This window comes from Frischella japonica, assembly GCF_014489845.1.
Taxonomy (GTDB): domain Bacteria; phylum Pseudomonadota; class Gammaproteobacteria; order Enterobacterales; family Orbaceae; genus Frischella; species Frischella japonica.
On sequence record NZ_JABURY010000006.1, the window covers coordinates 288,358 to 346,028 of the forward strand.

Here is a 57,671-nt window from a genome sequence, read left to right on the forward strand (position 1 = left end):
GCATGTCTTATGTCGTCATGAGCAAGGAGCTGCATTTGCCGCCATTGGTTATGCAAGAGCAACTGGTGAAACTGGGATCTGTATTGCAACATCGGGGCCGGGTGCAACAAATTTATTAACAGGGTTAGCCGATGCATTAGTTGATTCTGTACCAATAGTGGCGATTACCGGACAAGTTCCGTGTGCATTGATTGGTACGGATGCATTTCAAGAGGTCGATATGCTAGGTATGTCAATGGGCTGTACTAAGTATAGTTTCCTAGTTAATGATCCAACATCCTTACCCGATATCATTGAGCAAGCTTTTATTATCGCAAATTCGGGGCGTCCCGGTCCGGTACTGATTGATATACCTAAAGATATTCAATTAGCCAAGCATGATTATCAACATTATTGTCACAAGTCAATTTATCACCAACCTGTAACGCCAGCACAATCGATATCTAAATCCTCTTCACTTTCCTCTTCTGTATTACAAGCCATTCAAACTGCAAATCAAATGATTGCTCAAGCTAAAAAACCGATGCTTTATATTGGTGGTGGTATTATTATGGCAAATGCAGTTGCTGAATTACGGCACTGGATAAAAGTTACAGCGTTACCGGCAGTATCTACCTTAAAGGGATTAGGGAGTCTTGATATAAATGAACCATGTTATTTAGGTATGGTTGGCATGCATGGTTTTAAATCGGCGAATCTTGCAGTACAAGAAAGTGATTTACTGATAGCGATAGGTGTGCGATTTGATGATCGCGTTACCGGTAATTTGAATCATTTTGCCAGCCAAGCCAAAGTGATTCATATCGATATTGACCCTGCTGAACTTGGTAAATTAAAGCAAGCTCACGTTGCCATTGCGGCTGATGCTAAAACGGTTTTACCGTTATTAAATTGTTCAATCGATATCACTGCTTGGCGAGAACGTATATTACAACTTAAATCGCTTTATCCAGCCCGATACGATCATCCAGGAAAAGGGATTTATGCACCATTATTGCTAAAACAGCTATCAGAAAAAATACTAGCACGTCATGCTGTGAAAACAATTGTTACCACTGATGTCGGTCAACATCAAATGTGGACGGCGCAACATATGTTATTTAAACAACCAAATTCGTTTATTAGTTCTTGTGGATTAGGCACAATGGGGTTTGGTTTACCTGCTGCCATTGGTGCGCAAATGGCTCAACCGGATAGCTGTGTGATCTGCATTTCTGGTGATGGTTCTTTTATGATGAATGTTCAGGAGTTAACCACCATTAAACGTAAACATTTACCGGTCAAAATTGTGCTTATTGATAATTCACGCTTGGGAATGGTTCGTCAGTGGCAGCAACTCTTTTTTAATGAACGATACAGTGAAACGGATTTATCAGATAATCCCGATTTCATCACTTTAGCGCGTGCATTTGATATCCCTGGTATCACCATTTCTGAAAAAGAACAGGTTTTACCAGCTATCGATCAGCTATTATCTAGTAAAGGCGCATTTTTACTGCATGTAAAAATTGATGCAATGGAAAATGTCTGGCCATTAGTTCCACCCGGAGCTGCTAATCACGATATGTTAGACTCATTAAATAAGGAAGACGCTTAAGATGGAAAATTATGAATTAATCGTTAAAGCTTATGATAGACCAGGGACATTAGAGCGAATATTACGTGTTATTCGCCATCGAGGCGGAAATATTCAATCAATGAATATGAACGTTGCTTCATCGCAACAGCTTTTAATCACATTTAAATTCATTAATAGTAAAAACAAAACGCAAATAATCAATCAGCTACTTAAATTGGCTGATATTGTGGCAATTGATTAATCATAATCAATATAAAAATTAAACGATATATTTAAGTGACAAATTAGAGGGATAATAAAATGGCAACAACTGTAAAAGCGGATTATATTTGGTTTAATGGTGAAATGGTAAAATGGGGCGAAGCTAAAGTTCATGTTATGTCACATGCATTACATTACGGCACTTCTGTTTTTGAAGGAGTACGTTGTTATGACACCCATAATGGTCCAGCTGTTTTTCGTCATCGTGAACATATGCAACGCTTACATGACTCAGCAAAAATCTATCGCATGCCAATGAGTTATTCAGTTGACGAATTAATGGCAGCAACACGTGAAACCTTAATTAAAAATCATTTAAATAGTGCATATATTCGACCATTAGTTTTTATTGGTGATGTGGGAATGGGGGTGAATCCGCCAGATGGATATAAAACAGATGTAATTATTGCCGCTTTTCCATGGGGGGCGTATTTAGGCGCTGAAGCATTAGAACAAGGGATTGATGCGATGGTATCTTCTTGGAATCGTTCAGCACCAAATACTATCCCGACCGCCGCAAAAGCTGGGGGCAACTATTTATCCTCTTTATTAGTTGGTAGTGAAGCGCGTCGTCATGGTTATCAAGAAGGGATAGCGCTTGATGTACATGGTTATGTTTCAGAGGGGGCAGGGGAAAATATCTTTATCGTGAAAAATAATATTCTTTTCACTCCAACCTTAACATCAGCTGCGTTACCGGGCATTACGCGTGATGCTATTCTAACTCTGGCGAAAGATCTTGGTATTGAAATCCGTGAACAAACACTCTCTCGTGAATCACTTTATCTGGCGGATGAAGTCTTCATGACTGGAACTGCAGCAGAAATCACACCAGTACGAAGTATTGATGGTATTCAAGTTGGAATTGGGCGCTGTGGACCGATCACCAAACAAATTCAACAAGCCTTCTTCGGATTATTCAATGGTACAACTGCTGATAAATACCACTGGCTTGATGCAGTAAAATAAAATCGATAGATAATAAATGCAGAATAAACATTCTGCATTAACTTATTAATTAAATAATTAGTAGCAAATCATATTAAAAAAGGAATTGGGAGCATTTTATGCCGAAGTATCGTTCTGCAACATCAGTAGAAGGTCGTAATATGGCTGGGGCACGCGCATTATGGCGTGCTACAGGCGTTAAAAATGAAGATTTTGGTAAACCGATTATAGCTGTTGTTAATTCATTCACTCAATTTGTACCCGGTCATGTACATTTGAAAGATATCGGCCAATTAGTTGTTCAACAAATAGAAGCTGCAGGCGGCATCGCCAAAGAGTTTAATACGATCGCGGTAGATGATGGAATTGCCATGGGGCATGGCGGAATGCTCTATTCATTACCTTCACGTGAGCTGATTGCCGATTCTGTCGAATATATGGTTAATGCACACTGTGCTGATGCCATGGTATGTATTTCCAACTGCGATAAAATTACTCCTGGTATGTTAATGGCTGCACTGCGTATTAATATTCCCGCTATATTTGTTTCCGGCGGACCGATGGAAGCAGGGAAAACCAAATTATCTGATCAAATCATCAAACTTGATTTAATCGATGCGATGATTCAAAGTGCTGATCCTACTGTAACGGATAGTGTCAGCCAACAAATCGAGGAAACGGCTTGCCCAACGTGTGGTTCCTGTTCAGGAATGTTTACGGCTAACTCAATGAACTGTTTAACGGAAGCCTTAGGCTTATCATTACCCGGTAATGGTTCATTAGTCGCAACCCACAAGCAACGTGAAGGGTTATTTAAAAAAGCTGCAGCGCATATTGTTGCGATAACTAAACGTTATTATGAACACGATGATGAATCAGTTTTACCACGATCTATCGCAACCAAAGCTGCATATGAAAATGCCATGTCATTAGATATTGCGATGGGAGGCTCTACCAATACCGTATTGCATCTATTAGCTACCGCGCAAGAAGGCGAAATCGATTTTACCATGTCCGATATTGATCGCTTATCACGACGAGTACCCCATTTATGTAAAGTTGCGCCGAGCACGCAAAAATATCATATGGAGGATGTACATCGTGCTGGCGGTGTGGTTGGGATCATGGCAGAACTTGATCGCGCAGGGTTGCTAAATCGTAATGTCAGAAATGTGTTAGGCTTAACACTGCAACAAACGTTTGCACAATATGACATCATGCAAACGCAAGATGAAGAAGTAAAAAAGATGTATCGTAGTGGTCCAGCTGGTATTCGAACGACTAAAGCTTTTTCGCAAGATTGTTATTGGGATAGTTTAGATAATGATCGACAAAATGGCTGTATTCGCGATAAAGCACATGCTTATAGTCAAGATGGTGGTTTAGCGACGTTGTATGGCAATGTAGCGATCGATGGGGCTATTGTTAAAACAGCTGGTGTTGCTGCTGAAAACTTAGTATTTAGAGGGCCAGCTAAAGTGTTTGAAAGCCAAGAAGATGCGGTCAGTGCGATTTTAGGTGGTCATATTGTTGAAGGTGATGTTGTCGTTATTATTTATGAAGGACCTAAAGGTGGTCCGGGTATGCAGGAAATGCTTTATCCAACCAGTTATCTAAAATCTATGGGATTAGGTAAAAAATGTGCCTTGATTACCGATGGACGTTTTTCGGGAGGCTCATCCGGCTTATCTATCGGCCATATATCTCCGGAAGCAGCAAATGGTGGGGTTATTGGGCTAGTTAAAGACGGCGATATTATTGATATTGATATTCCTAATCGTAAATTAATTCTTGATGTTCCTGAAACGGAATTGGAAATGCGTCGTGTTGCTGAACTAGCCAGAGGCGATAAAGCATGGACGCCACACAACCGCGCTCGTAAAGTATCTTATGCTTTAAAAGCTTATGCTAGCTTAGCGACCAGTGCGGATAAAGGCGCGGTTAGAGATAAAAGTAAACTAGCTGGTTAAGGCAGGTAATATAATGAAACGACAGATGACAGGTGCACAGTACTTGCAGGCAACGCTCTGTTCTGCAGTTTATGATGTTGCAACCGTGACGCCATTAGAGGAAATGGAAAAGATCTCGCAACGAGTTGGTAATCGTGTGTTTGTAAAACGTGAAGATCGTCAGGTAGTACATAGTTTTAAAATTCGTGGCGCTCAAGCGATGATTGCGAGTCTCAATGATCAACAGAAAAAGTGTGGTGTCATTGCGGCTTCCGCCGGAAATCATGCTCAAGGTGTCGCTTTATCAGCAACTAAATTGGGTATCAATTCTTTAATCGTTATGCCAATGACAACCCCTGATATTAAAGTGGAGGCAGTTAAAGGATTTGGTGGAGAAGTGTTGCTCTATGGTGCTAATTTTGACGAAGCAAAAAATAAAGCTATTGAGCTTGCCGCCGAGCAGAATCGGACTTTTATTCCTCCCTTTGATCATCCCTTGGTGATTGCTGGTCAAGGTAGTATCGCAATGGAGTTACTGCAACAAAATGCCAAACTCGATCGTATCTTTGTGCCGGTTGGTGGTGGTGGATTGGCTGCGGGTATCGCAGTGCTGATTAAACAAATATTACCATCCATCAAAGTGATTGCTGTTGAAGCGAAAGATTCAGCCTGTTTAAAAGCAGCGTTAGATGCCGGACATCCGGTCGATTTGAATCGAGTTGGTTTATTTGCCGAAGGGGTAGCCGTAAAACGCATAGGCGATGAAACATTTCGTCTATGTCAGCAATATATTGATGATATTGTATTAGTGGATAGTGATGAAATTTGCGCGGCAGTTAAAGATTTGTTTGATGATATCAGAGCGGTTGCTGAACCTTCTGGTGCTTTAGCATTAGCCGGTATGAAAAAGTATATTGAACAGCACAATATTCGTGGTGAGAATCTTGCACATATTTTATCTGGTGCAAATCTTAATTTCCATACCTTACGTTATGTTTCTGAACGGTGTGAATTAGGTGAAAAGAAAGAGGCGTTGTTTGCTGTGACCATTCCCGAAGAAAAAGGGAGCTTCTTAAAATTCTGTCAATTGTTAGGTGGTCGTTCTGTAACTGAGTTCAACTATCGTTATCATGATGATAAAAATGCCTGTATTTTTGTTGGGGTACGTATTACTAATGGCGATATTGAAAAAGAAGAGCTGATTCAAGAATTGACTGCCGGTGGTTATCAGATTTTTGATTTGTCTGATGATGAAATGGCTAAGTTACATGTGCGTTATATGATAGGTGGTAAACCGTGTAAAACTTTAAAAGAACAGGTTTATAGCTTTGAATTCCCAGAATCAACTGGGGCATTGTTAAAATTCTTGCAAACATTGGGTACAAATTGGAATATTTCTTTATTCCATTATCGTAGTCATGGTACGGATTATGGTCGCGTGCTTGCCGCTTTTGAAATCGAGGCTCATAATCAGGCCTTTGAAACTCATTTAGCTGAACTTAATTATGACTATCATAATGAAAGTGAAAATCCGTCATTAAAATATTTTTTAACGGATTAGTTGGCTATGATGGCTTAAAAATATTGAAAGTTCTGGCAGAGAGGGATTACCTAAGTTATCCCTCATTTAACATATGAGTTGTCTTCATATATTTTCCTCACACTTTATTATAGTAAAAATGCAATGCTCCAGATGCATAACTATAAAATAATCATGTAAAATGATAAGGTTATTTTGATTCATTAAGGTTTTTATTGTTTCTGATAAACTGATCTATCTGAATTTAACAAGATTTAATTAAAAATACTTCACGCCCTTAATTTAATAGATAATGTCCCTTTAATGAGCATTTAACAATCCGTTACAGATATAGTAACAATATTTCATCATAATTTTTATTTACAAAACTAGCGATTTTATTTTATTTCTGTATAATAAGCGCACCCACGTTACGGCGATGTTTTCCCAACATTGTCTTTTAGTTTAACTTCACTGCATTCATGACTCGAAGGGGTTGATGGTAAAGTGAATAAAACATAAGTGTAAATAAATTGATTGTATTAACAATGATTTATTGACGTGAGATTAATTTAAAAATATTGGGTAAATTACTAATGAGTACTTTTTCAGCTAAACCAGAAACAGTAAAACGCGACTGGTATGTTGTTGATGCGGCTGGTAAAACACTAGGTCGTCTTGCAACTGAAATCGCTAGCCGTCTTCGCGGTAAGCACAAAGCAGAATATACACCACATGTTGATACAGGTGATTACATTATCGTTATTAATGCGGAAAAAGTTGCTGTAACTGGCAAAAAACGCACTGATAAAATGTATTATCGTCATACTGGTTATATCGGTGGTATCAAGGATGCAACTTTCAAAGAAATGATTGAACGTCATCCTGAACAAGTTATCGAGATTGCTGTTAAAGGCATGTTACCGAAAGGTCCTCTTGGTCGTGCAATGTACCGTAAACTAAAAGTTTATGCAGGTAATGAGCACAATCATGCGGCACAACAACCGCAAGTATTAGATATTTAAGGGGATAAAAGATGGCTGATAATCAATATTACGGTACAGGTCGCCGCAAAAGTTCTTCTGCTCGTGTTTTCATTAGACCAGGCAGCGGTAACATTATAATTAATAAACGTTCTTTAGAGCAATACTTTGGTCGTGATACTGCACGTATGGTTGTAATGCAACCATTAGAGTTAGTAGAAATGACAGACAAGTTTGACCTTTACATCACCGTAAAAGGTGGTGGTATTTCTGGTCAAGCAGGTGCTATTCGTCACGGTATTACTCGTGCATTGATGGAATATGATGAGACTTTACGTTCTCCACTACGTCAAGCCGGCTTTGTAACGCGTGATGCGCGTGAAGTTGAACGTAAGAAAGTTGGTCTACGCAAAGCGCGTCGTCGTCCACAATTCTCTAAACGTTAAAGTGCGACAAGTTGCACTTGTATTCTTGTTTTTTATGGATTTTTTCTGTATTTTACAAGATACTAAAGAAAGAGGTTGTCCTACGGGGCAGCCTCTTTTTTATATTTAGAATAATAATCATTAAAAATCAACTAGAGCTATCAAATATATAAATTATGTTATATTCGTTAGTTTACGAGTTGATGATACCCACCTTCATGAGGCAGTTCTTCTTCAAAGTGACATGATGCGACTATTTGATATTGTTCTGTCTACAAGTAAGTTAATAATTGTTCAATGAATGCCTTACATTGCAATTCTTTTGCTTCATCAACAAGATCTATCTCTATAAAATAGTGATAAAAAATCCATCAGGAAAATCTTGAGCATTGGTTTCATTAAATTCTTTATTGTATTGTTTATCAATAGTAAAAATATCATTGCTTATATGATTTAATTTACTCTTCAATAAATTGCTGAGCTCTGTAATAGGTACCAGTCCAGACCAGGCAATCACATCTTCTCCGAGTGTGGTGACTTCTTTATCGGTTAACATCCGACTGATGCCAGCTGCAATATTATCACTACCAATAAATCCTAGGGCAATGGCAACAGCAGTACCCGTGCCGAACGATGCGCCTTCAATGGTGCCTGCAACGGCTAACGTTAATATGCCTCCCGCAACTTGCATACCACCTAATTGATTTATGTTTGGAGTTAAAATTAATAAAAATCTTCCCGTTTAAATTGTTTGCCTGTTGGTTTTATATCTTGTGCTTCAAAAAAATCTAATTCCTCTCTTCCATGAATTAAAACACCATATCCATATAAAACTCCATCTTCCTCACTGATGCCTATAATTACACCTTTCTTCTTAACAAACTGTTTTTGTGGTGCTGTTGGCAGAATTTCTACCTCGGAAAAAAAATTTAATTTGCTATTCATCATTATATCCCATTTTTATTTATGCGTTATTTTGCCATCTAAAGATACATTTAAGTGTTTACCATCTCTTGAAGCCCAGCCTAATTGTTTTTTCCCTATTTTTGATAACTGTACATCCCACTCAAATTCCTGTCCAGCAGTTCTTGATGGCCCTTTAACCCACTCATTAAAAAATTTATCTATATATCCATGATTATTACCTTTAAGTATAGGAGGGTTAGGGTAATTAGAATTTTGAGGAATAAATCTTATCTTACCTGTAGTTGGTAATTGAGCATATTTCAATCGTTGAGCAATAGTCCATGGTTTAGCCGCTCCCATAGAGCCAAAAGGATTAAAAGTCGGTTCTTTTAGTTCAACTACATGCCGTTGTTTTCTACTATTTTTAGATAGTTTCTCAACATAGACTCTGATATCTCGAATAAATGAGGGCTTTTTCCCTACCTGAGTGACGTATTTAATTGATACAATATTGTGCGCGGCTGAGGGGACCTTACTCAGCAGCATCGTTTTACTACCTAGCGCTAAATCAACCAGTCCATAAGTAATGCCTTCATAGCCTTTAGGCACCAGTCCAGACCAGGCAATCACATCTTCTCCGAGTGTGGTGACTTCTTTATCGGTTAACATCCGACTGATGCCAGCTGCAATATTATCACTACCAATAAATCCTAGGGCAATGGCAACAGCAGTACCCGTGCCGAACGATGCGCCTTCAATGGTGCCTGCAACGGCTAACGTTAATATGCCTCCTGCAACTTGCATACCACCTAAAATCTGATTTTCATATTTTATACAAGTCGATTTAATTTCATCGCCGTAAAGATAACCCGATATGCCACCAATTAGCATACCATTTGCTCCAAAAAAGCTACCTGTAGCAACACCTTGACCTGCATTATTGATGTTATGTACGTCAATATTACTAAAGTATTCATCAATAAATGATACCTCTACGGCGCTGGTTTCCAGCCGCCAATCATCAATGTGCGCCCACTTTTGCGGAATTTTGATATCAGTCAGTCCGTCTGGATTAAACCGACCTACAAAGCGATAACCTTGGTTCACGGAAGTAATCGCATATTTATGGTCTTTGTGGAACTCAAGATAAAAACCTTCTGCTTGCTGCAACTCAATGTATTGATAGTTAAGTTTTGTTGCCTTTAATCGATATTCACGTCGGGTCTGTACATGCTTAATCAGTCCGGGTTCACGTAAATGTTTTAACAGTTTGATGGCATTGAAATAAAGGCTCTGAATATCCGTCAGTTCATCAGCTTGTAGATCGTGGCTAATTTGCTGTTTGAGTTTTGTTTCATAGTCGTTATCATCCCCAGTGCCGTCAAGCACTAAAGGTCTACTTAAAAATTCACCGGCAATTTTAGCAAGTTTGTCACTGTGGTAAGCGAAATCGCTTTTATCATAACCGTCACTGTGACGAATGTTATGTAGTGCTTTGATGGCTTGTTTGAGTAATCCGGGGTCAGTAATCGCACCTTCACTCTCGTTATACCCTAGATCACCGATACGCTCGGTGGCGGTAATAAAGTGGGTTTGGTTTAGTACTAACACCACTTGATAAAATAGGGCGCCAATGCGTTCATCGGGTCGAAATAGGCTTTTATTATCAAGTTTTTTAATCGATGAGTAATGCTGCGGTGAAAAGCCATAGTTTATCGTGCTGGCTAATGCCTCATCTTGCTCAACGGTAAACGGCGAATTACCTGAGCGTAGCAAAGAACTCAATTCATCTAACCATTGCTGTGCTAGCTTTTTAACTCGTAGTGGTTTTTCACCGCGTAGTGTTAAATCGGTTTCACCTTGGTTACCACCAATTAACAAATGCACTTTCGGTAGTACTTCACTAACCGAAAAGGTATCGCCATGCCTTAAAAAGATGTTGTTAGGACTAGTCTGCACTTTGGTAATCGTTTGCTGGCTATCCCCACCATCACGAATATCCATCAGTTCAGGCTGATGATTAACCAAATTAACCACTAACCAACTGTTATCTGGTTCATAATAGGGCTCTTTTTTGATAACAGGAAGAGGAACGTTAGAGAGCTGACTAGTGGATGATTCAACATAATGGCTACTTTGTGGCGGCAGTTCAATCAGTATCGCGGTTTCTGTAAACAAGGCTGTTTTTAATACTTCGGATACTTTATTGGGAATTTTATGATAGTAACTTTGATAAGGTAATCCTAGTTGTTGTAATACCGCATAGAAGTCTTTGCAAATCTCTGACTCTGCGACTAGTCGTTTAACAATGTCATCATAGCCCGTATCATAAAAGTGCTTAATGCGTTTGGGTTTAGGTAAATATCCTTGACCTGCCTCTCGGGCTAATTGATAGGCTTCTTGTTGCTGTTGCCATGATTTGACTGACAGTAATTGATAAACATACATGTTTCGCTATTCCATTGGCTGATTCGTTTTTATTGTTATTGCTTTTTTAATGATGCTTTAGGTAATCGTTTTATTATTTTATGCAAAACAGCATAAGCATAGCATGCTCCGGCGCTACGGCAAATGGAAATGCTGAGTATAGGATTTGATAATCGCATCTGATTATGATTTATCCTTTGTTGTTTATTGATATCATCAATTAAATAGTCATTAATCTGAGATTAATCTCAATTGATTCTTACGTTTTGTGCTAGTCTATCCATAGTTTGATTAATAGCGTATTTATTCCCACTGTATTTTGACAAAGAGTAGCAAGATGTTTTCACCAGCTAACGAAACCGCTTTTCACTTCAGCATAGAAGGACTGGAAAATGATGTGCCATCATTTTAACGGACAGTTTATTTTCAAATTGAACAGGTGATAAATAATTAAAATGCGAATGTTTTCTTATCTGGTTATAGTAAGCTTTGATATATTACAATATCATCGATTTGTTTGATACCTCAAATATATGAAATAATCGTTGTTTCGGTAAACCATGTTGATTTCTAATATATGCGTAATTTGCTATTTCAGGCTTGCGAAGTACCGTACGGTTTTTTTTAGAATTTCAATCTTTTTTCAAGTAAATCAAGCGCTTTTTTCATTGCTTTATTTTTGCCGCTTTCAGTGTGGGTATATTTTTTCATTTGATACATCTAATTACAAAAGGTTTTGTAATTTATACCTAAATCATCAGAGACGCCTTTCTGATATTAAACAGTCTCCGCTAAAATGGAGGCAGATCAATTTGCACGTATATTTCTTTAAGGAAGCACAATAATAATGTTGTGTTCTTATCTGATTTGTCATCGTACAGAATCAAAAACCCGATTTATATCGGGTTTTTTATATCTAGTTACTGATGCCAATGAAGTTTTTGCTAAACTAATATCAATATAGCGGAGATTTTAATTATGTGAAATTATCAGGCAAATTATTCCAAGAACAAAACAGTTTTACTGGATAAATTAAATTACCCGTGAAAATTGCTGTTGGCGAGCAATATTACGCATATAGATATCAAAACACATGCAGATATTACGTATTAATAGTTGTCCTTTCGCTAACACGTTTATCATATTAGGTTGATTGATTAGTAATCCATCGTGAATAAGTGGCGAAAGTAGCTGTAAATCTTCAGCAAAATATTTATCAAAGCTAATTTGATATTTATCTTCAATCTGCGTTTTATCTAAATAAAAGTGGCAAATTAATTGTTTAATCACATCACGACGAATTTTATCATCTAAACTTAAAGTAAAACCTTTCCATAGTGCATTACCTGATTGATGCACATTAGTTATATAACTATTTAAATCTTTTTGATTTTGTGCATAACTATCGCCTAACATGCTAATTGCTGACACGCCTAATCCTAATAAATCAGCATCGCCTTGGGTAGTATAGCCTTGGAAGTTACGATGAAGTTTGCCTTCCTTTTGGGCAATGGCGAGTTCATCGCTTGGTTTAGCAAAGTGATCCATACCAATAAAGGTATACCCAGATTGTGTTAGCTGGGTAATACTGCTGTGTAGGATTTTTAATTTCTCAATAGGATTTGGTAAATCGGTATCTTTAATTTTACGTTGAGCTGCAAAACGAGTTGGTAAATGGGCATAATTAAATATACTTAATCGATCAGGAGACAATCCAATAACTTTATTCAATGTATGCTCAAAACTTGCTACCGTTTGTTTGGGTAAACCATAAATTAGATCCAAACTAATTGATGTAAAATGGTTTTTTCTGGCTTGGTAAATGAGATCGGCAATTAACTTTTCATCTTGTTGACGATTAATTAACGTTTGGATTTCATGATTAAAGTCTTGAATTCCCATACTTAACCGATTGAAGCCAACCGCAGCTAAATGATCGATGGTCGCAATCGTAATCTCTCTAGGATCGATTTCGATTGACTGCTCTACCGTTGCTGCAAACTGAAAATTTTCTTTTAATAATTTGATTAACCAGCTAATTTCATCATTATTAAGATAGGTCGGTGTCCCGCCACCCCAATGGATTTGGCTAACAATCCTATGCTTAAATAAAGGTGCGCGGTGATAAATCTCTCGTTCTAATGCCTCAAGATATTTCGCCACTTTATGATGTTGGCGAGTAACCATTTTATTACAACCACAAAAATAACAAAGCTTATGACAAAACGGGATATGGACATAAATAGATAAAGGCTTATCGGGATATAATGTTGCAGAGTCAAGAAAATCTTGTTGACTAAACTGTTCATTAAATTCTAATGCAGTTGGATAAGAAGTATATCTTGGTCCTGAATAATTATATTTTTCGATTAAACTTTGATCCCAAATATTTGAGACCTTATTTATTTGTTTTGCCATTGTGTTTAAAATCATTGTGATTAGTAGAGAATCTCGATTTTTTGGTTAATATCTTATTGATTTTGCTTGTTTTTATTAGGTAGAATAATAAACAACAGGCTAAACCAAAATAGAGACTAAGCATTATTAACATTAACATATTTTTAACGTCTTTTTAATAAACTCATAATATCTTCTTGCATCTCAGTCTCTTCAATGAGTTCATCATCAACGTAACCGAGTTGTTGCATTAATTCATCGATACGATCTAACATGGTATTTAAATCTTGTTGTTGTTGAATGGATAATTGCAAATCATCTTCAACCATATCTAATAATTGTTCCAGATATGGATTATTTTCCAGTTCTTGTAGCTCTTTTTCTGGCGATAATTTTTTTACGTCAATTGTTTTAGCGTTGCTATGCGTTTTAGTTATTGATGACGTTGTTTCAGTTACGATTAAGGGAATTGGTTTTTTGCTGCCAATTCGGCTATCGCTGACCGTTTGTGTAGTTTTAGTTGTAGATTGATTTGTTTGATTTATTCGTGAACCACTCGGTAACCCTTTGTGTTTCTTTTTACGTTTTAACAAGCGAGATTGTTCATTAATTTCGGCACGACTTAATTTGGTTTTTTTCTTAATCATAATAATATATTGGATCAAATAATAATAAAAAAGGTTAACTTAATCTGATGATCAGACATTTTTATAAATTATACACTCAAGTCTATTTAATTGGCAGTAAATCTGTGATTTTAATTACTCTTAACTAGGGTTTATTACTGATATTGCTTATTGCATGTTGCATTATTCAGCTTGATGAGTAAAAATGACGATAATATTAGTATTTAAATTATGAAATTATCGATTCTTAACTAAATATCTTATGGATAACAATCATTTAAGCCCTTATATGACGTTTGATCGTAAAGCGTGGGCGGCTTTACGTAATGCGGTACCCATGACGCTTACCCAATCAGAGCTAACGTCTTTACAAGGTATCAATGAAGATTTATCGTTGCAAGAGGTCAGTGAAATTTATTTACCCCTTTCTAGACTGCTTAATTATTACATAAGTAATCATTTTACACGTCACATGATATTGTCTCGTTTTTTAGGACAAAATCATAAGATTCCTTATGTTATAGGTATTGCAGGTAGTGTTGCTGTAGGTAAAAGTACAACTGCTAGGGTATTACAGGCACTATTAACGCGCTGGCCTGAGCACCGTAAAGTGGCTTTGGTTACCACAGACGGTTTTCTTTATCCTAATCGCGTTTTACAAGAACGAAATATAATGGATAAAAAGGGGTTCCCCCAATCCTATGATGTAAAAAAATTATTAAAATTTGTTGCCGATATCAAATCTGGAGTTGATAAAGTCTCAGCACCAGTCTATTCACATATGGTATATGATATTGTTGATAATCAAACTATCGAGATTGAAAATCCAGATATATTGATTTTGGAAGGATTAAACGTTTTACAAAATCAAGCTAATGGTGCTGCAAAAAGTAATCGGGTTTTTGTATCGGATTATGTCGATTTTTCGATTTATGTTGATGCGGAAATACCTTTATTACATGATTGGTATATAAATCGCTTTTTAAAATTCCGTGCTGGTGCATTTAGTGATCCTAATTCTTACTTTCACCATTATTCACAAATATCTGAATCAGAAGCATTAGCTAGAGCTGAAAAAATTTGGAAAACAATTAACGAATTAAATTTGATCGAAAATATTTTACCGACCAAAGAACGCGCCAGTTTAATTTTGACTAAAGGTTATGATCATCGAGTCGCTCATGTTCAATTAAGAAAATAATTTTTGGGTATTGGTATAGTGTAATAATTTTACTGAGAATGAATAGGGGATTATGGTGTTATGAAAAATAAAACAATGATTAACGTGATTGTATCCGTTTTGCTTTTGTCATTTAATGTGATGGTGAATGCTAAAGATGTTAATGGTTTGACCTGTTTAGGTAAACAAAATTCATTAAATAAGCAGATAGAATATGCCAAGAAGATAAAAAATCAAGCTCAACTCAAAGGATTAGAAAAGGCATTAGATGAGGTTACTGCATTTTGTAATAATGACAACCTAAAAGAGAAGTATCAAGAAAAAGTGAAAGCTAAGTTGGAAAATTTACATGAGAAACAAGAGAGTTTACATCAAGCTAGATTAAAATCTGATGCCGAAAAAATCGCGCAACAAGAAAAAAAAGTCACTAAAGCTGAAAAAGAATTAAAACAAGCACAACAACAGTTGAATTCTTTTTACCAAGCTCTTGAATCAGAACGTCGATGAGAAATAAAGTTAATTTTTTTTAAGTAAAATCGCAAATTAACATTATTTTGTAATTAATGGTCATTCTAATTGATAAATCATAGAGATAAATCAGGTAGATGCTTGCAAAATAAAGTCATTTCTTTATCATTGTAGCCATAGTTGAGCACGATTTATTTTACATTGGTATAATTTAATCATGCTGTTAGCAATTGATTGGTTTTTAGGCTATTTTAAAGTCGCTATGTAAAATAATCGCAATCCAAATTTAATAGATAAAAAATTTAGGAGCTTTTATGTTGACACCCCATATTAATACTAATTCTGATGTCTTAGTTGAATTAGTACTTATGTCTGGTGAAGCTTTACATATGCAATTAATAACCAAAACTTTTTTAAATTATTCTTGTGATCAAATCGATGTTCGTAATGAATTTATGTATACGGCGGGTATCACGTTATTCGAATGTCGGTGATTTAACATGGTTTCAAAATGCCTATATATGCAGTTTAGGCCATCAATATAATTTAAAGTAATGATAAATAGCGCTTAATTAGTTTAAAATTATAAGTCGAAAACGAGTATGTTTATCCATATACGTTATGCTAACACCTCAATTGTTTGTAGGGTTTATAATCATATTGATCAAAAAGAATGCTCGCTGTTAAATATAAAATTCTGTTATCGAAATGATTATTGCTGTGCTTAAGTCGGTGTTATTTGCTCAAAGTATAAAATATGTTAATTAAGATCAGTTAATCCAAGTATGTCATTGTGACGAGACAATATTTATGAATATTATAAATCGATTAAAAACATTATCCTTTTTACAATTTTTCATCTGGGGATGTTGGTTAATAACCCTCGGTTCTTATATGATTAATACCCTCAAATTTTCGGGATCAGATGTTGGATGGGTATATAGTACATTGGGAATTGCATCAGTTTTAATGCCGGCGCCGATTGGCATATTAGCTGATAAATATATTTCTGCTAATCGTTTATATGCATTTTGCCATATTATCTGTGGTATTTCGCTTTACTTTGCAGCCAGTGCAACAACGGTAAATGAAATGTTTTGGATAATGTTAATTAATTCATTAGCATTTATGCCCACGTTATCATTATCTAATTCGGTTTCGTATTATTGTTTAGATAAGTATAAATTGGACACTGTTGCAAATTTCCCGTTAATCCGTGCTTGTGGTACCATGGGCTTTATTTTAGCTATGTGGATTATTAGTATATTACATTTAGAACTGAGTAATTACCAACTCTATATTGCTGCGATAAGTTCTTTGGTATTAGCGATTTATGCATTGACTTTACCAACCGTAGAAACGGTTAATGTTACAACTGAAACCTCGTTAATTACCAAATTGGGCTTTGATGCATTTGAATTATTTAACTCCTATAAAATGGCAATTTTCTTCTTATTTGCGATGCTATTAGGGGCTGTATTACAAATCACGAATACTTTTGGTAATCCATTTTTACATGATTTCGCTCTTAATCCAGATTATAAAGATAGTTTAGTTGTCGAATATCCGGCAATCTTATTGTCATTATCTCAAATTTCTGAATTTGCATTTATTTTAACGATTCCGTTTTTCTTAAAGCGTTTAGGTATTCGTATAATCATGTTAATGTCGATGTTAGCTTGGACATTACGCTTTGGTTTCTTCGCTTACGGTGATCCCTCACCAATAGGATGCATTTTTCTAATGTTATCTATGATTATTTATGGATGTGCATTTGATTTCTTTAATATTTCTGGTTCCGTCTTTATCGAAAAAGAAGTTGATCCAAAAATTCGAGCGAGTGCTCAAGGATTGTTTATGACCATGGTTAATGGCTTCGGACTTTATTTTGGTATGCTATTTAGTGGTAAAATTGTTGATTATTTTACTGTAGATAATATTAAAGATTGGCATTCAATTTGGCTAGTCTTTGCTGGTTATTCTTTAGCATTAGCCGTATTATTTTATTTTATGTATCCAGATAAAAGAAAAATATAAAGTAATCATAATGTCTATCATCTTATGATTGCATTCATAACCGATGATTTATCATCGGTTTTTTGTATTTTACATGCAGTGTTTTTTACTTTTGAGCAAAAGATTCAGGTTTTTACCTGCTATGTAAAAGTAATTTATCACTTAATAACAAATAATTTATTCATTGAAGTGAGTATTTATATTCAAATACATTTTTGACAATGTTTATCAGGCATCTAGCCAACTTTTAGGATTATGTTCCGAAGGCAAGATAATAAATGTTACAAATTATCAAAAGAAAAATTTTAGTTTTAAATCATTGTCAATTTATTAATGGACATCGTATCTAGTTGTGTAATGGTTATTTACTCACTACCACGGCATTATATATTATTAAGTCAATCTCCACTTTTATATAAAATTTCTTAACCAAAATTCGAATTTGTTAGTTTAATAATTCTGAACGGTAAAGTTAGATGCTGTTTTTACTATTTCAGCTGCTTGGGTTGCTATGAAGAATTTAATACTACTATGTCAATAACCTAATATTAGGTGCAGTATTAAATCACCCGACATTATCGTTAAGTTAAGTGAAAAAACTAACGGCTCGTTCAATTTAATTCATTTAATAGAAAAAATGGTTGATTTTCACAATTAATAATCACAGCAGATTAAAGCGTTGCTGATAAATCATTAATAAGAAAAGCAGCATCCTAGCTGGATTAGATAGTTGTATTTGTTTAGTAGGTGATAATGCCGACAGAGTAAAGTCGGCATTATCTTTTTGTTTTAACCCTATTGGTGAATGATGTTTTTCAATTGGTATAACAAGCCTGTATAATCAACTTTAGCATAATCAGTAACATCTACTTCGATTAAATGACCTAAAGCAAATTGATCGTATTTTCTGGTGTGACAAATTTGATAAAACTGTTCTTTAGTTACTAAATCATCGGCTAAATTGCGATCAGCAAGCTTATCGCCATAATGATAATGCTGCATTATATGACTTAAATGGCGTTCTGATGAACGATCGCGCTGGTAGCGACGTTGCCATAACACATCAAAGTCAGCTACCAAACGAATGGTGATCACTTGATAATGATATTGCTGCGCAAATTGGCTTAGTTGCTTTTTCTGCTTATTACTAAAAGGGTATTCAGAAATTATGATCTTTTTACCCGCATCCATGTACAATGCTAGGATTCCATAATAAAAATGCCAAACTTTGTGTTCTAATGCCACCTTTTCCGCCTTAGAATTAAAGCCAATCGATTCGGCATACAAAACTTTAGCTTCATCGGGTGTTATTACCAAACTATCATTAAATTGTTGTTGCAATTTAGTGATCAGATAGGTTTTTCCAGTACATGGGCAGCCCGCCAATAAAATGAGATATTTCTGCATACCCACGTTCCTCAATTAATGCGACTATTCAAATTAAGAAATAAACGCATTTTATGTTTCACAATCTCTTTTACTGCTTGATTTGCAGGAATAATATTGTGCCTTAATGACTGATTTACTTCAGTTTGTGCAAACTTGTCTTTGGCAGTTTGTGTCCAGTTAACTAACAACTCAGTACCAACATTAAATTTGCGAATGCCATTATTGATAAGTTCTGGGTAATCTTCTTCTTTAACACCTGTACCACCATGAATCACGAGTGGAATATCAACCATAGCATGGATCTCTTTCAATAACGGAATATTGACTTCCGTTTTTGATTTAAATTGACCATGATTCGTGCCAATGGCTATGGCTAAAGCATCAATGCCAGTTGCTTTGACAAATTCTAATGCATCTTTAGGTTTAGTGTAGACTTTATCATTAGGATTGACGTGAATGCCTTCTTCTGTGCCACCTATGGTACCTAATTCACCTTCAACCGATACACCATGCGCATGAGCATATTCAACTACGGCACGCGTTTTTAAAATATTTTCTTTAAAAGGGAGTGATGAACCATCAAACATGACCGAAGTGAAGCCACTATTGATTGCCTCTTTGATATCATCAAAACTTTTAGCGTGATCTAAATGTAATACAGCATCAACAATCTCTTCATCTGCGATGGCTTTTACGGCATTAACTAATACTTTAAAACCAATATAACGTGCTGTATCCACACTAGTTTGGATAATAATTGGTGCGCCGACTTCTTTGGCAGCTCGAAGCATATCGGGCAACATTTCTAAATTGTGCGTATTAAATGCGCCAACGGTAAAATTAAGTTTTTGGGCTAACGAAGTCACATCTTTTAGGGTAGTATACATAATAAATTTCCTTTAATCTCGTTGAATCGTTACTTGTTTGGCGATATTGCGCATAGCATCCATCTTATTCATCCAAAAATCGATATCGGCCAGCGAACCATTTTTTGCTGCATCAGCGCGTTTTTGATTGTATAAACTCATTAACATTTTATAACCCTCGCCAATGGTTTTTTTATGTTGTAGGCTGATTTCTAAGTTCTCGATAGCCAAATCAATATGATCTAATTGCTGATAAAATATGCCGGTTTTTTCATATAACGCCGCTAAGGTAGATGCATCATCTGTATCAGCGATTTGCTGTTGTATTTGAGTTATCGATTGCTCAATTTGTGCGATCTGTTCTGATGTTAAACAACTTTTTATTTCACTCTTTGGCGCTTCGCTGTGTGGTTTATTCCTTTTGAAGAAGCTAAACATATTACGGCTCCTTAATTAAAAGTGTTTCAGGATTGGACCTAAAATCCATGCATAGAGTAATGCGACCGTCACTGTATCAACATCGGTTGCTGTCGCATTGACAAAGCCCATTTGAGTGAAGATAGTGACTAACAATGCCGGTAATAAGGTAATAAAGAAGCCATGGGCTATGCCACCAATTAAAGCTCCCCGTCGTCCGCCTACTGCGTTGCCAAAGATACCGGCGGTACCACCAGCAAAGAAGTTAGTTAACATACCCGGTAAAATCATCGCTAAACCAAAGATGGGTAAGGTTAACATCGCAATAACAGTACCAATTGAAGTAGTGATAAATCCTAAAATAACGGCATTCGGGCTATATGGGAAGAACACCGGACAATCAAGCGCTGGTATTGCGTTAGGTACAATTTTCATTGCAATACCTCTAAAGGCCGGGACTATTTCACCTAATAATAAGCGTACACCTGCTAATAATACATAGATACCTACCACAAAGATAATTGATTGTGTAAAAGCATAGATCACATAGTTTTGTCCACCAGATAAGGTTGAGGCATAGTTTTCACCAGCAAATAGTGCGGTAATAATATATAGAGGCACCATCACGACCATAACTGATAGGTAAGTATCTTGTAGAAATTCGAATGACTTCGGTAATTTCATATCTTCAATTGAACGTTTATTTTCACCTTTTTCACCCACTGCGTAAGCAACACCGGCTTCAAATAGATACCCGATAGTACAAAAATGACCAAGAGCGATATCATTCGAACCAGTGACTTTACGAATAATAGGTTGTGCAATGGCAGGCATTAACACCGCAAAAATAGCACCAATTAAACCACCTACCAGAATTAAGGTGACACCAGTCAGACCCGCCACACTACCAAATACTGTAGTCATGGTTGCCATCCATAATATAGCCTGACCGGTTAAGAAGATATATTTCCAACGGGTAAAGCGCGCAATAAGAATATTAAAGATGAAAATCATTAAAAAAGTAAGGGCAATATCACGTCCTAATCCAAGCTGATTCATGGCTTGTCCATTAATTGCTTCAATAGAAGGAATGATTCCCTGCATGGCAAATCCAGCAGTGAAAATCTGACCAAAATAGGTTAAACTGCCAACAATAATACTTGAGCCAGCATTAAGTACCTGAAAACCTAATAAGGTTTTCAGGGTCCCTGATAGTATTTGTCCAATTGATTTTTTTTGCAGAATAAGCCCAAGCATCGCTATTAAACTAATGGTGATAGAGGCCTGAGTTAAAATGTTATCAATAATGAAATTAATTACGTTCATAGTATCCTCCTATTTACCCTCTAGATCAGTCCTTTTTGTTGTAAAACGGGACTTAGCTTTTCCTCAATTTCGACTTTGGAAACAATATTTTTGAGAAACACAATGGTGGTTTTTTCACTAATATTGAACTTAGCAAATTGCGGACGGAAGTTTTCTGCGGTTATGATAATATCGGCATTCATAGCGGCAGCAGAAGAAATATCAGTATGATCTAATTTAGCATTTACGCCTTTAGCTTTTAGTACATCTTCGGTTGCCATTTGTGCAGCAAAACTACTTCCTAGTCCTGCACCACAAACAAATAAAATGGTTAAATTTTGCATTTACTCTTCTCCTACGTGTTAAAAGTTCAAACTTTATTTAGTTCATTAAATAATATTGCTTTAAATTGTTGTATCGAATGACACATTATGAGTTGGTCTAGTTTCTGTTCATCATTGATGAGTTCAATCAAACTACGCATAATATTAAGGTGTGAAAATGAATCGATGGCTGCCAAACAAAAGATAATCTTTACCGGTCCCATATCTGGATTACAAAAATCAACCGGTTCACGCATAGTGACCACACTGACCCCTAATTGCTTAACACCATCTTCAGGGCGAGCATGCGCTAATGCTAAATGCTTACCTATCACAATATACGGACCATACTGCTCGACCGAGTTAATCATAGCTTCGATATAGGAAGGTAAAATAAAGTGTTTTGTTAATAATGGCTCAGCAGCAAGGGTGATAGCTTGGCGCCAATCACGACAATGTTGCTGTAAGATAATGTCTTCATCTGTCAGAATATCTTTCAACATAGGCTGAATTTTCCTTTTATTAATTTTAAGATTGTTAAGCGCTAGACACTGTTCGAGTCGGTTATAAATGGGGGCAGATACAATACCGCCACTATCTTGAATTAAATCGACGAGTGAATAGAAAAGATCAGTTGCATCAGCTAAATGATTGACAATGCGTTGATTAGCTCGATGTTTAGCTAAAAAATCGGTGATAATAGGATGATTTTTTTCTTTTAAAATGGGTTCTAATACTAAAACAGGATGCGCAGTATGCTGTAATGGAAATGTTGAAAAGATGAGGTCAAAATCAAGCTGTTCCAATAAGTCTAAATCATTACGTCCCAAAATTGCCAGGATATCAATATTAAAAAATTCTTTGAGTGTTTCAGCTAACAAATTGGAGGTAGCAATACCATGATCACATAGCACCACTGCTTTAAAATAGTAACTACGATCTTGATTTATCGCACTGGCAAACGTTGAAAAATGAATGGTTAAAAAAGCGATCTCATCATCTGAAACTTTATGACTTAATGTTGTTTCTAGCCCTTGTACAAAGTTTTTTATCGCTAAGTAAATTTCACCATAATTTTGTTTGATGCTATCAAGTAGTGGATTAATAATATGAATATTATTGCTCACTCGTGCAATCAATCCGGCTAGATGTTTGCAAAGATTTTCGTAAAGTTGTTCTTGTTTAGTTGAGAAAGGGATTTGTGTTTTTTCTTCGACATAGTTAACTAACTTGATGGCTAATAACTGTGCATTTAACCACTCGACATAATTATTAATATCCTTAGTATTAAAGGCCTCTAGCATGTAAATGATATATTGCTGCTCTTGCCGATTAGCTTGCAAAGACATCCGTCGACAAACTAAATCAATAAATTTGGTGATTTGGTCGGATTCAGTATGATTAAAATCGCTTCTGATCATTGTCAAATGATGTTGATGTATATTACGAATCAACCAAATCGCGGTGAAAATAACAATTTGTTGTACATAAATTTCATCATGAATCTGGCTAATCGTTTGATGAGCAAGTTTTAATAAATTTTGAATAAGTTTATGTGGAATAAAGTTAAATAAAAGTTGTTGTATTGAACTTAATTCATGCAAAGGTTTATCAAGTTCAAGATTGCCATAAAATTGATTAATTGCTTCGTACATCATTAAGCGGATTGAACGTTCTAATCCGACAAATTGCATGCCTTGCTTAGGTAAACTGGTTAATTCAATATCATACTTTCTTAAACGGGCTTTAAGTTTGCGGATATCTTCATCTAATACACTTTTAGATACAAAATAGATACTTTCTTTATGAGTTAAAATAGTTGGGCAAGCTGAAAAAGCGATTGACAATAATAAATCAAATTGACGTTCGTCTTTACTTAAAAAGGGTGAAATAGCTACTCTCAATAATGCACTATGAATGGACTGTTTCTGATCGGTTGTTGCATCTAGTATAAAACCTTTACGACGTATCGTTGAAATGAAAGGTAACTGTCTATTTTGTAAAAAAACATTCATTTCATTAATTTCGTTACGAATGGTTCGGGCACTAATTTGAAATTCTTCTGATAACATTTCAATGGTTAATGGGTAGTCGACTGAAATAAATTTTTTAAATAATTCTATTGTTCTTGTTCTCATAAATTTATTCACCTATTTACTTCTTAAAAGCAGTATAAGTGAGACAAATTTGCTTACCTAGTTGGTATTTTTGCAAATATAAATTGCAAAAATTATGGATAAAGGCATATAAATATAAGTAAGTTGATGATTAATAGTTAAAATTGTTAGCTATTAACATTGCGTATTCTCGGTCAATAAAGTTAACCGGTTTGACATTTAATAATTGATCTTAGCAAATTGGGTTTATTTGAAACGATATGAGTTGTGCAACATAAGCAATCTTTTTCAACATAAATGGCTATATGTTGGAATTAAAAGTAATCATACTGTTTTAGAAAAGATACATTATTTTGCTAACAATGAGTTGAACTTTTTTGGAGATATTAAAAGCACTCATCATTTATCGTGATGAAAACAAGCGGAAATTCTAGATCGGTTATAAATCGGATAACCCAAGCCAAAATTCCTTTAACTTTAATAAATAAGATAACTAATTATTTATTAAAAAGTTAATAAATTTTGAAGATGGCGAAGTTAATTCGAATTAGCTAATTGGTAAACAATATATTAAAAGTAAATATTATAAATGCTAAATAATTTTTAGTAAGAAAAGTGGTGGGTCGTGAAGGATTCGAACCTTCGACAAACGGATTAAAAGTCCGCTGCTCTACCGCCTGAGCTAACGACCCATCTTGCAGATGGTGGGTGATACCGGGTTCGAACCAGTGACCCCCTCCTTGTAAGGGAGGTGCTCTCCCAACTGAGCTAATCACCCCAAAATGAAATTAAAAAAAGATCTAATTTCAAATTACACGGTTAAGAATTGGTGGGTGATACCGGGTTCGAACCAGTGACCCCCTCCTTGTAAGGGAGGTGCTCTCCCAACTGAGCTAATCACCCTGACCGTGTGGAAAAGCATTATAAGGATCCTGACTTCTCAGTCAACACTTTTTTTCATTTTTTTGGAGATAGTTATTCTTCCGATGTAAATTTAAACATATTTTGCGTAAGCTTTCGCAGAAATACTATATTTGGGCGGTTTTAGATCAATCTTTTGTAGATAATCACGATTTCGCAAACTGATTAAAGGTTGATAAAACGTGTATTACATTACAATTTTTGTTGAAGAATTTTTACTAAACTGCTGTATTGGTCAATTGAAAGGGCAAAAAATAATCATTTTAACCTCTCAAACGTTTAATAAAGATGAACAATCAATAGCAGATTTTACACTATATATAAAAAAAAACTTGCCTCAGGTAAAAATAAAGCCGATTTGTCGGTGTATTTTAATAGATCATGGTACAAAAAAAGCCAGTTTGGCATTACCTAACATTCCGTTATTACCTTTTGAAATAGACAATTATGTCAAACAAAGTTTATCTAGAATATTTATTAACCAGGAAAGTTTAGCTTATGATTTTATAATTGAAGATAAAAGGCAAACGGCGGAAGGGAATCTACAAATTATTGTTTATGCTTATCCAAGTAGGCAAATTGATAGATTAATAAAACTATTCCCATGGCAAGTTATCTTTGTAGGTATTCCTAATCAGTTCATAAATGAATCAGATGTTCTAAAGTTTGACGTTAATGCGCTGGCAACAATGAAACAAATTGACGGTATTAATTTATTACCCTGGCGCAATTGGCAAAGAAAAGCGCGAAGAAAGCAATTTTTTTATGTATGTTTTAGTCTATTAATAGTTATAACATCAGTGTCAATAATCTTATACTATTTGGCCTTACAAGCACTAAATCAACAAATTCATCGTAATACTCAATTACAAGATCTTTATTTAAAATCCAAATCACAGTTAACACAATTAATTGATATCAATAAACAAAATAATCAATTAAAAGCGACTTTGACTCAACGACAATCGATTACTAACAATTATGCACACCTTATAGAATCATTAATGAGTTTATCGGAAACGATTCCCAATAACCTATGGTTAAATTCACTTGAATATTACGATGATCACTTGAATATCAACGGTGTCAGTTATTTATATGATGATATTTTATTGTTTTCACTGCAATTAGAACAGCATAATTTGATTATGAAGAGTGAAATTACAACCATAAAGAAACACTATGAACAATTGTTATTTAATATCAAGATTCAATTAGATCACGCACAAAATAGTAGGGGATTAGATTATGAATGAAAAACTTGATTATTGGCTTTATCAACCGAATAAGTTCCGTTATAGCACTATTTTAATAATAGTACTAATAATCTCCTATGCTATTTATCTCATTGGAATACGGCCTATTTATGATCAGCAAGAGCAACAAAATTTGCAATATCAAACATTAGAACAAGATATTACACATTTAGAGCAGGAAATAACTCAATTTCCAACATTTTCTATATTAAATCATGAGAATGAACAATTAGTTAGCCAATTACAAAAACTAACCTTCATGCTAAAACAACAAAATCATATCTTTATGCAACTGCTGGCGCAAAGTCATTTAAAACTAATGGAGTTCACTAATAAGAATGACACGGATGTTATTCATTATCATGTTAAAGTAAGCGGTTATTTTCATGATTTACTGATTTTCCTTGAAAGTTTAAGTCAGCGCTCAATTTTTCTTCAACTTGAGACAATTGGTATCGAGAGACAAAACGATAACCTGCTTGTTTCTTTGTCTTTTCTTTCTAAATATCATCAGGTTTCTTATGAATAAATATGTGGGGATTTTATTATTGCTTTATTCATTAATAACGCATGCAGCTCAAAATAAAGATATGAAATTAAAAGATCCTTTTCAAATGCCACAATTAATCCCATGCGCAGATATAGAAACACAATTGCGAAATCAAATAAATCAATGGCAATTTCAAGGTTATGTTGAGCAGCAAATGGGCAGTCAGCACATAATTGCAATTATTCATAAGGTTAATAACAAAATATGGTTAACGCTTTCTGATTTAACCGTTCCTATGCAGCTTTTGCCGTGGAAAATTATAACCATTACACGAACTGAGATCCATTGGCAAGCGAATTTACCTGATTATTGTCAGAAAAACTTAATTTTGACAATGAAATTACAAGGGGTTTAGCATGAATTATTATCGATATCTAAATCAATTGATTAAAAGTGGTATTTTATTAATTTTACTATTAATTACCCGTCAAGGATACCCAGCTGAAAGCCATCAGCCAGATCGTATCTCGATTAATTTTTATCAAGCACATACCAGTATTATTCTTCAATCTTTGGCCGAACAGCAGCAGCTTAATTTAGTGTTTAATGATAGCATTGATCCTATCCAAACCATTAAACTTAATAATGTTAAATGGATTAAAGCACTGGATGTGGTGACCCAATCTGCAAAATTACAATATCAGATTGATGATAACTTATTACTGGTTAATCCTCTGCCCGATCCTAAAATTATCGCAGAACAAAAACTGCAACAACAAAAAGATGAAGAGTTAAAATTGCCGCTAAGCTATTTATCAGTTGCAGTCAATCATGCCGAACCGAAAACAATTAGCACTATGGTTAGTGAACAAAATTTATTATCAGAAAGAGGCAAAATTTTTATAGATGATCGCACTCATAATTTGATCATTTATGATATTGAACCAAATTTGCCCAAAATAGCCACCTTAATTAAACAATTGGATCGGCCTATTCCACAAATTCATATAGCGGCTCACATTATCACAATGAGTACGGAAAGTGCCGATGAGTTAGGGATAAAATGGGGATATACCAAAAATTCTTCGCAATTTATTCAACAGTTAGATATTAATATGGGGGTTAGTAATGCGCCTGCTACTATAGGGTTTAACTTAGCTAAACGTTCTAGCAATTTATTAAATTTAGAATTATCGGCTTTGGAAGCTGAAAATCAATTAGAAATTATTGCCAGCCCAAATTTATTAACTTCTCATCAACATACGGCCTATATTAAACAAGGAACAGAAATTCCTTACGAAGTCTCCGGAGAAAATAATGGAACCACAACTATTGAATTTAAGCAAGCCGTATTAGGGCTAGAAGTAACACCGCGGGTTTTAACTGAGCATCAACTGGAGTTAACTTTATCTATTACACAAAATACTATAGGGCGTTCAATCAAACGTAGTGATGGTGGCGAAGCCTTAGCAATTAATACCCAAGAAATTCATACTCAAGTATTAGTCAATAATAATGAGACATTGATCCTTGGAGGTATTTTTCAACAGAGTCATAACCAAAATCAACAAGCGGTACCTGGTATTAGTCATGTTCCTGTGATAGGGGAACTTTTCAAATATCGTGGCAAACAGTGGCAAAAAAGAGAGTTGATTATCTTTATAACCCCACAGTTAGTATATTAATTAATTTTACTTATATTATAACTAGTAATTTAGCGTTGATTTGGCCATCGTGTATAAACTATTCAATCCACTTTAATGGTAGTCTTGGTTAGTATATAATAAGGTCTACAAATTTCAATTATAACGAGTTTATTATGTTCCATATTGTTGCATCGGATTTAGATGGTACCTTATTAAACACCGATCATGCTCTATCTGCTTATACAAAAGAAACGTTACAAAAGTTAAGAAAAAAAGACATACATTTTGTTTTTGCTACTGGCAGGCATCATATTGATGTGGCTCAGATGCGTGATAATATGGATATTGATGCCTACATGATTACCTCAAATGGTGCCAGAGTACATGATAGTAAGGGAAATGTTATTGTCAGTTTAAACTTACAACCCTCCATTGCTTATGAAATTGCTCAAGTTGCTATGGATGATTCATTAGTCTATACTCACATTTATCGTGGCGATGAGTGGTTGATTAACAAAGAAGATCCTGAGTCACTCGAATATTTTAGTGAAAGCCATTTTAAATACCGTTTATTTGAACCAATTGATTTTGCCACTGATGATATCGCAAAGATCTATTTTACGACTAATGACGATTCTCATAATATTCGTTTAATTGAATTAAAAAACCGTTTAAAAGCCCATTATGGTAATGAAATTTCAATAGCTTTTTCAACAGCAAATTGTTTAGAAGTAATGGGTGCTAATGTGTCAAAAGGTAATGCTCTAGCAGCAGTGGTAAAAAAATTAGGCTACACGTTACAAGATAGTATTGCTTTCGGTGACGGTATGAACGATTTAGAAATGTTATCGATGGCTGGTAAAGGATGTATTATGCAAAATGCTAGTGACGAATTAAAACAATGTTTGCCACAAATAGAAATTATTGGATCTAATGCTGATGATGCGGTTCCTCATTATTTAAATAACCTTTATTTCAACTCAATTAAATAGTATGTACGCAGATAGAGAACTTGATACCTTAGGATTACGTTGCCCCGAACCAATTATGTTGGTGCGTAAAACTATACGGGAAATGAGTAATGGGCAAATTTTACACATTATTGCTGATGACCCAGCAACAATACGTGATATCCCCGGATTTTGTCGTCATATGGAACACCAACTTATAGACGCACAAACCGAAACAGCACCATATCATTATTGGATAAAAAAGCATTAAGAGTATTAAAGTTTCAATGCTTAATCGAAACTGTCAATATATCCAAGAATAGTTTCAAAATTCATAAAATGCTAAATTTTATCACTACCTACAAAAATACAGCTGCCAAAACATAGTTTTTATTTGGCAGCTGATGCGAGCGTATTAATTATCAAAAATACCTTAAAATTTATTGATCAATGATTTTATCATCAAGTAGCTCATCATAATATGCTAATTCATCATAGGTTTTAACCATTATATTTGATTCTAGTGGAAATGCTTCAAATTTAAATTCGGTAGATAATTGATCTGATTTAACCCCAATTTCATTAGCAAAAAGATCTAAAAAGTGAAATGCTGATAAGTTTTTCTTTGTATAAATATGATCTTTTATATTCGATTTAATGATAAAAAGCGGGACTTTGTATCCTTGTTTATATTTACCAGAATGTTGAATCATAACTTGATTGTTTTCATCAAATGACATTTTTTGCCCGTGATCTGAGAAATAGATTAATGAATAGTCTTTATTTGCTTGAATTAATTGATTATTAATATTCTCAATAAATGCATCAAGTTTATTCAATGTAGCTAAATAGCAGTTAAATTTAATACCATATTGTAAGTTATAGCTATTCGGATAATTAAATAATCGTTTACATGGATTGTTATGTGAACCATACATATGAACAAATATTATTTTAGGTGAAGGGTCTTCAACCAAAATTTTATCTAATTCATCTAGTAAATCGAAATCATCCCGATATCTATTTATGGATGTTTTTTCATTAAGAAATTTAATATTATCAGCATACATAGCAATTTGACTAATTAAGCTATCATGTATACCAATGACACCTTGATTTGAAATCCAATATGTTTTATAACCTGCTTGCTTAGCTAACGTAACGATATTATTAGCAAAATTAATCTCTTCTTTATCCAAAGTTTGTGCTAATGTTCTTGATAAAGAATATGTTGTAAAAGGTGCAGTTGCTATATAGCCATCAATGAATATACCATTAGCTTTATTAAGAAATGGTGTGGTTTGATGATGATAGCCATATAGTGATAAGTATTCTCTATTAACACTCTCACCAATTACTACCACAATATTATTATTTTTCTTATCAACTGATATGATATCCCAGGTAGGTTGACTATTAAAAGACTGTTCAAATTTCTCAATATTTTCAAAAAAATAAATTGATTGTTTTACAGCATCGGTTACATGATCTCCACTAGGAAGCAAAATAAAGATGAATGGAAATAATATTAAAAATATCAATTGTTTTAAAATATGTTTAGATTTTTTTCCATATTTCCAATAAGAATATACATAATAACTACTAGATAATATTACCAGCAAACTTAATAAATAATAATAGCCTGGATAGATAAGTATATTATCAAAGGCTTCTGTTATATTTGTTTCTCTCAGTGCATATAGTAATCCACCATTAAGTTGACCATATGTAATCCCAAAAGGAAGATAAATCGCAGCTATTATTGAATATACAAACATGATTATTACGGTAATAAAATGATATCTTGCAAAAAGGAATAACAATACCAGCATAAAAAAATTCATTAATTCAAAATTATAACCATATGCAATTGGAGATATATAGGCGAGATAAATCATCGAAATAAATGTTAATGAAATGTGACATAGACTACTATTGAAAAAATTATAACCTCTTTTTATCATTTTTTGAGGTAGAGCCATTTGATCCTCTCAGTTAATTATTATGTAATCAAATTTTGATTAAAATTATCTATATTAATTACTAATTGTCAAAATTAATTTAAAAATGTCATTTGGGTTAAAAAATTAAAAATCAATCAATTAATTAATTAATTAATTGATTAATTATTATTTTTTAATGTTTTACAATATAATTAAAATCTATTACATAGATAGCTATCAATTTAATTTATTTAATAAATAATATTATTTTCAATTAGGAATTGACTTTTACACTATAAATGATAATAATTCTCATTATCTTTTAAAGTAAATAATTGGAGTTGAATATGAATTGGTTTGTTGCAAGGATAAATAAAAAATTTTTTTCCTTAGTCGGTTTATCACTGCTTTTCTGTATTAGTCAATTTAGTCATGCTGCCGAAAAAAAATTCAAAGTGGTTACAACTTTTACAATTATTCAGGATATTGCGCAAAATATTGCTGGTAATGCGGCAATTGTCGAATCAATTACCGTTCCTGGTGCAGAAATCCATGAGTACGAACCCACACCAAAGGATTTAGTCAGAGCGCAATCTGCAGATCTGGTACTTTGGAATGGTTTGAATTTAGAACGTTGGTTTGAACGTTTTTTTGAGGATATTAAGGATGTACCGTCGGTAATAGTGAGTGAAGGTGTTGATCCAATGCCTATTCGTGAAGGTAGTTATAAAGGTAACCCGAATCCTCACGCATGGATGTCCCCAACGGAAGGGTTAATTTATGTCGAAAATATCCGTAAAGCATTAGTGAAATATGATCCTAAAAATGCTGAAATTTATAACCAAAATGCGGCTAGCTATATCAAAAAAATTCAGGATATGGATCGGCCACTACGTGAAAAATTATCCCGTATTCCACAAGAAAATCGTTGGTTAGTAACCAGTGAAGGTGCATTTAGTTATCTAACGCGTGATTATGGTTTTAAAGAAGCCTATCTATGGCCAATTAACGCTGAGCAGCAAGGAACACCAAAGCAAGTTAAAGCGATAATTGATTTGGTCAGAGCTAATAAGATTCCGGTTATTTTTAGTGAAAGTACGATTTCAAATAAGCCAGCAATTCAAGTTAGTCGTGAAACCGGCATTAAGTATGGTGGCGTATTATATGTTGACTCACTCTCACAGCAAGATGGTCCCGTACCGACCTATATTGATTTATTAAATGTCACTGTTGAAACGATAGCAAAAGGTTTTGAATAATGAATGATCATGTCCATCCTGTCACATTAGATGTTAAAAATCTTACAGTAACCTATAACAACGGTCATACTGCGATTCATGATGTTAATTTTACACTTCGTGGCGGAACTATTTGTGCTTTAGTCGGTGTAAATGGAAGTGGAAAATCGACACTATTTAAAAGCATCATGGGAATGGTAAAACCAAGTAAAGGTCATGTTGCTTTAAATGATACTCCTGTCACAGCAACATTAAAGCAAAATATTATAGCTTATGTTCCACAAACTGAAGAAGTCGATTGGGATTTTCCTGTGTTAGTTTCTGATGTCGTGATGATGGGACGTTATGGCAAAATGTCTTTTCTTCGAATACCCTCGAAGGAAGATAAACGGCAGGTAGATATTGCATTAGAATTGGTAAATCTCTCCGCTTTAAAAAATCGGCAGATCGGTGAACTTTCTGGTGGTCAAAAAAAACGAGTATTCATTGCCCGTGCTATGGCGCAACAAGGTAGGGTATTGTTACTCGATGAGCCGTTTACTGGTGTTGATGTTCAAACCGAAAATGCCATTATCGATTTATTGAAAACACTACGTGAAAAAGGGCATTTAATTTTAGTATCAACTCACAATTTAGGCAGTGTACCTGAATTTTGTGATCAAGTTGTGTTATTTAATCGTACGGTACTCACTTACGGCCCAACCAAAACGACATTTACGCCACAAAATCTTATGCAAACCTTTGGTGGTGCATTGCGTTATTTGAGTTTGTCTGGCAGTCAATTGCATGATGATGAAGATTCGCGAATAGTATCTGTTTTAACTGATGATGAAAGAGCGGCTGTTTTTTATGGTGAAGGTGAAAATCAACCTCCTCATGATAATTTATTAATTGACGAGTTACGGACAAAATAATATGTGGGATATCCTTTTAGAACCTTTTCAATATGAATATATGATTAAGGCAATTTGGGCGAGCAGTATTGTTGGCGCAGCCTGTGCATTTTTATCTGCCTATTTAATGTTAAAAGGTTGGTCACTTATGGGCGATGCATTATCACACTCAGTGGTACCTGGGGTCGCCGGAGCTTATGCACTAGGCTTACCTTATTCGATTGGTGCCTTTTTTACTGGTTTTTTAGCTGCAATATCAATTATTATCATTCGTTATGTAAGCCGTTTAAAAGAAGATGCCATTATTGGTTTTATCTTTTCAACTTTTTTTGCTATTGGTTTATTAATCATTTCACTCAACCCAACTTCAGTCAATGTGAATAATATTATAATGGGCGATATTCTCACCATTCTTGACGAAGATATGTTTCAAGTTGAAATTATTATTGCAGCCTCCTTATTTGTACTGGTCTTTATTTGGAAAGACTTATTACTGGCTTTTTTTGATGAAGTTTATGCGCGTTCGATTGGCATTAATACTTTAGTCTTAAAGATTATATTTTTTACGATACTTAGTGCTTGTACTGTTGCTGCATTACAAACTGTTGGTGCAATACTAGTCATTGCAATGGTGATAACCCCTGGTGCAACGGCTTATCTATTAACTAATCGTTTTCCTATTTTATTAATCATCGCGGTATCAATTGGTTTTGTGACAAGTGGCATTGGCGCTTGGATCAGCTATTATCTTGATGGAGCTACCGGAGGGGTAATTATTTCGTTACAAACCATGATTTTTATCTTGGCATTTCTGTTTGCGCCGCAACATGGATTAATTCCTAATCGACTGCGAATTCGCCGTAAATCGAGAAATAAGGAGCATGCATAATGGATTGGCTAAATATTCTTATTGAACCGCTCAGTTATCCATTTATGCAGCGGGCTATTATTGTATCGATTACGACTGGATTTGTATGCGCTATTTTATCTTGTTTTCTGGTGCTTAAAGGTTGGTCATTAATGGGGGATGCGATTTCCCATGCGGTATTACCGGGAATTGTTTTGGCGTATTTAGGTGGTATTCCGATCGTAATAGGTGCTTTTATTTCGGGCTTTTGTTGTTCGTTAGCGACTGGCTATATTAAGGAAAATTGCCGTGTTAAAGAAGATACGGTAATGGGGATTGTTTATTCTGGGATGTTTGCCTTTGGGCTAGTATTATTTTCCAAAGTCGATACCGAACAACATCTTAATCATATTTTATTTGGTAGTTTATTAGGCACAACCAAAGCAGAGTTATATCAAATTGTCATTATTGCGACGATTGTTTCGTTAATTGTGTTATTCAAACGTAAAGATTTAATGTTATATTGCTTTGATCCGGTTCAGGCGAAAGTAATTGGTTTATCGGTAAGATTACTGCATTATGGTTTACTTGCCTTTTTAGCATTAACCATTGTGGCCTCATTGCAAGCTGTTGGCGTGATTTTGGTTATCGCCATGTTAATAGCACCAGGCATTATAGCGTTTCTCTTATCCAGAAGATTTGAACGAATGTTAGTGATAGCAGTTGTCGTTTCAATCAGTTCGTGCACTTTTGGAACGTTGATTAGTTTTCACTATAGCGCAAGTAGTAGTGCATGTATTGTTTTAATTCAAGCATTAATTTTTATTATTGCACAATGTTATCGCCTGGTGAGTAACTATTATCATACAACACTTAATAAAAAATATGTTCATACATCATAAAAGTAGTAAAGCTAAACTAAGTGGATGCCAGAGTTAATAACTTGGCATCCGCTATTTTACAAATATTTAATAAACTATAAAATTGTTTATTAATTATTCAGTCCAAAAACCAACAACATTGACTTTGTCCTGTTGAAGAACCGCACGAATTGGCATTTCATCAACGTCACTACCTTGCAATGCTTTTTCCAGTACTTGTTTCTTTGATTTACCATTCAATAATAAATAGATATGATGGCTGTTAAGAATAGCCGGTAACGTTAATGTCATTCGTTCATGCGGTGCGGTTAATGGCACCATGCCAACCACTAATTTACCCGAATTCATATCTAAACCATGATGTAGATTTTCAGCATGAGGGAATAAAGAAGCGGTATGACCATCTTCCCCCATACCTAAAACAACGACATCAAACGGAAGAGGAATTTCACGCAGTTTTTCTTGGGTATACTCTTCGCCGGCAAATGGCGTTGGAGCATTATTTTTAAAACCAATAAAGTTAGCCATTTTAGCATTGTTAATTAGTAAATGTTTCATGACTAAATTTTCGTTGCTGTCTTGGTGTGTAGTATTAACCCATCGATCATCGACTAACGTGATATAGACTTTGTTCCATGCTAATGGTTGTTCGCTTAATTTTTTGAACAATGGAATAGGGCTACTACCTCCTGAAACCGCAATTGACGCTCGACCACGTTGTTCAATGGCATGTTGCAAATCCCTAATAATATTTTTGACCATATCATCAATAAGTAATGATGATGAATTATATTGATTTAAATTAAACATTGCGCTACATCCTTCTATTCATAGCCATTCCATGAATGACCGTCTTTGGTGATTAAATCAACTGATGCCACTGGCCCCCACGTACCAGCCTGATAAGGTTTTGGTAGTTCTTTATCCTCAGCCCAAGCATTGAGAACCGAATCAGTCCATTTCCATGCAGCTTCTACTTCGTCACGATGAACAAAGAGTGCTTGTCTACCATGCATCACTTCCAATAACAAACGTTCATAAGCATCGGCAATGTGTTGGCTGAATGTTTCATTAAAGCTGAGATCCAATTTTGTGGTTTGTAAACGATTGTGGTTTTCTAAACCGGGAACCTTATTTAAAATCTCGATATCAACTCCTTCGTCAGGTTGTAGGCGAATAGTCAGCTTGTTTTGTGGCAAACTTGAATAATAATCTTTGAATAGGTTAATCGGTTGATTTTTAAAATAGATGACTATTTCGGAACATTTTGTTGCTAAACGTTTACCGGTTCTCAAGTAAAATGGAACACCAGCCCAGCGCCAGTTATCAATGTCAACGCGAATTGCTACGAAAGTTTCGGTATGGCTGGTTTTATTCGCGCCATCTTCCTCTAAATAACCTGGAACATTGATATTATTAATAAATCCAGCAGTATACTGACCGCGCACGGTTTTTTCAGCAACATTAGATTTATCTATAGGTCGTAACGCATTTAATACTTTAATTTTTTCCTGACGGAGGCTACTATCAGAAATATCCGATGGTGGCGACATAGCGACCATAGTAAGAATTTGCAACAAATGATTTTGAACCATATCGCGCATTTGACCCGCTTTATCAAAATACCCCCAACGTCCTTCAATGCCAACCTGTTCGGCCACCGTAATTTCGACATGGTCAATTGAGTTTCGATCCCATAAATTGGACAATATGGGATTTGCAAAACGTAATGCCAATAAATTAAGTACGGTTTCTTTACCTAAATAGTGGTCTATGCGGTAAATTTGTGACTCTTGAAAATAGCTAGCTGCTGCATCATTAATTTTTTGCGATGATTTTAAATCAGTACCTAATGATTTTTCTAATACAATGCGATTTTGTGGTTGATTAAGTCCCGCTTCGCCCAAGCCTTGACAAATTGAGCCAAAAATAGTGGACTGGGTTGCAAAATAAAAGATAGCAGGTCGATTATCATTAAGTTTATCTTTTAATCCTTTATATGCAACAATATCATTAACATCCAATTTATGAAAATCTAAACGATTAGCAAAACGTTGCCAAATATGTTCATCAATCTCTTCATTCATGAACATTTGCAATGCTTCTTTGGCAATTTTAGCATACTCTTGTTGATTCCAATCGGCACGACCAACACCGAGTATTTTGGTTTCTTTAGGCAGATAGCCACTTTTTTCAAGTTGGTATAAAGATGGGAGAAGTTTTCGTCTTGTCAAATCTCCTTTAGCGCCAAATATAACCAGATCACAGGCAGGAATTGCCATATTATCTACGGACATGAATACTCTCCTAAAACTAACTAAATTTACATACTACAATCTAATGGTGTAATTATGATGATTTAGCGCTAAAAATCCAGTTATTTATATAAATTATAACAATCTGTATGATTGATGATGATAAACCTATTCGGGCAACATCCTAATTCTGCTGGTATGTTTTTAATATTACTCTTTGTTTTTATTGATATTTTTCATAAATTCTATTTTTTAAACAATCTTTTTAGCGTAAACTGCTTAAACGACGATTGGAATAGGATGAAAGTGTTTTTTATGATTAAAAACAAAATGTTATTGTATTTTATCTCGCTAGTTTTGTTGTTAATAAGTGTGGTTTTAATTATTGGTGGCGGATGGTTGATAAGTCTGGGCGGATCATTTTATTACTTACTTTGTGGCGCCGCTATTATGGCAAGCACTGTTTTGTTGGTAAAGCATAATGCCTGGGCCTTAATTCTTTATGCCGGTATGCTAGGATTGTCGACAATTTGGTCCGTTTGGGAAGTGGGTTTAAATTGGTGGCAATTAGTACCACGATTGTGGGTATGGTTTGTTATCGGTTTAGTATTGTTATCTCCTTGGCTTAGGCAAACGATTATTAAACCATGTGTTGCTTCTTGGTTACTGCTCGTTAGTATAATATTTACAGCAATCGTGGGTATCGCTTCGTTATTTACGTCTCCTAATGAGATTAATGGTAAAATTGAAAATACCGATTTAATTAGTGTCAACCCGTCACAAGCAGCCGGCGAGGAATGGATAGCATATGGTGGGACGAATGCCGGATTACATTATTCTCGTTTACATCAGATTGTTCCAGAAAATATTCACAAGTTAAAAGAAGTATGGCATATTCAAACGGGTGATTTACCTACCGCTGATGATCCAGTTGAACTAACCAACGAAAATACTCCCTTAAAAGTGAATGATAAACTTTATACCTGTACTGCTCATGGCTGGGTTCTGGCACTCGAACCTGAAACTGGTAAAACACTATGGAAATATGATCCCGCTATCTCAAATGGCGGTACAGGTACATTTAAAGGTTGGGCACATATGACATGCCGAGGTTTATCATATTACGATAGTGATCGTTATCTCAAACAATCACCGAATAATGCGATTGCGAGAAAAGTAAAAAGCAGTCCGTGTCCACGGCGGATATATTTACCAACAGCTGATGCACGTTTAATTGCTTTAAATGCAGACAATGGTGAAAGGTGTAATAGTTTTGGTAAAGATGGACAAGTAGATTTGACACAGGGAATCGGACCGTTTACGCCTGGCGGTTACTATTCAACGTCGCCGGCATTAGTTACAAAACAACTTGTTATTGTTGGCGGTCATGTGACGGATGATGAATCAACCAATGAACCTTCAGGTGTTGTTAGAGCATTTGATATTCATGACGGTCATTTAGTTTGGAATTGGGATAGTGGAAATCCAGAACACACTTCACCAATAGCCAAAGGTCAACACTATACCCGTAATTCACCGAATGTGTGGTCGATTACTAGTGTTGATGAAGCATTAGGTTTGGTGTATTTACCCTTAGGAAATCAAACTCCGGATCAATATGGCGCTGATCGTACCGCCGCAACTGAAAAATATGCTGCTGGTCTAGTGGCTTTAGATATTGCAACCGGTAAGGTAGCATGGAATTATCAATTTACCCATCATGATTTGTGGGATATGGATGTACCAGCACAACCAATATTAGTTGATTTAAAAACCCAAAATGGTATTGAACCTGCGGTTATTCAACCAACAAAACAGGGAAGCATATATATATTGAATCGTAAAACAGGTGAACCAATAGTGCCAATTGATGAGGTTAAAGTCCCGCAAGGTGCGGTTAAAGGGGATTGGACATCACCAACTCAAGCCCGTTCCCGACTCAATCTTACCCCTCCACCATTACAAGAACGTGATATGTGGGGAGCAACACCTTTTGATCAACTAAGCTGTCGTATCAGATTTAAATCCTTACGTTATGAAGGACAATATACCCCACCTTCATTGCAAGGGAGTTTGATCTATCCGGGTAATGTTGGCGTAATGAATTGGGGGGGCGTAGCCGTTGATCCAGTCAGAAAAATTATTTTCGCTAGCCCTAATTATATGGCTTTTACATCGCAATTAGTTCCACAGTCTGAAGTTCAAAAAGATGAAACACAAGCTTCTGAGGGCGCAGGTTTACAGCCGAATCGCGGTGCGCCTTATGCGGTGATTATAAAACCGTTTTTATCTATTATGGGGTTTCCGTGTCAAGCGCCATCTTGGGGCAATGTTGCTGGTATTAATCTTGCGGATAATCGGATAACTTGGATGCATCCGAATGGTACATCGCGTGATAATACCCCAATTATACCTTTACCATTCCCAGTAGGGGTACCTGCTATGGGTGGCCCCATGACCACTGCTGGTGGTATTGCGTTTTTAAGTGGTACGTTGGATCAATATCTTCGAGCTTATGACATTACTAATGGTCGAGAGCTTTGGTCTGTAAGGTTACCCGCCGGTGGACAAGCGACACCAATGACATTTTTGGGCAAAGATGGTCGCCAATATGTTGTTTTAGTCGTTGGCGGTCATGGATCTTTCGGTACTAAAATGGGTGATTATATTATTGCCTATGCGTTACCTAAAAGTAAATATGAAGTTTTTCGTGGCAAAATTCACTAATAAATAATAACGATTGATCCTGTCAAAAGTTATCCTCATCAACAATGTATGATGAGGATAGCTTGTTAGTTCATTATTCAGCTTAAGAATTAGCGGTTGATTGACTCAGATGCGTTTGTTCATTGCTAAAATCAGGAATGATTTGTTGCAAATGACCACTATGCCATAGCCATACACCACTTACTATAATTCCAATTGCTAACGCAATGAAAAATACGATCCAATATTTATAAACTTTTTTTCGCATCGGATCGATATAGGTTCGAGAAGCATTAGGAGGTAGTTCTGCTTTCGACGTTAATTGCCCACCTAAGAAAAGATTAATTTTCACTTGTCCATTAATAGCCCAACCTGAAGCTTCCAACAGTGGTCCAAGTGTTCGTTGGCGTAATTTTATCCAGGCTAAAACGACGGAAGGCCCAGAAATCACTAAAAAAATACCTAAAAAGACTAAAGGAAATTGCCACCATTTTAATTGGAAAAGTGAACTGGCAATGCTAGCAAGCGCTGTACCTAAAGCACCTAACGCTAAACCTATAGCGGCAAAAATTCCCATACTTTTACTAAGATCAAACTTTTGGGTTTCTGGTGTCTGCACCGCTTTATTGGCAGAGTCCATAAGTGCTGAGTCTTTCGAACTGGCCCATTTATTGATTTGATCGGTAATAAAACGACCTATTCGTTTATAAGGGTCCCATATGGCTTGGCTTATGCTAATTGGTTTACTAATAATCTTAACGACTTTCGCATCCCAGTCATGTCCTTCATTATCAATGAACACGCCATTACGCCCTTCAAGTAAGAAATCTGCGTCACCAGCAGTCATGGCGGCCACAATGGTTTTCTTTTCTTGATTACCGGTTACTGGCGGATTTTTACGAGTACATTCACAATAAAGTAAGAACAGTTCGGAGTAATTGGCTAAAACAGTATGTTTACTGATATCGTTAACCGGAATACATAGCGAACAACAGCGACCATCAATAAATAAGCGTCCGGCCTGAAATGCCGCACGACGAGTATCTAAATCAAAGAAATCTTCAAAGGTAACAAAATTCATTAATAAACGATAAAGATGCCGGTGATAAATTATTAACTTTTCTACATCAGCAACATCAGCGGCAGCAGCAGGGGTTTTGCTGTCTTTTTCAGCTAAGTTTTCAAATTGCTCAAATAAATCACTGTTTAAAATTTCTTTTATCCGAGCTTCACCCAGTTTATCGATAGTCATTTTGGGTTGAATTGTAATATCTACGTTGGCTAATGCTGGTTTAGAAGTTACGGCAAGGGCATACGGCGATAATAATTTTTGCACATGTAACCAATCATCACGGGTGAGTTGATTTTCATTAGCAAGAAATGGTTTTATTAAATGCGCTAGCCGAGTTATTTTATCCCGCCATATTGGATTTAAACCACTATCAAGAATTAAAGGTCGATCAGCAATAACTTTTGATAAGGGTAATTCTGCAAGGGTAGCGTCAGAAAGTAAGCCATTATCACTTGGTACAATGTATTTTTCATCTACATTTAAAGCATTTTGTGCTTGGGGGGCGTAACTAGCTAATTCAATTCGCAAAAAGTAATCATTAACCTTATCTTTAACATCTTGCACTAATTGCCATGCTTCGGCAGTGTCTTCACCCAGTGGCGTGGTGGTAGAACCAACACTATCATGCCATAATATCCACTCTTGTAACGAATGCTTAAAACCCTGTGTAATTTGACAATTAACACCATCTAAACCGCTGGCGTCTTTTACCCCCCCCATCACATTTAGCGTATCTTTAATAAAGTCTTGTAATTCTTGTGAGATTTTATTGGTAATCGGAATAATTCCGTCACCATTATAGAGATTACTACTATTAAGTAAGGTCGAGGCATTTAAATCGGATAAACAAATCGTGGTCTTATCAGACTTATTAATATTTGCAAGTATTGCTTGGGCCGTGATTAGTAGTGTTTTACCGTCATCAATCTCTGTATTAATAGCGGCTAAAGGAAGCTCTTCTGCACAATCAATAATACTATCGAGTCGTTTAAGTCGAGCTTTCAGCCATTTTACTGCATCAATAACTTCCGGAATACGGATGCGATCATCCTTATCTTCGTCCAGTAATGCTAATGTTTTATCGTCAAAATCAAAACCAGATGCAGGACAGCTTAGTGCGACCCAAAGTTTCGGATCTAATTCATCTAAGTGGGCAATATCTTCAGCACTATTAAGTATAACTTGATCTATACCCCCAACACGTTTAAATTTCCAATGATATTTTGTTATGTTTCCTGTCATGCAATTTACCTTTCTAATCTGATTAGCGCAATTAAATTTATTCAGTTGATTTAAAGCCTTATCCTGCTTTTTAAAGCAAAATTAGGTAGTGATAAAAACATCGTGCACATTTTCATGTTAGTAAATGTTTTTGGACCTTGCTTTTAACATAGTCTTTAAAATTTTTTTGTAGTTTATTATGCTATAGATGATTTTTTTATGCTATTAAAATAAGTCATTAATTATAAAGAGTTTTTGTTTTTGGCATCATAATTAAAGCATATAAAATACGTTAATCAATTAAGTTATTATTACCTATTTAAGTCTTTAATATTGTCTTTTAATGATATTTAACCATTGAATTTCTTTTAATATCGATTTTAGTATAAATTTATAACGAAATAATCCGATTTTTTATAACTTTATTATGTAAAGTCAGTAATAACATGGCATAATTCGGCATGAGTTTAATCCTTATTCAAATAATTAATATCTATGGCTTTAATTACATTACATAATGCATACTTGTCTTTTAGTGATGCCCCACTACTGGATCATGTCAATTTATCCATTGAGCGTGGCGAAAGAGTTTGTTTGGTTGGGCGAAATGGTATGGGGAAATCAACATTATTAAAAATCCTCAATCGAGAAATTCCGCTTGATGACGGACAAATGATTGTTGAAAATGATATCGTGATAGCCCGCTTACAACAAGATCCACCACGCAATATCGGTGGAACAATTTATGATTTTGTTGCAGAAGGTTTGCAAGATGTTGCTGATTTACTTAAACAATATCATTATTTATCACGCTTAATTGAACATGATGCTAGTGACGAAAAATTAGCACAACTAGCGCGTTTACAAGAACAGTTAGATATTAAAAACGGTTGGCAAATGGACAATCGTATTAACAATGTGTTATCTGAACTTGCGCTTCAACCTGATATTGAACTATCCAGTTTATCGGGCGGGTGGTTACGTAAAGCTGCACTAGCGAAAGCATTAGTGAATAAACCCGATCTTTTATTACTCGATGAACCAACAAACCACTTAGATATTGACGCGATTGCTTGGTTGGAAGAGTTTTTAAAAGGATTTAGTGGCAGTATCGTTTTTATATCCCATGACCGTTCATTTATTCGCCATATGGCGACACGAATTTTAGATCTTGACCGTGGTAATATTACCTCGTGGCCTGGGGATTATGATCAATATCTCCTTGGCAAAGAAGAAGCTTTGCGTGTTGAAGAGTTGCAAAATGCTGAATTTGATAAAAAGTTAGCACAAGAAGAAGTTTGGATTAGGCAAGGTATTAAAGCCAGACGTACCCGCAATGAAGGTCGTGTCAGAGCCCTTAAAGCGTTACGTCAGGAATATGCTAACCGTCGACAAGTGATGGGAACAGCGAAAATGCAAATTGAGGAAGCATTACGATCTGGGAAAATCATTTTTGACTTAGAAAATGTTAGTTATCAGATTGAAAGTAAAAAATTAATCACTAATTTTACCGCACAGGTATTGCGTGGTGATAAAATTGCCTTAATTGGACCCAATGGGGTTGGTAAAACCACATTAATTAAATTAATGCTAAAAGACATTGCGCCAACTTCCGGTTCAATACATTGTGGGACAAAACTAGAAATTGCTTATTTTGATCAACATCGTGCCGATCTTGATCCAGACAAAACCGTTATGGATAATCTTGCTTATGGTAAACAAGAAGTCACCGTAAACGGGCGTAATCGACATGTGCTTGGTTATTTGCAAGATTTTTTATTTCATCCTAAACGTGCCAGAACTCCGGTTAGTGCATTATCTGGTGGCGAAAAAAATCGCTTATTGTTAGCAAAATTATTTCTGAACCCCAGTAACTTATTAATTCTTGATGAACCTACTAACGATCTAGATATTGAAACGTTGGAATTATTGGAAGAATTGATCAGTGACTATAAAGGAACCGTTCTTTTAGTGAGTCACGATCGACATTTTGTTGATAATGCGGTGAATCAATGCTGGTTTTTTGAAGGGAATGGCAAGGTTGTTGCTTATGCCGGTGGCTATTATGATGCATATCATCAACAGCAAAACACAAAACTCATTGCCAAACAATCGCCTATAAAAAATGAAGCAGTAAAGACGGATGTAAAAGGGGGACAGGAAAAACCTTTATCCAATAGTAAAAAGCTAAGTTATAAACAAACTCGTGAACTTGAAGCGTTACCAGCTAAAATCGAGCAATTGGAACAAACAATTAGTCAATTGCAACAACAAATTGCAGCGCCAGGTTTTTTTGAGCAATCCCATGAGGTAACTAATAAAATACTTAGTGAGGTTGCTGAACATGAACTAGCACTAGAGCAAGCGTTCAATTTATGGGAAGAACTTGAAGGGATTAAAAATGGTGCTCACTAAAATAATTAAATAATGCTTTTAGTAGGTTATTAAGGTATTCTAGATAAAATAATAATTCAGTATTTTGATTAATTTTATTACTATTAAATTTTGAAAGTGATTTTATTTATCTAGAAAATCAGGTTATCTTAATTAATAAGATAATCTGAGTGGAGTCAAGTTAAGTTATTTTATGACATCAAATACTGAATCAAAGGTCCAGTACGCTTTATGTTTTCATTGTGATTTACTCAGTGAATTGCCGGATATCACTAATCACCACAAAGCTATTTGCCCACGCTGTCATACTCGCTTAGCGCGAGCAAGTTTGCATATGAAACGCGATACGCTAATTTATTCGATTTGTGCGCTTATTATGTTGATTTTGGCTTGCAGTTTTATCTTTATTCATATTCGTGTAGTTGGTAATACTAATAATTTGAATTTACTTGAGATCTCTACTCTTTTACTCGAAGATCATTATATTTCGTTAATGTTCTTATTTGTTTTGTTTGTTCTCTCACTACCTATTTTGTCGCTAAGCATTCAAATTATTGTATGCAGTAATTTACCATTATCCAAATTTCGTAAACGTGACTTGATGATTTTATATGATAAGCTAAGCCATTGGTCAATGCCGGAAATTTTTATGGCAGGCGTATTAGTAAGTTTTGTGAAATTAACGAATTATGGTGATATTGGTATTGATCAGGCTTTTTGGGCGTTTTGCTTATTTATTATTTTTCAACTGAAATCAACATTGGAATTTTCATCCAGAAAAATCTGGAATGAAATTGCCACATTTAATTTTGTTAATAGCAAGTTGTTACCTGGTAAAATTGGCATTAAACAAAATATCCGCTTATGTTTATGTTGTCATGCTATTTTACCTGCTTTACAACGTCATTGCCCACGTTGTAAGCAAAAAGGTAAATTGCGTGAAAATGATAAAATACAATGGACAATGGCGTTATTGATTACCTCGCTTATTCTTTATATTCCAGCAAATCTATATGGCATTATGAACACGATATTTTTAGGATCTGCGTCCAGTTCAACCATTATCGATGGGGTAATTTATATGTGGCAAGAAGGTGACTATCCAGTGGCATTAGTTATCTTTACGGCGAGTATCATCATTCCTGTTCTAAAGATTCTTGCGCTGAGTTGGCTATGTTGTTTTGTTTTATTCAAACACCAAAAAAAACAGCGTGATTGTATAAAAATGAGCCGATTATATAAAATGGTTGAGTTTATTGGACGTTGGTCAATGATTGATATTTTCGTCGTTGCTGTTATATCAACTTTAATTCGTAATGGTGAATTAATTTCAGTCTACCCTGATATTGGAGTCATATATTTTGCTGCGGTTGTGATTATTACCATGATAGCATCACATCAATATGATCCTCGGCTAATTTGGGATAAACATTAATTTGGTAAATTTTGAAACATTAAAACTCAGTCAATGGCATTATTATTAGTATTGAATGTAATTATTAGGTGAACTATGTCTGCACTATCACGCAAAATTGCTAAAACTGTAAAAATAGATCGTATTTCAGCAATTTGGATTATCCCAATTGTTACATTGGGTATTGGAATATGGATGTTATATAGTCATTTTGCCGAACAAGGTAAGAGCGTGACTTTATTAGCTCATGATGCCAGCGGTATTGTTGCCGGCAAAACGGTGATTAGAAGCCGGAGCGTCGATGTTGGGATAGTAGAGTCTGTAACATTAAGTAAAGATTATAAAAAAGTGGTTATTCATGGTCGAATAAATAAAGATATGGAACCCTTAGTCAAAAATGATTCAATCTTTTGGATTGTTAAACCGCAAATTGGTCGAGAAGGCGTTACTGGTCTTGGTACATTACTATCTGGTGTGTATATTGAGCTGGTAGCAGGTAAGGATCAATCTGATTTTAATGATAAACCATTTAGTTTATCTGATACACCGCCATTAACTGCACCAAATGAAGCTGGAATCAGAATTAATTTGGAAAGTAGTCAAAGTGGCGTCATTCCGCGAGGTGCATCTGTTTTATTTAGAGGATATCGGGTAGGTAACGTTGAAACTTCCGATTTTGATATTCAATCTCGCAAAATGAAATATCAATTATTTATCTCAAAGCCATACGATACATTGATCACGCAAAATGTGAGATTTTGGAAAGAAGGTGGCGTGAATTTATCATTATCTTCACAGGGTGCCAATTTAGATATTCCCTCGATTGACGTTTTACTTTCAGGCGGAATTAGCTTTGATGTGCCAGACGGGACTAAATTTGGTGAACCGGTTAAACCTTTCGCAACTTATCAACTTTATCAAAATAAAAAATCTATTCAGGATTCTCAATATACTGATTATCATGAATTTTTATTGTTTTTTAATGATTCTATCTCTGGTTTGGAGGTAGGTGCACCAGTGGAATATCGAGGTATTCGTATTGGTTCGGTGAGTCAGGTTCCGTTTTATACCAGAAAAATTCTGGCTACAAATCCCATTTCAAATCACAATATACCGGTTTTAATTCGAATTGAACCAGGGCGATTAAGTGATGTCTTAGAGCAACCTACCGATTTAGCCAAGATTATTATCAATGAACAACATAATGGCTTAAGAGCTGCGCTTAAGTCAGCTAATTTTATTACTGGGGCATTATATATTGATCTTAATTATTATTCCGAATACCAAAATACACCGTTCGAAACACAAAGCCAAGCATTTGGTTATGATACAATTATGACAGTGCCAGCAGGACTATCCCAATTGCAAGCTAAGTTGCTACAAACGTTAGACAATTTTAATAAATTACCTTTAGATAAAACCGTGAATGAATTGAATCAATCATTACAGAAGAGCCAAAAATTATTGGAATCTTTAACGGCAATAACTAATAGTAAAGATATGCAAAATTTACCTAAAGAGCTGAAAACAACTATTGAGTCGCTTAATAAAACCTTACAAAGCCTTCAACCCGGTTCAGCCTTGCATAATCAATTACAAACCGATTTGCAGAAATTTGAAAGTATGATGGACCAACTTTCACCAGTGCTTGATACGTTGAATGATAAAAGTAATTCTTTAATCTTTGCAGCACCGAAAAAACAGGATCCACAACCTAAAGCGCGAGGACATTAGTCGTGAAAAAATTATTTATCTTGATAATGTTATTTTTAGTTGTTGGTTGCGCTTCTTCGTTACCAAATAAAACCTATTATCAACTAAAGAGTGATTTTAGTGATAGCCATATTTTGCATTCACATAAAGTCAAAGATGTAATATTGATTAATAATATTCAAGTGGCGAATTATTTGGATAAAAATGGTATTGTTTATCAAACCAATGATATGCAATATGTTACAGCAAATAATAATTTATGGTTAACGCCATTATCAGATCAAATCAAACAGCGTTTAGTGCAAGACTTAGCTGTTTTAATGCCTAATTATTTGCTTACGACTCAACCCACTAACAATCCCAAAGCAACATTAACGCTTTATATTGATAGTTTTCATGGAGTGTATACTGGCGATGCAGTGATTAAAGGGCATTGGGTGATTACGACGGTTAAGGATGTTATCACCAAACATTTTGATTATCGACTTCGCCTGACTGATGACGGTTATTTAGCTGTCGTTAAAGCGTTATCCCAAGGTTGGCAAGAAGAAGAAATTGATCTAGTTAAAAGTATGCAGTTTTGAATTAGAATAATAGCGAGCTAATACTGCTCGCTTTATATTATAACCAGATTAGTCGGCACCGAAATTACTTTTCAACGCTAATTTCGACCCCATAGCGTGCAAATTGCTGTGGTGTTAACATAATCGGATGATGGATTCGACAGGTTTCAACACAAACAAAATGTTGATAGCTATTATCAGCAAGATCACTCATCGCCTTTGCTTTTTCTACCCATGGATTCCAAACTACAACATCACTGTATGTAAAATGTTGAATCTTAATTGAACGATGGCGATCTTTAATATAGCTAATCGGTTCTGGTTGAGTATAAATACGATCCACTTCTTGATCAAACGTCATGGAACCAACATTTTTAGGGGGATTAACTGTCGATAATTTATCAATATAATCTGCACCTAAACCTTCGATGGTTACTTGATGAATATCACTAACGCCAAAATAGCTATGTAAGGCACTGGTAGCCGAAAAATCACCTTGACACGATAGTTCTACTTTGCACGTTTTACCTAATTGAAATCGCATTTCTAAGCCAAATTCGTGAGGCCAATATTGTAATGTTTCATCAGTCTGATGCAATGATAATAGTAGCTCAACGCCTTGGTCATCTTCATGGACATATTTCAATTGCCAATCTACTATTCGGGCAAAACCATGTGCGGGTGACAAGGTGTTACCAAACCAAGGCCAGCAGACGGGAATACCACCACGAATCGCTTTTCCGCGTTTAAATAACGCATTATCACTTAACCAAACCACAGGAGATGCTTCATCGGTTGGTTGCCAGTAAAGAAGATGAGCACCTTGTAATGATATTGCTGCTTGGCACAGTGGATGATCAATAACACATAAAGTGTGTTCATCAAATTGAATTTGATTGACGTGTTGACTAATTGTTTTTATATGATTACGACAGTTTTGAATAGCTTGAATGATAGGCATAAGTATACGCTCCCAAATGGATTTTCTTGCTCGCTATTTTACGCTTTCTTTGCCATGGATTAAACCCTGTATTTTAGATCAAATTAAAACGATACACCTATGAAGAGCGGTGATGACTATACAGGAAAAATGAGATTAATCGTTCGCTCGAAACAAAAGCAGATAATGTAATGACTAATTAATATCACCATCATTCCAGATGGTGATTTTTAACTATAAGAGATAGTTTACTTATGATTGAATTTAATTAAAGGGTTAGCATAATCCATGCCATGGATTAAACTCTGTATTTTAAATCAAATTAAAACGATACACCTATGAAGAGCGGTGATGACTATACAGGAAAAATGAGATTAATCGTTCGCACGAAACAAAAGCAGATAATGTAATGACTAATTAATATCACCATCATGCCAGATGGTGATTTTTAACTATAAGAGATAGTTTACTTATGATTAAATTTAATTAAAGGGTTAGCATAATCCATGCCATGGATTAAACTCTGTATTTTAAATCAAATTAAAACGATACATCTATGAAGAGCGGTGATGACTATACAGGAAAAATGAGATTAATCGTTCGCACGAAACAAAAGCAGATAATGTAATGACTAATTAATATCACCATCATGCCAGATGGTGATATTTAACTATAAGAGATAGTTTACTTATGATTGAATTTAATTAAAGGGTTAGCATAATCCATGCCATGGATTAAACTCTGTATTTTAGATCAAATTAAAACGATACATCTATGAAGAGCGGTGATGACTATACAGGAAAAATGAGATTAATCGTTCGCACGAAACAAAAGCAGATAATGTAATGACTAATTAATATCACCATCATGCCAGATGGTGATATTTAACTATAAGAGATAGTTTACTTATGATTGAATTTAATTAAAGGGTTACCGTAATCCATTGGAGAGGTAGCAAAATAGTGAGCTATCGTTTGCCCAATATCGGCAAAAGTAGGACTTAATCCTAAATTTTTCGGTGCGACATTAGGACTATACATTAAAACTGGAATGTGTTCGCGAGTATGGTCACTTCCTTTCCATGATGGATCACAGCCATGATCAGCCGTAATAATCAGCAAGTCATCGTCTTTAACTAATGCTAACATTTCCGGTAAACGGCGATCAAATAACTCTAATGCTTCAGCATAACCTTGAATATTACGACGATGACCATAATCAGAATCAAAATTAACAAAATTAGTGAACACAATAGTATTATCTTTTGCTTGTTTAATTTCAGTTAAACTTGCATCGAATAACGCATCGATACCAGTAGCTTTGATTTTTTTAGTAATTCCAACATGCGCATAGATATCAGCAATTTTACCGATTGAAACAACTTCACCTTGTTTTTCTTCCACCAATTTTTGTAAAACAGTTTTTGATGGTGGTTCTACAGCATAATCATGACGATTGCCTGTACGCTCAAATTCTCCCGCCTTTTTTCCAATAAAAGGACGGGCAATAACACGCCCAATATTATAACCACCGTCGGTTAATTCTTGACGGGCAATTTCACAGAGTTGATATAAGCGTTCTAAACCAAAGGTCTCTTCATGACAGGCAATTTGAAAAACGGAATCCGATGAAGTATAAAAAATCGGTTTGCCGGTTTTCATGTGTTCTTCACCTAACTCATCCAATACTACGGTACCAGAAGAGTGACAATTACCTAAATAACCCGGTAGATTTGCTTTTTTCACTAGATTATCTAATAACTCTGCAGGAAAACTGTTTTGTTTTTCATGAAAATAACCCCAGTCAAATAGTACAGGTACACCGGCAATTTCCCAATGACCCGATGGAGTATCTTTACCAGAAGAAATTTCAGCCGCATAGCCATAAGAACCAATGATTTTGGCATCTTTGTCTAAGCCAACTGGAAAAACGCCACAGGATTCCTCGGCTGCTTTACCTAAACCAAGTTGGCTTAAATTTGGTAAAGACAGTGGTTGGTAGCTACCATCGGCATTTTTACGATGTGATGCACACCATTGTGCAATATGTCCTAAAGTATTGGCACCGACATCGCCGAATTTATCCGCATCTGATGTTGAACCAATGCCAAAGGAATCTAACACCATAATAAAAACTCTTTTCATAACACTTAATCTCTATTATTTTAAAAGAAAAATATAGTGCATTTATAAGTTGTATTCATTGTCATTGCAAGCAATCTCACTGATAGGCTTTTATATTATTTTGGTGACAATAAGACAAATATTTTTCACTAATATGATCGCTTATAAGTATATCAAAATCAGATAATTTACCAAAATAAGCAGCTTTTAATTCATCAAATTTACTACTATCAGCGATTAAAATGTTTAAATTCGATTTATGAATTGCTTTAATTTTCCAATTCACTTCATTGAGATTAAAACAAGTTACACCTTTTAAACTGATTCCAGCGGCAGAAATGAATGATTTGGATGGGCAAATGATATCCAAAGGTGTAGATTCAATAATTGGTGTAAAAATCGCATTATCGATTTCAAGTTGTCCACCACATAGAATAACTTTACAATTTTTCTTTTTTTGTAATGCTAAAAATACATTGAGTGAGTAACAAACTCCAGTAAATTTGATATGTTCGGGAATATTCTCAATAACATAAGGTATGGTTGTGCCACAGTCAAAAAAAACAATATCGTTATTTTTAACCATTTTACCAGCAATCAGACCAATATGAAATTTTTCTTCAGTATGGCGTTGTTGTTGTTCCAAAACCAGATAATGTGAAAATTGATTAGGATCCTGATTCCTGACAATGTAACCGCCCAATAAACAAAGCGGAAAGCAATGACTATGATTAATATCACGCCTAATCGTCATTTCAGACACATTAAGTTGTTTTGCTGCATCTTTAACATGTAAATTGACAGATTGATTCGCTAATTCGATTAATTGTAGTAATCGCTCTTCACGCTTGCTCATAAAGACTTATCTCGGCCTAAAGCCATTAATAATTGCTATTAGATTTTAAACCAGAAACAATGGATACACCAGAACTACTACCTAAACGTGTCGCACCTGCATCAATCATTGCTTTAGCAGTGTCTTTATCACGTACACCACCTGAAGCTTTAACGCCTAATTTTGCTCCGACCGTTTCACGCATTAAACGTACATCTTCAATTGTTGCACCGCCAGTACTAAAGCCAGTTGACGTTTTAACAAATTCAACCTCTAGGTCACGACATATTTCGCAAACTTGTTTAATTTCCGCTTTACTTAGTAGACAAGTTTCTAAAATGACTTTTAAAAGCGCCCCCTTAGCTTGAGTAACCGCTTTAACCTGACGAATATCATCAATAAAGGCATCCATGGCATGACTTTTTAATAAACCAACATTGATTACCATATCAATCTCATTAGCACCAGCATCTATTGCGGCTTGTGTTTCAAATACTTTTACAGAAGTTAAACAAGCACCTAATGGAAAACCAATGACCGAGCAAGTTTTTACCGTAGAGCCTGCTAACAATTTAGATACTAATGGTACATAACAGGAATTAACACACACAGAAAAAAAATGATGTTCAATGGCTTGTTCACAAATTTGTTTAATTTCTGTTTCAGTTGCATCCATTTTTAAAAGAGTATGATCAATATATTTTGCTAAATCAGTAGATTGTGAAATCATTATGCAATTTCTCCTTGAATTCTAGAATATGAGTTTCCCTAAATTTTGTTAAAATTTTAACATAAATAGTGAATTTTTTAACTATAATAATTAAAAAATGTGATCTAATTTATAAATTTATGATTTAGACTGACAAATAGATCCACTTTAGTTTAAAATAATGTGATTTTAATAACATTTATTGAGGTAAAAATGAAGTATCTAATCGGTATTATAAGTATTCTCGTTATTTTACTGTTGGCTTGGGTAGCGAGTTTTAATCGTAAAAAAGTACGGTTTAAACCGATTTTGGTGATGCTAACAGTACAAATTATTTTAACCTTTATTTTATTAAATACTTCTTTCGGTCAGTTTTTTATTGGTGGAATTACAACTGGATTCAATTTTTTACTTGGTTATGCTCAGCAAGGGGTGGACTTTGTATTTGGTGGTCTGGTTAATGTTGATCAAAAAGGTAACCACGGGTTCTCATTCTTTATTAATGTCTTGTTACCGATAGTATTTATTTCCGCATTAATTGGAATTTTACAATATCTTAAAATTATGACTCTCGTTATCAAAGGTTTAGGTTATGTCATTAGTAAAATTAATGGTATGGGAAAACTGGAATCTTATAATGCCGTAGCTGCATTAATTTTAGGTCAACAAGAAGTATTTATTTCGATCAAAAATCAACTCGATCATCTCCCTGAAAAACGATTATACACGTTATGTACCTCAGCAATGTCAACGGTTTCAATGGCTATTATTGGCGCATACATGAATATTCTTAATCCACAATATGTGGTTATTGCGGTGATATTGAATTTGTTTGGTGGTTTTATCATTGCTTCAGTTATCAATCCGTATTCGGTTAATCGTAATGAAGAAGCCATTGAGTTCAAAGAAGAAAAACGACAAGCTTTTTTCCAAATGTTAGGGGAATATATTATTGATGGCTTTAAAGTGGCAGTTATCGTAGGAGCAATGTTAATTGGCTTTATTGCCTTAATCGCTATGGTAAATGGAATTTTTGCAGCTATTTTTAATGTTACGTTTGTGCATGCATTAGGTTACTTATTTTCACCATTTGCTTTTTTAATTGGTGTTCCCTGGAATGAGTGTATTGATGCAGGTGAAGTAATGGCAACAAAACTGTTAACTAATGAATTTGCTGCAATGACTTTATTTTCTGAAAATATCAGCAAATTTTCCGCACATAGTCAGGCTGTGATCTCTGTATTTTTAGTCTCTTTCGCTAACTTTTCTTCAATCGGCATTATTTCTGGCGCTTTAAAGGCGCTCAATGAAAAACAAGGAGATGCGATTGCTAAGCATGGTTTAAAATTACTTTACGGTGCTTCATTAGTTAGTTTATTGAGTGCTACTATTGTTGGTTTAGTTTTTGGATTACAATTCTAAGGCTGGAATATGACAACACTCAAATGGGGTTTATTTGCTTCGCTGTTTATTCATGTTGCTTGTGCCAATACCGTCGATCTGAGAATCTTAGAAACATCAGATATCCACGCTAATATGATGGATTATGATTTTTATAAAGATGATTATACCCAACGATTTGGTTTTACCCGAACGGCTTCATTGATTCGCAAGATGCAAAATGAAGTCAAAAATAGTGTATTAGTGGATAATGGTGATTTAATTCAAGGTAGCCCAATGGCAGATTGGGCATATAGCAACTATTTAAATGATCTAAACGATCAGCGCACTCATCCTGCCTATAAAGCGTTAAATGCAATGCATTATACGGTTGGAGGTTTAGGGAATCATGAATTTAATTATGGTTTGGATTTCTTGAATCGTGTTTTAGCTGGAGCAACATTTCCATACATAAATGCTAATATTTTTGATGTAAAAACGGATAAACCTTATTTTAGACCATATGTTATCATTGATACATTAGTTATTGACCGTGATGGTAAGCCACAGCATTTGAAAATTGGTTATATCAGTTTCGTTCCTCCACAAGTCATGGAGTGGGATAAAAATAACCTTTCTGGCAAAGTCTATGCCAAAGATATTACCGAAACTGCAAAACTATTTGTTCCAAAGATTAAGGCGGAAGGTGCTGATGTGATTATTGTGATCGCTCATTCAGGCTTATCTTCAGAACCTTATAAATTAATGGCAGAAAATTCAGTTTATTACTTAAGTACAGTCAAAGATATTGATGCAATTTTATTTGGTCATACTCATAGTATCTTCCCTGGTAAAAATTTTAATAATATTGCTGGAATTGATAATCACAATGGTCTGGTAAATGGTATCCCAGCGGTAATGCCAGGACAATGGGGAGATCATCTAGGTGTGATCGATCTTACACTTGAACAGCGAGAAGGTCGTTGGCATGTGATACAATCTAAATCACAAGCTAAACCAATATTTGATACAATTAATAATAAGGCCTTAGTTGATCCCGATCAATCGGTTAGAGCAGTATTAGTTGATGATTTTAAACAAACACGTCACTATATGGGGCGCATTATAGGAGAATCATCCGATGATCTCTTTAGTACGTTAGCATTGGTGCAAGATGACCCGACTATTCAGCTGATTAATAATGCGCAGATCGATTACGTTAAATATTACATTCAAGGTGATCCTGATCTAGCCAATTTACCCGTTATTTCCGCTGTTGCTCCCTTTAAAGCTGGTTCTCGTAAAAATGATCCAACCGCTTATATAGAAATACCAAAAGGAAAATTAAGCGTTAAAAGCGTCGCCGATCTTTATGTTTATGCTAATACTTTAGCTGCAGTGAAAATTAATGGTACAAAGCTTAAAGAGTGGTTGGAATGTAGCGCAGGGCTATTTAATCAAGTTGATATTCAAGATACTCAACCACAATACCTAATTAATTGGCAAAAATTTCGCTTATATAATTTTGATATTATTGATGGGGGAATTGGTTATGAAATTGATATTACACAACCACCACGTTATGACGAAAATTGTCAACTTATTAATCCAAATTCGCAAAGGATTAAAAATCTTACCTTTAATGCGAAACCAATTGATTCAAAACAAAATTTTATCTTAGCATCCAATAATTATCGCGCTTTAACCGGAATATTCCCTGGGTCAGGTGAGCAAAATATTGTGATTAACTCCCCCGATCCAGTTAAAGAAATTTTGGCACGTTATATCGAAAAAGTTACCCTACAGCAAGGAAAAGTGGAAGTACAACCTGATAATAATTGGCGATTAAGACCAATCACTAGTCCAGTGATACTAGATCTAAGAATTGAAACATCGCCAACATTAGAGGCAAAAGCGTATATTGACAAACATGCACAGTACCCAATGTCTTATCTTAATAACGACAGTGTGGGTTATGCTGTTTATCGTATTAATTTACAAACCGAAAATTAGTTTACAGAGGATATAATAAATGAGAATGGTAGACATTATTGCCAAAAAACGAGACGGGCATGAACTTACCACGGCAGAGATTGATTTTTTTATTCAAGGTTATACAGCGGGTACCATACCCGATTATCAAGCCAGTGCATTAGCTATGGCTATCTATTTTCAAGATATGACCGACCGTGAACGCGCAGATCTTACTATGGCAATGGTTCATTCTGGGGAAACCATAGATCTTTCTGGCATTAAAGGGATTAAAGTTGATAAACACTCAACCGGAGGTGTGGGTGACACAACAACCTTAGTATTAGCGCCGTTGGTAGCTGCGTTGGATATTCCTGTGGCAAAAATGTCGGGACGTGGGCTTGGTCATACAGGTGGTACAACGGATAAATTAGATTCAATTGCAGGTTTCCAAACGGAAATCAGTAAAGAAGATTTTATTCGTTTAGTTAATACCGATAAAGTTGCGGTAATTGGTCAAACAGGTAATTTAACACCAGCCGATAAAAAATTATATGCATTACGTGATGTCACAGGCACAGTCAACTCAATTCCACTTATTGCAAGTTCAATTATGAGTAAAAAAATTGCCGCTGGTAGTGATGCAATTGTATTGGATGTGAAAACCGGTGCAGGGGCCTTCATGAAAAATATTGCAGATGCTGAACAGTTAGCACATGCGATGGTTAAAATCGGTAATAATGTTGGTCGACGCACTATGGCTATCATTTCCGATATGTCACAGCCACTTGGTTATGCGATTGGCAACGCCCTAGAAGTGAAAGAAGCCATTGATACTTTAAAAGGTCAAGGTCCAGCAGATTTACATGAATTGGTACTCACTTTGGGAAGTCAAATGGTAGTATTGGCTAATGGCGCAAAAACCTTAGCGGAAGCCAGAGAACGATTAGAAGAAGTCATGCATAATGGTAAAGCCATCGAAAAATTTAAAGTGATGCTAAAAAATCAAGGTGGTGATCCTTCAGTAGTGGATCATCCGGAAAAGTTACCCGAAGCCAAGTATAAAATTGATCTGCCAGCTAAACAAACTGGCTATGTGGCCGAAATTGTTGCCGATGAAGTGGGCGTTGCTGCGATGCAATTAGGTGCTGGTCGAGCCACAAAAGAAGATAATATTGATGTTGCTGTAGGTATTATCATGCACAAAAA

Annotated in this window: 48 protein-coding genes and 3 tRNA genes (2 of these 51 only partly in view); 29 read left to right on the forward strand and 22 right to left on the reverse strand. The window is 35.2% G+C overall.

Features of this window, described 5'->3' with window-relative positions:
- The 7 genes from ilvG to rpsI all read left to right on the forward strand — a co-directional run.
- Positions 1-1,597 carry the 3' portion of an acetolactate synthase 2 catalytic subunit gene (ilvG, locus tag FcAc13_RS02700; RefSeq protein WP_187754838.1) on the forward strand. 119 nt of this gene lie to the left of the window's left edge, so only the last 1,597 of its 1,716 coding nucleotides appear in the window; its start codon lies off the left edge, out of view; it ends in the stop codon at positions 1,595-1,597.
- 1 nt (position 1,598) lies between these two features.
- Positions 1,599-1,820 carry an ACT domain-containing protein gene (locus tag FcAc13_RS02705; RefSeq protein ID WP_187754654.1) on the forward strand — a complete coding sequence of 74 codons (222 nt, stop codon included), beginning with the start codon at positions 1,599-1,601 and terminating at the stop codon, positions 1,818-1,820.
- A 59-nt stretch (positions 1,821-1,879) separates the two neighbouring features.
- Positions 1,880-2,809 carry a branched-chain amino acid transaminase gene (locus FcAc13_RS02710; RefSeq protein ID WP_187754655.1) on the forward strand — a complete coding sequence of 310 codons (930 nt, stop codon included), beginning with the start codon at positions 1,880-1,882 and terminating at the stop codon, positions 2,807-2,809.
- Positions 2,810-2,907: 98 nt separating this feature from the next.
- Positions 2,908-4,758: a dihydroxy-acid dehydratase gene (gene ilvD, locus FcAc13_RS02715; RefSeq protein ID WP_187754656.1), complete on the forward strand. Its 1,851-nt coding sequence runs from the start codon at positions 2,908-2,910 to the stop codon at positions 4,756-4,758.
- A 13-nt stretch (positions 4,759-4,771) separates the two neighbouring features.
- On the forward strand, positions 4,772-6,298 hold the full coding sequence (ilvA, locus tag FcAc13_RS02720; RefSeq protein WP_187754657.1) for a threonine ammonia-lyase, biosynthetic: 1,527 nt from the start codon (positions 4,772-4,774) through the stop codon (positions 6,296-6,298).
- Between the two features lie 554 nt (positions 6,299-6,852).
- Complete coding sequence (gene rplM / locus FcAc13_RS02725; protein ID WP_187754658.1) at positions 6,853-7,281, forward strand: 50S ribosomal protein L13; 429 nt, start codon at positions 6,853-6,855, stop codon at positions 7,279-7,281.
- An 11-nt stretch (positions 7,282-7,292) separates the two neighbouring features.
- Positions 7,293-7,685, forward strand: a complete 393-nt coding sequence (rpsI, locus tag FcAc13_RS02730) for a 30S ribosomal protein S9 (protein ID WP_187754659.1) — start codon at positions 7,293-7,295, stop codon at positions 7,683-7,685.
- Between the two features lie 325 nt (positions 7,686-8,010).
- Here the strand turns inward: rpsI and FcAc13_RS02735 are convergent, their stop codons facing one another.
- The 5 genes from FcAc13_RS02735 to yihI form a co-directional block, all read right to left on the reverse strand.
- Complete coding sequence (locus FcAc13_RS02735; RefSeq protein WP_187754660.1) at positions 8,011-8,355, reverse strand: hypothetical protein; 345 nt, start codon at positions 8,353-8,355, stop codon at positions 8,011-8,013.
- A 32-nt stretch (positions 8,356-8,387) separates the two neighbouring features.
- A complete protein-coding gene (locus FcAc13_RS02740; RefSeq protein ID WP_223064506.1) occupies positions 8,388-8,609 on the reverse strand; it encodes an Imm31 family immunity protein in 222 nt (73 codons plus the stop codon).
- 15 nt (positions 8,610-8,624) lie between these two features.
- A complete protein-coding gene (locus tag FcAc13_RS02745) occupies positions 8,625-11,018 on the reverse strand; it encodes a polymorphic toxin type 17 domain-containing protein (protein WP_187754662.1) in 2,394 nt (797 codons plus the stop codon).
- A 1,011-nt stretch (positions 11,019-12,029) separates the two neighbouring features.
- Complete coding sequence (gene hemN / locus FcAc13_RS02750) at positions 12,030-13,415, reverse strand: oxygen-independent coproporphyrinogen III oxidase (protein ID WP_187754663.1); 1,386 nt, start codon at positions 13,413-13,415, stop codon at positions 12,030-12,032.
- Positions 13,416-13,558: 143 nt separating this feature from the next.
- Entirely contained in the window at positions 13,559-14,041 is a 483-nt protein-coding gene (gene yihI / locus FcAc13_RS02755; protein WP_187754664.1) for a Der GTPase-activating protein YihI, read from the reverse strand.
- A 241-nt stretch (positions 14,042-14,282) separates the two neighbouring features.
- Here yihI and coaA point away from each other — a divergent pair, with 241 nt between their 5' ends.
- The 4 genes from coaA (at position 14,283) to FcAc13_RS02775 (ending at position 17,705) form a co-directional block, all read left to right on the forward strand.
- The gene (gene coaA, locus FcAc13_RS02760; RefSeq protein ID WP_187754665.1) at positions 14,283-15,221 is read left to right on the forward strand and encodes a type I pantothenate kinase; all 939 of its coding nucleotides are present in this window, start codon (positions 14,283-14,285) and stop codon (positions 15,219-15,221) included.
- Between the two features lie 60 nt (positions 15,222-15,281).
- Positions 15,282-15,707: a DUF1090 domain-containing protein gene (locus FcAc13_RS02765; protein ID WP_187754666.1), complete on the forward strand. Its 426-nt coding sequence runs from the start codon at positions 15,282-15,284 to the stop codon at positions 15,705-15,707.
- A 275-nt stretch (positions 15,708-15,982) separates the two neighbouring features.
- On the forward strand, positions 15,983-16,162 hold the full coding sequence (locus FcAc13_RS02770; protein ID WP_187754667.1) for a nucleoside phosphorylase-I family protein: 180 nt from the start codon (positions 15,983-15,985) through the stop codon (positions 16,160-16,162).
- A 316-nt stretch (positions 16,163-16,478) separates the two neighbouring features.
- Positions 16,479-17,705 (forward strand): nucleoside permease, encoded by a 1,227-nt coding sequence (locus FcAc13_RS02775; protein ID WP_187754668.1) that lies wholly within the window; start codon positions 16,479-16,481, stop codon positions 17,703-17,705.
- Positions 17,706-18,479: 774 nt separating this feature from the next.
- On the opposite strand, the gene FcAc13_RS02780 is transcribed toward FcAc13_RS02775, so the two are convergent.
- From FcAc13_RS02780 to FcAc13_RS02820, 9 genes are all read right to left on the reverse strand, one after another.
- Entirely contained in the window at positions 18,480-19,091 is a 612-nt protein-coding gene (locus FcAc13_RS02780; protein WP_187754669.1) for an AAA family ATPase, read from the reverse strand.
- An 11-nt stretch (positions 19,092-19,102) separates the two neighbouring features.
- Positions 19,103-19,960: a class II fructose-bisphosphate aldolase gene (locus FcAc13_RS02785; protein WP_187754670.1), complete on the reverse strand. Its 858-nt coding sequence runs from the start codon at positions 19,958-19,960 to the stop codon at positions 19,103-19,105.
- 12 nt (positions 19,961-19,972) lie between these two features.
- Positions 19,973-20,377, reverse strand: coding sequence for a tetratricopeptide repeat protein (locus FcAc13_RS02790; RefSeq protein ID WP_187754671.1), 405 nt, complete (start codon positions 20,375-20,377; stop codon positions 19,973-19,975).
- A 15-nt stretch (positions 20,378-20,392) separates the two neighbouring features.
- Positions 20,393-21,682 (reverse strand): PTS sugar transporter subunit IIC, encoded by a 1,290-nt coding sequence (locus FcAc13_RS02795; protein ID WP_187754672.1) that lies wholly within the window; start codon positions 21,680-21,682, stop codon positions 20,393-20,395.
- Positions 21,683-21,702: 20 nt separating this feature from the next.
- A complete protein-coding gene (locus FcAc13_RS02800; RefSeq protein ID WP_187754673.1) occupies positions 21,703-22,005 on the reverse strand; it encodes a PTS sugar transporter subunit IIB in 303 nt (100 codons plus the stop codon).
- A gap of 26 nt (positions 22,006-22,031) precedes the next feature.
- Positions 22,032-24,122, reverse strand: coding sequence for a BglG family transcription antiterminator (locus FcAc13_RS02805; RefSeq protein WP_187754674.1), 2,091 nt, complete (start codon positions 24,120-24,122; stop codon positions 22,032-22,034).
- Between the two features lie 595 nt (positions 24,123-24,717).
- Positions 24,718-24,793, reverse strand: a tRNA-Lys gene (locus FcAc13_RS02810).
- Positions 24,794-24,803: 10 nt separating this feature from the next.
- A tRNA-Val gene (locus tag FcAc13_RS02815) sits at positions 24,804-24,879 on the reverse strand.
- A gap of 49 nt (positions 24,880-24,928) precedes the next feature.
- Positions 24,929-25,004, reverse strand: a tRNA-Val gene (locus tag FcAc13_RS02820).
- A gap of 200 nt (positions 25,005-25,204) precedes the next feature.
- On the opposite strand from FcAc13_RS02820, the gene FcAc13_RS12360 reads away from it, so the two are divergent.
- The 6 genes from FcAc13_RS12360 (at position 25,205) to tusA (ending at position 29,635) form a co-directional block, all read left to right on the forward strand.
- Positions 25,205-26,278, forward strand: a complete 1,074-nt coding sequence (locus FcAc13_RS12360; RefSeq protein WP_187754675.1) for a PilN domain-containing protein — start codon at positions 25,205-25,207, stop codon at positions 26,276-26,278.
- Positions 26,271-26,807 carry a hypothetical protein gene (locus tag FcAc13_RS02830; protein WP_187754676.1) on the forward strand — a complete coding sequence of 179 codons (537 nt, stop codon included), beginning with the start codon at positions 26,271-26,273 and terminating at the stop codon, positions 26,805-26,807. The genes FcAc13_RS12360 and FcAc13_RS02830 overlap by 8 nt, the downstream gene beginning before the upstream one ends.
- The gene (locus tag FcAc13_RS02835) at positions 26,800-27,183 is read left to right on the forward strand and encodes a hypothetical protein (RefSeq protein ID WP_187754677.1); all 384 of its coding nucleotides are present in this window, start codon (positions 26,800-26,802) and stop codon (positions 27,181-27,183) included. The genes FcAc13_RS02830 and FcAc13_RS02835 overlap by 8 nt, the downstream gene beginning before the upstream one ends.
- A gap of 1 nt (position 27,184) precedes the next feature.
- Positions 27,185-28,453 (forward strand): secretin N-terminal domain-containing protein, encoded by a 1,269-nt coding sequence (locus tag FcAc13_RS02840; RefSeq protein WP_187754678.1) that lies wholly within the window; start codon positions 27,185-27,187, stop codon positions 28,451-28,453.
- Positions 28,454-28,587: 134 nt separating this feature from the next.
- A complete protein-coding gene (gene yigL / locus FcAc13_RS02845) occupies positions 28,588-29,406 on the forward strand; it encodes a sugar/pyridoxal phosphate phosphatase YigL (protein ID WP_187754679.1) in 819 nt (272 codons plus the stop codon).
- 1 nt (position 29,407) lies between these two features.
- Positions 29,408-29,635, forward strand: a complete 228-nt coding sequence (tusA, locus tag FcAc13_RS02850) for a sulfurtransferase TusA (protein WP_187754680.1) — start codon at positions 29,408-29,410, stop codon at positions 29,633-29,635.
- Between the two features lie 169 nt (positions 29,636-29,804).
- Here the strand turns inward: tusA and FcAc13_RS02855 are convergent, their stop codons facing one another.
- On the reverse strand, positions 29,805-31,208 hold the full coding sequence (locus tag FcAc13_RS02855) for a phosphoethanolamine transferase (protein WP_187754681.1): 1,404 nt from the start codon (positions 31,206-31,208) through the stop codon (positions 29,805-29,807).
- Positions 31,209-31,654: 446 nt separating this feature from the next.
- Here FcAc13_RS02855 and FcAc13_RS02860 point away from each other — a divergent pair, with 446 nt between their 5' ends.
- From FcAc13_RS02860 to FcAc13_RS02875, 4 genes are read left to right on the forward strand one after another with little or no spacing between them, the layout of a single operon-like run.
- Positions 31,655-32,566: a metal ABC transporter substrate-binding protein gene (locus FcAc13_RS02860; protein WP_187754682.1), complete on the forward strand. Its 912-nt coding sequence runs from the start codon at positions 31,655-31,657 to the stop codon at positions 32,564-32,566.
- On the forward strand, positions 32,566-33,459 hold the full coding sequence (locus FcAc13_RS02865; protein ID WP_187754683.1) for an ATP-binding cassette domain-containing protein: 894 nt from the start codon (positions 32,566-32,568) through the stop codon (positions 33,457-33,459). Before FcAc13_RS02860 ends, FcAc13_RS02865 begins: the two co-directional genes overlap by 1 nt.
- Position 33,460: 1 nt before the next feature.
- Positions 33,461-34,327 (forward strand): metal ABC transporter permease, encoded by an 867-nt coding sequence (locus FcAc13_RS02870; RefSeq protein ID WP_187754684.1) that lies wholly within the window; start codon positions 33,461-33,463, stop codon positions 34,325-34,327.
- A complete protein-coding gene (locus tag FcAc13_RS02875) occupies positions 34,327-35,187 on the forward strand; it encodes a metal ABC transporter permease (protein WP_187754685.1) in 861 nt (286 codons plus the stop codon). Before FcAc13_RS02870 ends, FcAc13_RS02875 begins: the two co-directional genes overlap by 1 nt.
- Positions 35,188-35,280: 93 nt before the next feature.
- Here FcAc13_RS02875 and pgl read toward each other — a convergent pair whose 3' ends face one another.
- Both pgl and zwf read right to left on the reverse strand, forming a co-directional pair.
- Positions 35,281-35,976 (reverse strand): 6-phosphogluconolactonase, encoded by a 696-nt coding sequence (gene pgl / locus FcAc13_RS02880; protein ID WP_187754686.1) that lies wholly within the window; start codon positions 35,974-35,976, stop codon positions 35,281-35,283.
- A 14-nt stretch (positions 35,977-35,990) separates the two neighbouring features.
- Complete coding sequence (zwf, locus tag FcAc13_RS02885; protein ID WP_187754687.1) at positions 35,991-37,463, reverse strand: glucose-6-phosphate dehydrogenase; 1,473 nt, start codon at positions 37,461-37,463, stop codon at positions 35,991-35,993.
- A 273-nt stretch (positions 37,464-37,736) separates the two neighbouring features.
- Here zwf and FcAc13_RS02890 point away from each other — a divergent pair, with 273 nt between their 5' ends.
- The gene (locus FcAc13_RS02890; RefSeq protein WP_223064507.1) at positions 37,737-40,148 is read left to right on the forward strand and encodes a glucose/quinate/shikimate family membrane-bound PQQ-dependent dehydrogenase; all 2,412 of its coding nucleotides are present in this window, start codon (positions 37,737-37,739) and stop codon (positions 40,146-40,148) included.
- A gap of 82 nt (positions 40,149-40,230) precedes the next feature.
- Here the strand turns inward: FcAc13_RS02890 and FcAc13_RS02895 are convergent, their stop codons facing one another.
- Complete coding sequence (locus FcAc13_RS02895) at positions 40,231-42,441, reverse strand: hypothetical protein (protein WP_187754689.1); 2,211 nt, start codon at positions 42,439-42,441, stop codon at positions 40,231-40,233.
- A 474-nt stretch (positions 42,442-42,915) separates the two neighbouring features.
- Between FcAc13_RS02895 and FcAc13_RS02900 the strand changes: the two genes are divergently transcribed.
- The 4 genes from FcAc13_RS02900 (at position 42,916) to FcAc13_RS02915 (ending at position 48,525) form a co-directional block, all read left to right on the forward strand.
- Positions 42,916-44,835, forward strand: coding sequence for an ABC transporter ATP-binding protein (locus FcAc13_RS02900; RefSeq protein ID WP_187754690.1), 1,920 nt, complete (start codon positions 42,916-42,918; stop codon positions 44,833-44,835).
- 172 nt (positions 44,836-45,007) lie between these two features.
- Complete coding sequence (locus FcAc13_RS02905; protein WP_187754691.1) at positions 45,008-46,249, forward strand: PqiA/YebS family transporter subunit; 1,242 nt, start codon at positions 45,008-45,010, stop codon at positions 46,247-46,249.
- A 75-nt stretch (positions 46,250-46,324) separates the two neighbouring features.
- Positions 46,325-47,962, forward strand: a complete 1,638-nt coding sequence (pqiB, locus tag FcAc13_RS02910) for an intermembrane transport protein PqiB (RefSeq protein ID WP_187754692.1) — start codon at positions 46,325-46,327, stop codon at positions 47,960-47,962.
- Between the two features lie 2 nt (positions 47,963-47,964).
- On the forward strand, positions 47,965-48,525 hold the full coding sequence (locus FcAc13_RS02915) for an ABC-type transport auxiliary lipoprotein family protein (RefSeq protein WP_187754693.1): 561 nt from the start codon (positions 47,965-47,967) through the stop codon (positions 48,523-48,525).
- A gap of 64 nt (positions 48,526-48,589) precedes the next feature.
- Here the strand turns inward: FcAc13_RS02915 and FcAc13_RS02920 are convergent, their stop codons facing one another.
- From FcAc13_RS02920 to deoC, 4 genes are all read right to left on the reverse strand, one after another.
- Positions 48,590-49,465 carry a D-hexose-6-phosphate mutarotase gene (locus FcAc13_RS02920; RefSeq protein WP_187754694.1) on the reverse strand — a complete coding sequence of 292 codons (876 nt, stop codon included), beginning with the start codon at positions 49,463-49,465 and terminating at the stop codon, positions 48,590-48,592.
- A gap of 881 nt (positions 49,466-50,346) precedes the next feature.
- Positions 50,347-51,588 (reverse strand): phosphopentomutase, encoded by a 1,242-nt coding sequence (gene deoB / locus FcAc13_RS02925; protein ID WP_187754695.1) that lies wholly within the window; start codon positions 51,586-51,588, stop codon positions 50,347-50,349.
- A 76-nt stretch (positions 51,589-51,664) separates the two neighbouring features.
- Positions 51,665-52,423, reverse strand: coding sequence for a DNA-binding transcriptional repressor DeoR (gene deoR, locus FcAc13_RS02930; RefSeq protein ID WP_187754696.1), 759 nt, complete (start codon positions 52,421-52,423; stop codon positions 51,665-51,667).
- Between the two features lie 25 nt (positions 52,424-52,448).
- Entirely contained in the window at positions 52,449-53,132 is a 684-nt protein-coding gene (gene deoC, locus FcAc13_RS02935; protein WP_187754697.1) for a deoxyribose-phosphate aldolase, read from the reverse strand.
- Between the two features lie 192 nt (positions 53,133-53,324).
- Between deoC and FcAc13_RS02940 the strand changes: the two genes are divergently transcribed.
- The 3 genes in view from FcAc13_RS02940 to FcAc13_RS02950 are tightly spaced (at most 19 nt apart) and all read left to right on the forward strand, a layout consistent with a single transcriptional unit that may run on beyond the window.
- The gene (locus FcAc13_RS02940; protein ID WP_187754698.1) at positions 53,325-54,533 is read left to right on the forward strand and encodes a NupC/NupG family nucleoside CNT transporter; all 1,209 of its coding nucleotides are present in this window, start codon (positions 53,325-53,327) and stop codon (positions 54,531-54,533) included.
- Between the two features lie 9 nt (positions 54,534-54,542).
- Positions 54,543-56,504 carry a bifunctional 2',3'-cyclic-nucleotide 2'-phosphodiesterase/3'-nucleotidase gene (locus tag FcAc13_RS02945; RefSeq protein WP_187754699.1) on the forward strand — a complete coding sequence of 654 codons (1,962 nt, stop codon included), beginning with the start codon at positions 54,543-54,545 and terminating at the stop codon, positions 56,502-56,504.
- 19 nt (positions 56,505-56,523) lie between these two features.
- Positions 56,524-57,671: the 5' portion of a pyrimidine-nucleoside phosphorylase gene (locus FcAc13_RS02950; RefSeq protein ID WP_187754700.1), read on the forward strand. 154 nt of this gene lie beyond the right edge of the window; the window shows 1,148 of its 1,302 coding nt (coding positions 1-1,148); it begins with the start codon at positions 56,524-56,526; its stop codon lies beyond the right edge, outside the window.

Coding starts and splice junctions, on each gene's coding strand:
- FcAc13_RS02705 (WP_187754654.1), top strand. CDS start 1,599: ATGGAAAATTATGAATTAATCGTTAAAGCTTATGATAGACCAGGGACA.
- FcAc13_RS02710 (WP_187754655.1), top strand. CDS start 1,880: ATGGCAACAACTGTAAAAGCGGATTATATTTGGTTTAATGGTGAAATG.
- ilvD (WP_187754656.1), top strand. CDS start 2,908: ATGCCGAAGTATCGTTCTGCAACATCAGTAGAAGGTCGTAATATGGCT.
- ilvA (WP_187754657.1), top strand. CDS start 4,772: ATGAAACGACAGATGACAGGTGCACAGTACTTGCAGGCAACGCTCTGT.
- rplM (WP_187754658.1), top strand. CDS start 6,853: ATGAGTACTTTTTCAGCTAAACCAGAAACAGTAAAACGCGACTGGTAT.
- rpsI (WP_187754659.1), top strand. CDS start 7,293: ATGGCTGATAATCAATATTACGGTACAGGTCGCCGCAAAAGTTCTTCT.
- FcAc13_RS02735 (WP_187754660.1), bottom strand. CDS start 8,355: ATGCAAGTTGCGGGAGGCATATTAACGTTAGCCGTTGCAGGCACCATT.
- FcAc13_RS02740 (WP_223064506.1), bottom strand. CDS start 8,609: ATGAATAGCAAATTAAATTTTTTTTCCGAGGTAGAAATTCTGCCAACA.
- FcAc13_RS02745 (WP_187754662.1), bottom strand. CDS start 11,018: ATGTATGTTTATCAATTACTGTCAGTCAAATCATGGCAACAGCAACAA.
- hemN (WP_187754663.1), bottom strand. CDS start 13,415: ATGGCAAAACAAATAAATAAGGTCTCAAATATTTGGGATCAAAGTTTA.
- yihI (WP_187754664.1), bottom strand. CDS start 14,041: ATGATTAAGAAAAAAACCAAATTAAGTCGTGCCGAAATTAATGAACAA.
- coaA (WP_187754665.1), top strand. CDS start 14,283: ATGGATAACAATCATTTAAGCCCTTATATGACGTTTGATCGTAAAGCG.
- FcAc13_RS02765 (WP_187754666.1), top strand. CDS start 15,282: ATGAAAAATAAAACAATGATTAACGTGATTGTATCCGTTTTGCTTTTG.
- FcAc13_RS02770 (WP_187754667.1), top strand. CDS start 15,983: ATGTTGACACCCCATATTAATACTAATTCTGATGTCTTAGTTGAATTA.
- FcAc13_RS02775 (WP_187754668.1), top strand. CDS start 16,479: ATGAATATTATAAATCGATTAAAAACATTATCCTTTTTACAATTTTTC.
- FcAc13_RS02780 (WP_187754669.1), bottom strand. CDS start 19,091: ATGCAGAAATATCTCATTTTATTGGCGGGCTGCCCATGTACTGGAAAA.
- FcAc13_RS02785 (WP_187754670.1), bottom strand. CDS start 19,960: ATGTATACTACCCTAAAAGATGTGACTTCGTTAGCCCAAAAACTTAAT.
- FcAc13_RS02790 (WP_187754671.1), bottom strand. CDS start 20,377: ATGTTTAGCTTCTTCAAAAGGAATAAACCACACAGCGAAGCGCCAAAG.
- FcAc13_RS02795 (WP_187754672.1), bottom strand. CDS start 21,682: ATGAACGTAATTAATTTCATTATTGATAACATTTTAACTCAGGCCTCT.
- FcAc13_RS02800 (WP_187754673.1), bottom strand. CDS start 22,005: ATGCAAAATTTAACCATTTTATTTGTTTGTGGTGCAGGACTAGGAAGT.
- FcAc13_RS02805 (WP_187754674.1), bottom strand. CDS start 24,122: ATGAGAACAAGAACAATAGAATTATTTAAAAAATTTATTTCAGTCGAC.
- FcAc13_RS02830 (WP_187754676.1), top strand. CDS start 26,271: ATGAATGAAAAACTTGATTATTGGCTTTATCAACCGAATAAGTTCCGT.
- FcAc13_RS02835 (WP_187754677.1), top strand. CDS start 26,800: ATGAATAAATATGTGGGGATTTTATTATTGCTTTATTCATTAATAACG.
- FcAc13_RS02840 (WP_187754678.1), top strand. CDS start 27,185: ATGAATTATTATCGATATCTAAATCAATTGATTAAAAGTGGTATTTTA.
- yigL (WP_187754679.1), top strand. CDS start 28,588: ATGTTCCATATTGTTGCATCGGATTTAGATGGTACCTTATTAAACACC.
- tusA (WP_187754680.1), top strand. CDS start 29,408: ATGTACGCAGATAGAGAACTTGATACCTTAGGATTACGTTGCCCCGAA.
- FcAc13_RS02855 (WP_187754681.1), bottom strand. CDS start 31,208: ATGAATTTTTTTATGCTGGTATTGTTATTCCTTTTTGCAAGATATCAT.
- FcAc13_RS02860 (WP_187754682.1), top strand. CDS start 31,655: ATGAATTGGTTTGTTGCAAGGATAAATAAAAAATTTTTTTCCTTAGTC.
- FcAc13_RS02865 (WP_187754683.1), top strand. CDS start 32,566: ATGAATGATCATGTCCATCCTGTCACATTAGATGTTAAAAATCTTACA.
- FcAc13_RS02870 (WP_187754684.1), top strand. CDS start 33,461: ATGTGGGATATCCTTTTAGAACCTTTTCAATATGAATATATGATTAAG.
- FcAc13_RS02875 (WP_187754685.1), top strand. CDS start 34,327: ATGGATTGGCTAAATATTCTTATTGAACCGCTCAGTTATCCATTTATG.
- pgl (WP_187754686.1), bottom strand. CDS start 35,976: ATGTTTAATTTAAATCAATATAATTCATCATCATTACTTATTGATGAT.
- zwf (WP_187754687.1), bottom strand. CDS start 37,463: ATGTCCGTAGATAATATGGCAATTCCTGCCTGTGATCTGGTTATATTT.
- FcAc13_RS02890 (WP_223064507.1), top strand. CDS start 37,737: ATGATTAAAAACAAAATGTTATTGTATTTTATCTCGCTAGTTTTGTTG.
- FcAc13_RS02895 (WP_187754689.1), bottom strand. CDS start 42,441: ATGACAGGAAACATAACAAAATATCATTGGAAATTTAAACGTGTTGGG.
- FcAc13_RS02900 (WP_187754690.1), top strand. CDS start 42,916: ATGGCTTTAATTACATTACATAATGCATACTTGTCTTTTAGTGATGCC.
- FcAc13_RS02905 (WP_187754691.1), top strand. CDS start 45,008: ATGACATCAAATACTGAATCAAAGGTCCAGTACGCTTTATGTTTTCAT.
- pqiB (WP_187754692.1), top strand. CDS start 46,325: ATGTCTGCACTATCACGCAAAATTGCTAAAACTGTAAAAATAGATCGT.
- FcAc13_RS02920 (WP_187754694.1), bottom strand. CDS start 49,465: ATGCCTATCATTCAAGCTATTCAAAACTGTCGTAATCATATAAAAACA.
- deoB (WP_187754695.1), bottom strand. CDS start 51,588: ATGAAAAGAGTTTTTATTATGGTGTTAGATTCCTTTGGCATTGGTTCA.
- deoR (WP_187754696.1), bottom strand. CDS start 52,423: ATGAGCAAGCGTGAAGAGCGATTACTACAATTAATCGAATTAGCGAAT.
- deoC (WP_187754697.1), bottom strand. CDS start 53,132: ATGATTTCACAATCTACTGATTTAGCAAAATATATTGATCATACTCTT.
- FcAc13_RS02940 (WP_187754698.1), top strand. CDS start 53,325: ATGAAGTATCTAATCGGTATTATAAGTATTCTCGTTATTTTACTGTTG.
- FcAc13_RS02945 (WP_187754699.1), top strand. CDS start 54,543: ATGACAACACTCAAATGGGGTTTATTTGCTTCGCTGTTTATTCATGTT.